The organism is Paenibacillus sp. FSL W7-1332 (assembly GCF_037969785.1).
In the GTDB taxonomy this organism is placed as follows: domain Bacteria; phylum Bacillota; class Bacilli; order Paenibacillales; family Paenibacillaceae; genus Paenibacillus_AQ.
Genome location: NZ_CP150209.1, coordinates 85,001 through 142,671 on the forward strand (window position 1 = coordinate 85,001; position 57,671 = coordinate 142,671).

Below are 57,671 nucleotides of genomic sequence, written 5' to 3' on the forward strand. Positions count from 1 at the left end.
TCGAAGAGTGCAAAGGCATAAGGGAGCTTGACTGCGAGACCTACAAGTCGAGCAGGGACGAAAGTCGGGCTTAGTGATCCGGTGGTACCGCATGGAAGGGCCATCGCTCAACGGATAAAAGCTACCCTGGGGATAACAGGCTTATCTCCCCCAAGAGTCCACATCGACGGGGAGGTTTGGCACCTCGATGTCGGCTCATCGCATCCTGGGGCTGAAGTAGGTCCCAAGGGTTGGGCTGTTCGCCCATTAAAGCGGTACGCGAGCTGGGTTCAGAACGTCGTGAGACAGTTCGGTCCCTATCTGTCGTGGGCGTAGGAAATTTGAGAGGAGCTGTCCTTAGTACGAGAGGACCGGGATGGACGTACCGCTGGTGCACCAGTTGTTCCGCCAGGAGCATGGCTGGGTAGCTACGTACGGACGGGATAAGCGCTGAAAGCATCTAAGCGTGAAGCCCCCCTCAAGATGAGATTTCCCAATTAGTAAGACCCCTTGAAGACGACGAGGTAGATAGGTTGGAGGTGGAAGTGCAGCAATGCATGGAGCTGACCAATACTAATCGGTCGAGGGCTTATCCAAAAAACACCCCAAAAAGTGAAGTGAAGCTTTGAAGCTGACACCGAATACTTTTCGGGGGCCCCGATACCACATCGGGTAATGCTACGGATTCTAATCAACGCAAATTTCGTTTCGTATCTAGTTTTCAGGTGATCAAGCATCTGAACCGTTTGGTGGCGATGGCGGAAGGGTTCCACGCGTTCCCATACCGAACACGACCGTTAAGCCTTCCAGCGCCGATGGTACTTGGACCGAAGGGTCCCGGGAGAGTAGGACGTCGCCAAGCGAACAACCATAAAGACCGTTATCGAGTCATCGATAGCGGTCTTTTCCTATACTCAATAACATGTGTTTGCGAAATCGAGGACTATCCCGTACCGGGTTGGGTGATACTAAACGACAGCGATTCATTGTCCCTAGGATGGTGCCTCAAGGGTTGGCATATTGGCAGACAGGGCTTTAACCTGGGGAAGTCTCCATTTAATAGAAGAAACCCGGTCTGTTTGTCCATTCCAAAGAGACAGGATAACGCGCTGGATGGATACTTGCGAACTTCGAGCAAAGGTCGAATTTCAATCCTTGACAGCCTATGGGCCCTTTGCTAAGATGGCAATAATATATTTCTGAAAATACTTGAAAATGCCGTCCGGTCCAGCTCTGACAGTAGTTGTAGTCCGCAGGAAGACGACAAAAAGGAGGAATAACCCAGGTGTGGGAAGATAAGTTTAGCAAGGAAGGCTTCACTTTTGACGATGTATTGTTGGTTCCTAGAAAATCCGAGGTGCTTCCAAAAGAAGTAGATGTTAGCACCAAATTGAGCGAGCATGTAAAATTGAATATCCCGCTCATCAGTGCAGGAATGGACACCGTAACGGAAGCTCCTTTGGCCATTGCCATTGCTAGAGAAGGCGGAATCGGCATTATTCATAAAAATATGACCGTTGAACAACAAGCTGAAGAGGTAGATCGGGTTAAGCGTTCGGAAAGTGGTGTTATTACGAATCCGTTCTCACTCCATGCTGATCATCTTGTATCCGATGCAGAGAAACTCATGAGTAAGTTCCGGATTTCCGGCGTACCGATCGTAGATAAGAACAATAAGCTGATCGGTATTTTGACGAATCGTGATCTTCGTTTTGTTCATGACTACAATACGGTAATTAGTGAAGTAATGACCAGCGAGAATCTGGTGACAGCTCCGGTCGGAACGACTCTTCAAGATGCCGAAATGATTCTGCAGAAGCATAAGATTGAGAAGCTGCCTTTGGTAGACGAAGATAATGTTCTTAAAGGACTTATCACGATTAAAGATATCGAGAAAGCGATTCAGTTCCCTAGAGCTGCGAAGGACGCTCAAGGCCGCCTGCTTGTAGGTGCAGCGATCGGAATTTCCAAAGATACCTTCGAAAGAGCAGAAGCGCTTGTGAAAGCTGGCGTAGACGTCATTACCGTTGACTCTGCCCACGGTCACCACATCAATATCATTGATTCCGTTCGGAAATTGCGCGAAGTGTATCCGGATCTGACGATTATCGCTGGTAACGTGGCTACAGGCGAGGGTACAAGAGAGCTTATCGAAGCCGGTGCATCCGTCGTTAAAGTCGGAATTGGGCCGGGATCGATCTGTACGACGCGTGTCATTGCCGGGATTGGCGTACCGCAAATCACTGCAATTTATGATTGTGCAACGGTTGCTAAGGAATACGGAGTGCCGATTATTGCAGATGGCGGTATCAAATACTCCGGTGAAATTACTAAAGCGATCGCAGCCGGAGCAAGTGCAGTTATGCTGGGCAGTATGTTTGCCGGTACGGAGGAGAGTCCGGGCGAAGCTGAGATCTATCAAGGACGCCGTTTCAAGGCTTACCGCGGTATGGGTTCCCTTGCTGCCATGAAACAAGGCAGTAAAGACCGTTACTTCCAAGATGACGACAAGAAACTGGTACCGGAAGGCATCGAGGGCCGTGTTGCTTACAAAGGGCCTTTGGCAGATACCATCCATCAGCTGATCGGTGGATTGCGCTCTGGTATGGGCTATTGCGGTACACAAAACCTGGAGGAACTGCGGAATGACACCCAGTTCATCCGTATCTCTGGTGCAGGACTCCGCGAGAGCCATCCTCATGATATCCAAATTACCAAAGAAGCACCTAACTATTCCTTGTAATTCACTCGGAAGAACAAGGATAAACAATATATATGTCATTTATTTCCTGGACAAGCTGGATGAAATTCATCTAGCTTGTCTTTTTTTGATACCCCCCCTATGATAGAATAGAACAAGTTAATGACTTATTGAGAATTAGAGGGGAGTAATTCCATTGATAGACAAGTCTGTAAAGAAGAATAAGCGACAACGCATTCAAAGAACGCTGGCATCCTTGATGCTGTTTAATATACTGTGTTTCTCTGCTGCGCCTGCGGTTTCGTTCGCGGCGCCTCATATGCTGGTAACAGCGGATACGACGAAAGCCACAGAGGACAAAGCGACAACAGAGAAAGCGACAACCAATGCTGAGAAACCGGATAAAGTGCCATCCATTGATCAGCTTGGACTGGATGTAAGCTCCGCTGTTCTGATCGAGCCATCAACAGGACAGGTCCTATTATCAATTAATGCTGATGAAGCATTGCCGCCGGCGAGCATGACGAAGATGATGACGGAATATATCGTTGCAGAGAAAGTAAAGCAAGGCGACTTAGCTTGGGATGATGTTGTTACCGTGGGGGAAAATGCAGCAAAAACCGTGGGGTCACGGATATTTTTGGCTGAGGGAGACCAACATACAGTGGAAGAGCTCTACATAGCCATGGCTGTCGGCTCAGCGAATGATGCGACGGTGGCATTGGCTGAGCATGTGGCTGGTTCCGAAGCGGAGTTTGTTACCATGATGAATGATACGGCGAAAAAGATGGGGCTGAAGACGGCTTTCTTCATTAATTCCACAGGCCTGAGCCGTGCCGATATGCCAGAAAAGTATCGCCCTGCGGAGGATAAGGAAACGGTAATGTCGGCGATGGATACCGCTCTACTTGCCAAATATATCGTTGAGGATCATCCTGATTTTTCGAGATTTACGGCCATTCAGTCCCATAAATTCCGGCCGCGCGACACGAATCCGATTATCAACTACAACTGGATGCTTGAGGCTAATAAAAGTATTACAAACTTTAAGTCCTATGCGTATGAAGGTTTGGACGGTTTAAAAACCGGTCATACCAATGCGGCGGGTTATTGTTTTGCTGGTACCGCTGAACGCGATGGCATGCGTCTGATTAGTGTTGTTATGGGTACGAAATCTGAAGGTGCCCGTTTTAAAGAGACCAAAAAAGTTCTGGATTACGGCTTTGACAACTTTGAAGTGAAGGAAGTCCAAGCTGCCGGGGCAACCGTGCAAGGCTTTGAAACGGTCGAAGTGAAGAAGGGCAAAGGCAAAGAAGCTGCACTCGTAACCGATAAGGCTCTCACTTTTGTTGTACCAAAAGGATCAAGCGGCAAGAACATTACCTTCGAAGCCAAGCTGGACTCCTCCAGCATGACAGCGCCTGTTGCTAAAGATACGAAGGTGGGCACGGTAACCTACACCTATAAAATAGAAGGCATGAAGGAAGCTCAGACCGAAACGGTGAATTTAATCACAGCGGAGGAAGTTGAGAAGGCCGGCTGGTTCAAGCTGTTCCTGCGGGCGATTGGAGACTTTTTTGCCGATTTGTTTGATTCCATCAAAAATCTTTTCTAACAGCCGACAAATTCCGAGTAAATGGGTTGTGTATTTGATTTTGATGCGGTAAAATATCGAGTTAGATTCATTGCAAGTATGCACCTATACAGGTACAGTCCATATCGCCAGGGAACGCTGTAATGGCGATGAGATACAACATATAATCGGGGGGCTAGGGGACATGGAAACAGGAACATCAACTGTAAAAAGAGGTATGGCGGAAATGCAAAAAGGCGGCGTCATTATGGATGTCATGAATGCGGAACAAGCAAAGATCGCTGAAGCTGCCGGTGCAACGGCAGTTATGGCGCTGGAGCGCGTTCCTTCTGATATTCGCGCTGCTGGGGGCGTAGCACGGATGGCTGACCCAACCATCGTTGAGGAAGTCATGAAAGTTGTATCCATTCCAGTTATGGCCAAAGCTCGTATCGGTCATTACGTCGAGGCGAAAGTCCTTGAATCTCTTGGCGTGGATTATCTCGACGAGAGTGAAGTGCTGACACCGGCGGATGAAGTGTTCCATATCGATAAATGGGATTTCACGGTACCGTTCGTATGCGGTGCAAAGGACCTTGGCGAAGCGCTGCGTCGTATTGGTGAGGGTGCTTCCATGCTCCGTACGAAAGGCGAGCCGGGAACAGGTAATATCGTGGAAGCCGTTCGCCATATGCGCCTTATCAACAGTCAAATCCGTAAAGTTCGCAACATGTCGAAGGACGAGCTGTATGCGGAAGCGAAGAACCTCGGTGTTTCCTATGACCTCCTGAAGGGCATTCATGAGACGGGCAAGCTCCCTGTCGTTAACTTTGCAGCTGGCGGCGTGGCAACACCTGCAGATGCCGCATTGATGATGCATTTGGGCGCTGACGGCGTCTTTGTTGGATCCGGTATTTTCAAATCGGACAGCCCTGAGAAATTCGCTCGTGCGATCGTTGAAGCGACTACGCATTATGATGATTATAAATTGATTGCTGAAGTATCCAAGAACCTGGGTACTCCGATGAAAGGCATCGAGATATCCAAGCTTAGTCCTGCTGAGCGCATGCAGGATCGCGGCTGGTAAGAGAGAAGGGGTAACATGAAGGTCGGCGTACTGGCACTTCAGGGTGCCGTTGCAGAGCATATTCGAAGCATCACGCTTGCTGGTGCCGAGGGAGTGCCGATCAAGAAGGTTGAGCAGTTGGACGGCATTGACGGCTTGATTATCCCTGGCGGTGAGAGCACCACCATCGGCAAGCTGATGCGCAAGTATGATTTTATGGATGCGATTCGTCAGTTCTCAGCCCAGGGTAAACCGATATTCGGAACATGCGCCGGACTGATCGTGCTCGCTGAACGAATTCAAGGCGACGAAGAGGCCCATCTGAAGCTGATGGACATCACGGTGGCGCGGAACGCATTTGGACGTCAGCGTGAAAGCTTCGAGACCGATTTGCCTGTAAAAGGAATCGAGGAAACGGTACGGGCAGTCTTTATCCGTGCGCCGCTCATTCTGGAGGTGGGTGCGGGCGTTGAGGTCTTGTCTACTTATAAGGATGAGATCGTTACAGCCAGACAGGGGCATCTGCTTGCAGCTTCCTATCATCCGGAGCTGACGGACGATTATCGACTTCATCAATATTTTGTGGAGATGGTTCGATCCCGTTCTACGGCACCACCGACGTAATAGTTACAGTAGAAGACATCTTGACTCTTTGGCAGTATGTGGGAGTCGAGTTGTCTTTTTCGCTGAAATACAATAAGATGTATCGTATGTAATAATGTACACTGCAGCCTTGTCCCAAGGCTTTTTATCAACATATAGGGCAGCTGCTTCGATATACTTGATGGATGTTTTACTTTAGGAGGGTTTCCCGTGTTAGACGTAAAAATATTGCGCAGCGAGTACAGTCGTGTAGAAGAAGCGCTGAAGAATCGAGGCAAATCGCTCGATCTGATTGCGGATTTTCCTAAGCTTGACGCCCGGCGCCGGGAATTGCTGCAGGAAAGCGAAAGTTTGAAGAATCGCCGCAACACCGTGTCGGCTGAAGTAGCCAAACTGAAGAAGAATCGTGAGAATGCAGATGATCTGATACTGGAAATGCGACAAGTGTCGGACCAGATTAAAGCGATGGATGAAGAAGTTCGTGAGCTGGAAGCCAGCATATCCGAGCTTACTTTGGCGATTCCGAATATCCCTCATGAGAGTGTGCCTGTAGGCGCCTCGGAGGAGGAGAACGTGGAAATCCGCCGCTGGGCGGAGCCAAAAGCTTTCGATTTCGAGCCTAAGGCTCACTGGGAGCTTGCTCAGAATCTGAGTATTTTGGATTTTGAAGCAGGTGCGAAGGTAACGGGCTCGCGGTTTACGTTCTATAAAGGTTTAGGTGCTCGTCTTGAGCGTGCCTTGATCAGTTTCATGATGGATCTGCACAGCGACAAACACGGCTATGAGGAAATGCTGCCTCCATATATCGTCAACCGGGACAGCTTGTACGGAACAGGACAGCTGCCTAAATTCGAAGAGGATTTATTCAAAATTAGCGATACCGACTATTACCTGATCCCAACCGCTGAAGTTCCTGTAACGAACTACCATCGCGAGGAAATCTTAAATAGCGAGGATCTGCCTAAATATTACGTGGCGTACAGCTCCTGTTTCCGTTCGGAAGCCGGCGCGGCAGGGCGCGACACACGGGGACTTATTCGTCAGCATCAGTTCAACAAGGTTGAGATGGTGAAAATTGTACACCCGGAAACTTCGTTTGATGAGCTTGAGAAGATGACGGCGGATGCGGAGCGCGTGCTTCAGCTGCTGAATCTTCCTTATCGCGTCATGGCTCTCTGTACTGGGGATATGGGCTTCGGATCGATGAAGACATACGATCTGGAAGTTTGGCTTCCGGAGAGCGGCGTATATCGCGAAATCTCCTCATGTTCGAACATCGGGGACTTCCAGGCACGCCGTGCCAACATTCGCTTCCGTCCGGAACCGAAGAGCAAGCCTGAATTTGTCCACACCTTGAATGGTTCCGGGCTTGCGGTTGGACGTACCGTCGCTGCGATTCTGGAGAATTATCAACAGGCTGACGGGTCCGTCGTTATTCCTGAAGTACTTCGCCCGTACATGGGGAACGTTAGTATCATCGACCAGAAAAAATAAGTTGATAAAACAGTTTGTCTTGTGGTATAATGATTTTTGCACGTGATTCATTTGCATGGATCATTACCACATGGAGAGGTACCGAAGCGGTCATAACGGGGCGGTCTTGAAAACCGTTAGGGGGCAACTCCACATGGGTTCGAATCCCATCCTCTCCGCCATACATATCAAACGCAAACCGTTTCCTTAGGGAAACGGTTTTTTTGCTCTATTTTATGAGGAATCATTGCGTGGTCTTCCCTTCAGTAGGTTTGTGCTTTATGGAGGAGGCTGTATAAAACATCCCCTGTTATCGCAATTTATAGAGAAGGGGAGGTGTGAACATGAACTCAGAACTGAATGTGGATCAGTCGACGCTGGTCAATGCCTGGCAGGAAAGGCTGCCCACCATATTAAAGCCGGGAGATCGCGCAGAAGTGGCTGCAGACGAAGGGGACCCGAACGCCATCCGCATTCACATTGATGCAGCAGGTCGCCAGGAGTATTCATTTGATTTTCAATGCACGTATGTGGATTCACGGGAAGTGAAGGTCGATTTGGTCGATGTAGAGCGTGATGGTGCAACGACGGATGAGCGTAATGAGAACATTCAGGGCATGGTCGGCGATTATACGCGCCATATCCATGAGTGTGCCCAAACGCTGCAGCAAATCACGCATCACTAGTTCCATAAATGAGCGAGACAGTTTCCATACTGTCCATCATGGTATGGACATCAAAGGTAGGATAGCGTAAGACATCGTTGTGATCCATGAAATGGAGGGCTATCAGATGAGCAAACCAAAAGCGATTCCGGTACCGGAAGCACAGGAGCAGCCGAAGCAGCGCAAGGACCATGACCGTGGCGGCCAGGAGCCGCTGTCAGGCTCGCATAGAGCGAAGATCCGTAAACAGGATGGACATTTCAATCCGGAGGGCTAGAAGCCTGTAGAGGAAGACTGAGAGGCTAGAAAGCAAGAATCGAGGGAACTTCCTGTCATTCGACAGGAAGTTCTTTTTTTCGTTTTGAAACCTTTTGCGTCCAACTTCCGTATTAGTGTTCAAGTGTAATATTTTGGGGCCCCACCTTATTCGCATGTTAAGAAGTTTGAAATTAAGATGGATGGAAAAAGAAAGGAAATAAAATTTCAGTAAATATTCCAGAAAGTGTTTCTCATTTTGGTTAAATGGTTTATGATTAGAAGGTCTGTTATTTTTTTGACTGTTAGAGGGGAGAGAAATTTTAATGAACAAGAAGTTTGCAGCTATCATGCTGACACTGCTGCTCACAGTGACAGTTGTACTTTCTGGCTGCGCCAAAAAAGAAGAGCCTAAGGCAGCGATGACGAATGCTGCTACAAACGCGATGAAGATGACATCCTACGAAATGAAGAGTAAATTTGTCATTGAAGACCTTCAAGTTAACATACCTGCAGTTGAAGGCGATCCAAGCGTAACACAGGCGATGACGATGTTGAAGAATGCTGAGGTTACGCTTGATGGTATCTACCAAGCTGATCCAATGCAAACCGAGATGAACATGGGTATCAATCTGAAGGGTGACATGGCGATGTCCTTCAATATTGATATGGTGATGACGAAAGAGAAAATCTACGTTAAAGTTCCAAGCATTCCAATGCTGCCATTCCCAGAGGACGTTGTTGGTAAGTTCCTCATGATGGACATGAAAGAGCTTGCTGAGCAATCCGGTGAAACGTTTAGTCCAGAAAGCCTGGATACTGAGAAGTCGCAGAAATTCGTTAACGAAATCCTTGAAGCCTTGCTGAGCGAGTATGACCAAGCGAAATACTTCAAAGAGATCAATGTTAAAGATGCTGGCCTTCCAGAAGGCGTTGACGCTAAACAAGTGGTTCAATTCTTTGTAACCAATGATAACCTGAATGAAGCATTGGATATTATGGTAAACAAGGTTGCACCTAAGGTTGTTGACATTGCAGCTAAAGACGAGTACCGCGAATTGCTGGGTCTGACCCAAGAAGATATCGATGCTGCTAAAGCTGAAGTATCTAACGTTAACCAAGATGAATTCAAAGCGGGCTTGGAAGAGATGCAGAAATATCTGAAGATCAACACATTCAACATCAACACAGCTATCGATAAAAAGGATTTCCCTGCATATCAGGATGTTGTGTTGAACGTTGATTTCAACGATCCAGAAACCAATGAGAACGTGAAGTTGGCTGTGAAGGGTAGCACCCAATACAACAACATCAACGCTAAACAAGAATTCAAAATCGGTATTCCAAAAGATGCTGATGTCATCACGATGGAGCAATTTGAGGAATCCATGAGCCAAATGGGCACTTATTAATATTATTCATCGCAGACAACAAAACCCGGCCGTCATGGCCGGGTTTTTACGTTGTTATACTTATACTCTACATAAGGATCATAGTTTCCCGCGCAAACGTCGGAAGAACTGAGTGAGCAGTGATGCGCATTCTTCCTGCAGCACGCCCTGAACCACGTTAGTCCGGTGATTAAAACGCGGCTCTTGAAGCAAATTCATCAATGTGCCGGCACAACCGGCTTTGGGATCACCAGCACCATAGATCAGCTCTGGGACCCGGGATTGGACGATAGCTCCTGCACACATGGGACAGGGTTCTAACGTCACGTATAATCGACAGTCCAGCAGCCGCCATGCTCCAAGATGCTGGCTTGCTTCCCGAATAGCTACCATCTCGGCATGGGCCGTACCATCGTAAGTCGTTTCACGCAAATTGTATCCACGGCCAATAATCTCATCGCCCCGCACGATGACAGCACCAATCGGAACTTCACCGAGCTCTTCAGCTTTCCGTGCTTCTGCAATGGCTTCTCTCATCCAGTGCTCATGATTATCGTTATCCACAGCCAGTGGGTCTATTGAATTTGATATCAAACTAAAGTCTCCTTTCACAGCCCGTTAAAACCCTGTATTTATACCCAATGTTCAACGAACATTTATTCGTTTGTTAACATGTTGTGGACAGAATTGTGGATAACTAAAATATTATACACAAAGTTATGCACACTATCCCCAGATAAGTTGTGTATTTGTGCGCAATCTGTGGATACGTTGTTTATTTTACCGGGAATGACCTCTTATATTGTAAGGATTCCTTATTTCAATAGCAATGCGATTGTGGAAAAAACCATATAGCCATAAAGCTGCTTGTCTTTTCAAACGTTCGTGATCAAGGTATCATGAGGGTATTAGATTCGCAAGTCGTCTATGTGACAGCAGAAAGGTGAAGATGCCACTTGTCGATTAAGACGAAATTATCGATGATCATGTCCATATCGGTATTATTTATTCTTCTGCTCAACATTACGCTGAACTATTACACGACCCAGGAAAATTTGCAGCAGGATAGTGAAACCAAGATGGTGATGGCCGCTACTCAGATCGCCATTACGGTCCAGCAAACCGGCTTTAGTTCTGCATATGTGGATAATATATTCGGCGATATGCTGAAGGTGGCCGCGGTCAACGCGGCAAAAGCTTTGGATCCGGATATTAACAATATAACCAATCAGCAATTGGTGGAATTGAGTAAGGAGATTGGCGTCACTCACATATCATTAATGGTTCGGGCGAATGATGATATCGTTGTTGCCCGATCCTCCTCTCAAGATGAAATCGGCCTTTCAACAAAGAACTGGGGGTATTGGCATACGGCTTTTCTGGAATTGTTCCAGTATGGTAAAGTCGTCTCAGTTACCGAGGGCCAGCGCTCCGATCATTTTTGGTCTGGACCGTTTGAGTTCTCCACATCCAATCCGGAATTCATTGATAAATGGGGATACTATTACGATAGCAAGCGCAATTATATTATTGATCCCTACATAAGGAATTCCAATATCAAGGACTTTGTGAAGATTACAAGTCCGGACACCGTTGTGAAAGAGACCTTGAAGTCGAATCCGCGGATATTGGAAGTAACAGGCATCAACCCTGAAACGTTTGGCAATGAATATATGAGGGAAGATGGAACAGATGACGTTCACCACAAGCTTCGCAATCGACCGATTACATTCGGCACCTATGACTATGGGAGCCTGGACCAAGATGCGGAAGCTGTGCAGAAGGCTGTTTCTACCGGCGATAATGTGGTGTTTGTCAGCACCATCAATAATAAGAAGGTGCTAAAAAGCTTCATCCCTATCGTATCCGAAAATAAACCGACCAGTGTCATTAGTGTCGTTATGGACTATGAAGCCATCTCCTCCGTGATGAGGGAGCAGATGATCAGTCTTGTGGCGATCTCATTGGTTTTATTGGAAATTGTGATATTCGGCAGTTATATTGTTGCGGGGTATTTTACCAAGCCGATTCAGGCTATCCTTGGAACTGTAAATGATGTGTCGGATGGTCACTTTGATCGAAGGCTGGAGGTAAGCAGCCGGGACGAGCTGGGTCAGCTTGCAGGTCGAATCAATGCGATGACACGTAATCTGGGCAACTATACGAGCCAGTTGAAGCAAATGGTCGACGAGAATCAGTCCGTTAAGGAATATCTGGAGTCTGTCATTAATCAGACAGCCGACGCCATTCATACAACCGATACCTATGAACGGGTTATTAGTGTAAATAAAGCGTTTGAGCAATTGTATGGTTGGAAGGCGCACGAAGTGGTTGGACGGAAGCCTGCACTTGTCCCACCGGCTAAAGAGGAAGAAGAAAAGGAACGCATCCGCCGCCTGCGGGCCGGAGAACGGCTTCCTCCAGTGGAGACGGTCCGCCTTCATAAAGATGGAAGCGCTATTGAGGTCAGCATCAGCACCTCGCTGGTGCGCGATGAGAACGGTGAGGTTACTTCCATGATTAGCGTGTCTCGGGATGTGACGGAACGCAATCGCATCGAGGAGCTGCTGCGACGTTCGGAGAAGCTCAATACTGTTGGCCAGCTGGCTGCCGGCGTTGCTCATGAGATCCGGAATCCGCTGACGACCCTCCGTGGATTTCTGCAGCTTCAGAAGCAGACCCACAAGGTCAATCCGGACCATATTGATCTGATGCTGTCGGAGCTGGACCGAATTAATCTGATTGTCAGTGAATTTCTGATATTAGCGAAGCCGCAGGCGATTCATTTCCAAGAGAGGGATGTAAGAATCATTATGAGAGATGTCATTTCATTCCTCGACAGCCAAGCCCATTTGTACAGCATCGAGTTCAAATTGAAGTTTACTGAAGCACTAACCTACGTACACTGTGAGGAGAACCAGCTCAAGCAGGTGTTCATCAATCTGCTCAAGAATGCGATTGAAGCGATGCCGGATGGCGGGAGGATCTGGATTGAGCTTTCAAGGCCGAAGGGTGAATGGGTCCAAATCGACATTCGGGATGAAGGGCAAGGCATTCCGGAGGAGCTGATGCCGCATCTTGGCGAACCGTTTATTACGAATAAGGAAACGGGCACAGGGCTGGGATTGATGGTAAGCCAGCGTATTATTCAGGGCCACCGGGGTATGATGGAAATCGAGAGTGAAGTAGGAGCAGGAACGAAGGTGAGTATAGTTCTGCCTGCGATTCAGCGGAATGCGATCGAGGGATAAGCAAGAAGTAGTTACAGATAAGGGGATGGCATCTTGAGAATCAATAAATTTATCAGTGAAACGGGATATTGCTCAAGGCGTGAAGCGGACAAGCTGGTGGAGAGCGGGAAGGTTACCATCAATGGCGTGGTTGCAGTCCTTGGAAGCCAGGCAGAAGAAGGAGACGATGTCCGGATTCAGGGAAAGCCGCTTCAAGATAAGAAGAAGCATGTGTATATTGCTCTTAATAAGCCAGTCGGGATTACAAGCACCACCGAACCGCATATTAAGGGCAATATTGTAGACTTCGTAGGCCATAAGGAGCGTATTTTTCCTATCGGACGATTGGATAAGGACTCCGAGGGGCTGATTCTGCTGACGAATGATGGGGATATCGTCAATAAGATCCTTCGCTCCGAGGGGAAACATGAGAAAGAATACATTGTGACGGTGGATCGCCCGGTAACGGAATCCTTCCTTAGCGGGATGTCCAGCGGCGTCAAGATTTTAGGTGAGATGACGCTGCCCTGTGAAGTCACTCGAATGTCTGAGCGAGTGTTCCGAATCATTCTGACGGAGGGGAAAAATCGTCAAATCCGCAGAATGTGCAGCGCTTTTGGTTATGAGGTCCGAAAATTACAGCGAATCCGGATTATGAATATCCGTCTCGGCAGTCAACGCATTGGCGCTTGGCGTGATCTTAACGAGAAGGAGAAGGAAGAGCTTGGTCGGCTGCTGAACTATAGGCTCGAGTAGCAGGCTGAAATACATCTATAACCCTAAACCAAAACAACCGATGGATCTGGAGACCAGATGCATCGGTTGTTTATTGTGTGTTATAGTCTGTAGGGACCGTTCCCTGTTGAGTTATTCATTCACGCTGGTAAAGGTCGCACTATCCTGGTATTTACGTATAATGGAAACCTCGACTCTGCGGTTCTTCGCTCGCCCAGCAGCGGTGTTGTTGTCGGCAATCGGATGGTATTCACCATAACCGATCGGCATGAACCGTTTAGGATCCAACTCCGAGTTGGTGAGCAAAATCTTCATGAACTGCAAGGCACGATCCGAGCTTAAATCCCAATTCGACGGATATCGGCTATTAGAGATTGGCACATTGTCCGTATGTCCGGATACAATAATTTCATAGTCCGGGAACTTATGAAGCATTTGTGAGATAGCCTTGGCCAATTTGCGGGCCTCCGGCTTCACAACGGCTTCGCCGGAAGGGAACAAGGCGTTATCCCGTATTGTAATGACAAGCTGGGAGTGGTTCAACTTGGTGCTGAGCTCCGAGGTTAAACCGTTATTTTTAATATAATTATCGAGCTGCTTCTTTAACTTCTCCAGATCCTGTTGTTCCTGACGCATCAGCTCAGCACGTCGTTGGTCAGGTGTTGTTGCGGGAACGGAAGGGGATGTCGCTTTATGATCTTTAATATTGGGCGGATCATCGCTGGGTTCCGTTTTGCTGTAATCCAGCACGCCGGTCCCGCCAGTGAGAGCAACGCTGAAGGCTTCGCTCATTTCTTGAAATTTGCGTGCGTCTGTCGCGCTCATGGCGTATAGCACCAGGAACAGGGCCAGAAGCAAGGTCAGTAGGTCTGCGTAAGGAAGAAGCCAGGATTCGTCGGCATGCTCCTCATGCGGCTCGTGCCTAGTCTTTTTGCTCACTAGCACCAGCCTCCCTCTCGCTGAGCTCAGCCCGTTCGGACGGTGTCAGGAACACGGAGAGCTTTTGATTGATTGCAATGGTGGATACACCGGATTGAATAGACAGCAGGCCTTCTACCATCATCAGGCGGATTTCAACCTCGCGTTTGGACAGACGCTTGAGTTTATTCGCAATCGGGTGACAGATAACATAACCGGTGAAGATACCGAGCAGGGTAGCAATAAATGCAGCCCCGATAGCATGAGCGAGTTCGCCCATATCTTCCATGTGGGACAGTGCAGCGATCAAACCGATAACGGCTCCGAGTACCCCGAGGGAAGGTGCATACATACCGGCCTGCGAGAAGATCAATGAACCGGAACGATGGCGCTCCTCGGTGGCATTAATATCTTCCATTAAAACGTCACGTACGAATTCCTGATCGTTGCCGTCGATGATCATGCGCATCCCATTACGCAGGAAGCTGTCATCGATTTCATCGACTTTGGTTTCCAGAGCCAGAAGTCCTTCACGGCGTGTGATCGAAGCCCATTCCATAAACAGCTTGATCATATCCGTTTTGTCCATCAGATTCTGTTTCACGAAGGTCATCTTGACCAGCTTCGGAATCTTTTTTAGCTCGACTAGCGGAAATCCGATGAATAAAGTTGCTGCCGTACCGCCAAGAATGATTAGATAGGCTGCCGGATTATACAAAGCGAGAAGGGAGGCACCTTTCAGGATCATGCCCACCAGTACCGCGACGATACCGATTATTAAGCCTATAATTGTTGAAATTTCCATACCACACCTCATCCGTGAGAAATAAAATAACGAATCCATTCGTCAGAACGGCTCTCATGGAGAACCGGGCCCCTTATGTGGGGCGTTATCCTATTTATCGTCAGGTCGGGCTTTTTTTTTTAGTTGTAATTTCCGGTATAATGGAAGGAAGGGAAACGAAGCTAAGTACGGCAAGGAAAGGAGTGATTAAGATGGGCGTTAAGCACGGAAGGGATTATGGCGAAATTCTGGCAGAACTGACCGAGGCGGTCGGGCGAATTTCCGACAGCTATGTCTTCTTTGAAATGGAAGCTGAGGATTGGGGCAATTTGGGCGAAGCCGAGCGAAATGAGGTCCATGAGGCGCTGGCAGAGGATTTGTTCTATGCGCTGGGCACAGAGCCGGTGATTAATGTTGGCAGCGGCGTGGTCATGCATGATCAGACGAACCATCGAATACATATTTTGATTGGTGAGGAAGAGTTGGCTTTTGTGGCCCTTGTGTAATCACTCCAGTTATCAACAGATACAGGGCAGAATAGAATAGATGACAGATAGCCCATATTACGGTTAGTCGGCTTTAAGATAGGTTTTTTTCGGGGAGGAAGATAAAAGATGCTTTATACGCAGCAAGAAGTAGAGGCTCATCTGGAAAAGCTTGAGGGTTGGGAATTTGAACAAGGGAGATGGATTGTACGAAAGTATACCTTCTCCTCCTTCATGAAGGGAATCGCTTTTGTTGATGAAGTGGCAGCTATTTCGGAAGCTTTCGGACATCACCCCTACATCACCATAGATTATAAAGTCGTTACACTTCGTCTCACTTCTTGGGACGACGGTGGCATTACGGCTGTGGATATTAAGGAAGCGCAGCAGTTTAACGAAGCCTATGAGAAGAGTCGTTCGAAGGATGGCAAGTCGGGACAATAGAACGGGGAGACCATTAGTCCCTTTAGAAGTCCCCAATATGTAAAAAAACACGCTTGCACCGGGAACAACTCCAGGTGCAAGCGTGTTTTGCGTATAAGCTGATTTATTTTTTCTCAGCAAGGTACAGCGCGATGTTTGCGATTTCTTCAGGTTTAAGTTGGTCTTTAAAGGAAGGCATTCCCTTACGACCTTTGGTTACAACGTTGAAGATCGCGTCCGCATCCATGTGTCCGCCTACTTGATTCAAAGCCGGCCCAGCGCCGCCTTGAAGTTGGTCGCCGTGACAGCTAATGCAGCTTGCTTTCAGTGTGGCTTCCGCTGCGGCTGCATCGAGAGTCACTTCCGGCATGGTCGGCTTCTCTTCCTGAGCTACCTGTTCCTTACCTGGGAGCGTAAACATCAGCGCGATAGCCAACGCACATGCGACGAAGAACAATCCGCTCATGATCCATTTTTGCATCGTCATATCGTCCCTTCTATGTATACTGCACTTTTGCACTTGTCTCCATTATAAACCAACATCCATAGACAGCATAGCCAGTTGTGACAAAAAAAGCAACTATACGGCGTAGCTTCATAAAAAGTACACAAAATTGTGCTTTTTCATATAGACAAAGATTAATATTCCTCATTTGTCGGGGGCTCATACACCATACAGTGGAAAAGGGCATTGCCCGTTGGCGTAAGCCGCTCATACGTATCGGTGATGTGAAAGCCTGCCCTTTGATAAGCGCGGATTGCTCGCTCATTCCAGGTCATTACCTCAAGGTCAATTTCGTCGGCAGGCCGCCTCCGTCTGGCTTCCCGGACAATCGTCTGCATAAATCGTTTACCCATTCCACGCCCGCACCAATCAGGCCGCATGCCAAGTCCAATTCGTGTCACCTCATGCATCGGAAACAGCTGGGCAAATCCCCAGAGGGCCTCCCGCTCATCCAGAACCGAGATGTACTGTCTTTGGCGAATGTCCGGATCGCCAAACTCCACCTCAAGCCCTTTCATCTGCTCCCAGGGAAGAAAGCCATAGATATTATAGGGGGGAGGGTAGGCCCAGGCGCATATCTCTTCGGCGTGCTCTTCACGCATGACTACGGTGTGAAATGTAATCGGTGTGGCATCCATTTGCGAAGTCCTCCTATCGTCTGCATAAATAATAACCATATTACGAGCATCCAGGTTGCATCAAAAAAGCCCGCCAAAGAGAGGTAAGGGCTCCTTTAACGGGCAAGCATTATGTATAGGGAAGATTAGCCTCTATATCTTAGGATGATTCACCGACCGACTCTTCATACTTATCATCGCTCATGATACGCTTTGCACCCACGTACCGCTGATCGTAGTAATCCTCTGCCAGGCGGTTGATAACCACGCCGCGGTTAGAGGAAGCATGGGCGAATTTGCCATCGCCGACATAAATGCCGACGTGGGAGATGCCCTGCCCCGATGTGTTGAAGAACACCAAATCGCCAGCGCGCAGCTCCTTACGGGACACGCTTGTCCCCATGTCGAATTGAGAGCCGGATTGATGCGGGAGCTTCAGACCGAGTTTAGCATAAACATACATGGTGAAGCCGGAACAGTCAAAACCGCTCGTGGTTGTACCACCGTAGCTGTATCTTGTACCCAGAACCTTATCGATTTCCTGATCCAGCGCATGATCAGCAAAGACGCTGCCAACGCCCAAAGTGAACAACAGCGTGATATTTAGGGCTGCTGTCGATAATGTTTTCTTCAGCATGGAAAGCTCCTTTTCGATGCCGCGAGGCATAGCCATCTATATATTAAAGCACTTACATTAATGACAAAGTTGTTACTGCGTCCATTCTATCAGACAGCAAGCGAGATTGGCAATTATTTCTTGGTGAATTTCGCTATTTTTCAATAGCATTAGCTGTCGAAGCACCAAGGAAAATCAATATTTTTCCAAAATGGGTGTTTAATGAAGGGAGAGAAGGGTATATAAAGGATAGATGATGTGAAGACATGGCGAAGTGAAGTGAAATTGTATAATAAATTTTATTTTTTTTCGAAAAGCGGGAACTTTTTTGCTGTCCTGAACGTTATAAAGGTATACACACAATCAACAAAAGAAAAAAGCCGCTGGATGAGATCGGCACAATCTCATAAACCCAGGGCTTTCTTGTAAGAGTAAATCAATTAAGTTCCAACATTAATTGTAGTTCACAGCTACAGATTTGTACGTATTCTGACTCATAATTCTTTTAGCGCCTACATATCGGTTAGCGTAATAGCTCTGGCTCAGCGGACTGATAATGACACCGCGCGAAGATGAAGAATGAGCGAATTTGCCGCTCCCGACATAAATACCCACATGAGATACACCTCTACCGGATGTGTTGAAGAACACGAGATCGCCAGCTTTCAGGTTGCTCTTGGATACGGCCGTACCTACTTTGTATTGAGCTGCAGACGTGCGGGGCAGGCTAAGACCAAGCTTCTTGTAAACATAGCTGGTGAATCCGGAGCAGTCAAATCCATTCGTTGTAGTTCCACCTGTTTTGTAAGAAACACCAATGGCTGGTTTGATTGCAGTATTTAATTTGGAATCGGCGAAAGCGCTTCCGGTCCCTAATGTGAGTGCGAGTGCGAGGCCTAGAGAAACAGCCGTTAACTTCTTATTCAAAACAAAAGCTCCTTCCATTGCCTGCGAGGTTAGCTTAAGGGTTCGGTTGAAGGTCCCCTATGATCCCTCTCTTGCGAGATCAATTCACCCAAAACGGATCCCCCGCTTCCCATATCGTTATGGGAATTCGGCTCCTTGAAATGTTGATGAACCCATTCATTGACGTTTGACGTTCCAACATAGTTAGCGAATTACAACGTTCCTACATAAAAGTTACAATAAAGATGACAAAGTTGTTACTAACATATTCGTTATTTTAGCAGAGTATTAACAATTTGGCAAACGAGGAAACATTATTTTTAAACAAAAAAACCTGTCCCCATCTTGAGGGAACAGGTTTTTTTGTAATTTGGCGTTCAGAAATTTGTAATATAGAGGATAAATGAACTCTTATTCTCTGTAAAATCTAGCGCGGGATAGAAACGTGTCGCTTCTGATTACAGCTTATTCACGAGCGTGTTTCATTATTTTAGGGTGACGAATTGTAACCATTAAGGATGCTGTGAGGAGGAATCTCTCCACAAATGATATTGAGCGGACATTGCCCAAATTTGGAAAAGTCCATTCAGGAAATAAGAGGCCTGCTGAATAATTAAGCCGATCAACCCGGCCCAGAAGAGCGAGGCCGAGCTCAGGAGCAGCAGAATGATACAGGCGGATCCGCCGATGGTGATGGATAACAGCATTGCTGTGCCCAAGCGGCGGAAGAGCGCATGGATAGAGCTGATCATGCTGGAATCGCCGGTACGGCCAAATTGCATATAGAGCAATAACAGGCGGATCAGATAGGCGTACAAGAACCAGCCAGCTGCATAGGGCAGTGCATGAAGCAGCAGTACAGGCTCCTGAATTCCATTCAGCAGAATCGGGAGGATCTTGGGCAGAATCCAGTAACCGGGTGCGAAGGTGAGAATAAGCTCAACCAGATAGAATAGCGTTACGGGTTTCCACAGTTTCCGCATGCCAGTGAAGAAGAATAAACCGCGCTCGCCCTTGGCTTCCTGGTGAAGGTTGTAGAAGATGCCGGCCCGAATGAGCGGGGTGAGGATCATCCGGATCAGGAGCAAACCGGCCAAAAGCCATCCGTAAGTGTGTACTGTGCTGCTCAAGGACAGGCTCATCTCGCCCTCGTAGAAGAATAAAAGACGGCTGAGCTCGTTAGGGGCGGAATCCGGATATCGCATCAGAAGGGGGACGACTGCCGATTTTACGAGTCGGTACAGGCAATATCCCCACAGCAAACGGTATAAGAAGAGCAGAATCGTGACGTATAGCTGGTCTTTAACACTGATCCACCCTTGGCCTGCGTAACTTTTCATGTGCTCCCCCCTCACCATGACAGGCTGCCGAACAGCGTCTCCACAAGCTTGGTAATACTGAGATTCCAGCGTGTAACCACCGTCGGATCCATTCCTGCCTTCATATAGTTATTAATGTGTTTATTCTCCAGGACGATGGAGTACTTCGGATCAACCATGGCCCAGGCGAGCGGAGAGCTGTATTCCAGGGTGTAAGCCACTTTGCCGTCTTTGCCGCTCCAGGTTCGTTCCACCGTTTTGCCGTCCTCAAAGGCGAACACGATCGGCACATCGGTGATATCCCCGTCCTTGCTCGTAATCTGGACCGTGGACTCATACCGAGGATTTTCAGCCGTGCCTTTATTTTTGGTTTTGATCACGTCGATGGCGACATCCGCCATCTGGCTTCCATATACATATTGGTCAAAATACGACTGCCAGGACGTTTTGCTTACTTGCTCGACGACTTTCTGAAAGTCAGATGTGGTTGGATGCTTGAACCGGTATTTCTGGGCATAGGTATGCATAATCTTGCCCATCATCTGTGGACCGACCTGCCGTTCGATGCCTTGCAGCACCAGCTTGCCCCTCGTATATACATTCAGTGCGTAGTTTTCGTGAGAGCTGTATTTCCAGGATTCCATCTTCAGCGGTGCAGGGGAAGTAATGGATGCTCCCTGAGCCGCCGTATTGGAGGTAATACCGTATTCTTTTTCCATCACTCGTTCTTCTGCATAGGTTGCAAAGGCCTCGTCCAGCCACGCTTCCTCAAATTCGTTACTTGCAATCATTCCGTAAAAATATTGATGGGCGATCTCATGAATAACGGTCCGCTCCAGTTCATATCCCGGCGAATCGTTCTTGGCACCGAAGGCTGTGACCAGCGTCGGGTATTCCATGCCGCCTGCACCGTTGCCCGATTCAGGCGGAACGACGATGGACAACGTGGAGTACGGATAGGTTCCGTACCATTTTCCAAACGAAGCGAGTGCCGACTTGGCGGCATCAAAGTAACGCTCTTTTAAGTCTTTATGGGCTGGATCGAGATACAGCTTGATGCGGACGCCAGGTACGCCTGGTGCGGAGAATGCTTCTTCTGCCGTGACAAAGTTTGGCGATGCCGACCAGGCAAAATCATGTACGTCATCCGCGTAAAACTGATAAATTTTTTCCCCGTTTGATTTTTGGGCAGGCTTGGTAGGGAATCCGGTCGCGGCGACAATGTAATTTTCGGGCACTCGAATGCGAACGCTGTAAATGCCGAAGTTGGAATAGAATTCGGAGTTGCCGTGGTATTGATGAAGATTCCAGCCTTCCTCTGCTCTTCCGCGAAGACCGGCCGGTTCATAGACCGAAATTTTCGGAAACCATTGGCCAGCCATGATAAAATTCTCGGTGGTTCCCATGCGGGCAAATATTTTGGGAAGCTCGACCTCGAACTCCAAATGAATGGTAACACTCTCCCCGCTCTTGATGGGTTTAGGCAACCTTAGCTTGGCAAGGCTGTGATCCTTGATGTTGCCGTCGTCAGGTTGAACAAATTGAAGGCGATGGGTCAGGGCCAGTCCTTCGGTTGTTTTCACGCTGGTAATGGTCATGGAGCCGTATCCGTCATCTGGCATGGGATCGGAACGAAGCCTGCCGCCCGATTCCTTCATAAAAGTCGTGTCATTGGAAGCAAAAGCATTGGGATACAGATGAAAGTACAGCTCGTTTACGCTTTTTTTGCCTGGATGAGTCCAAGTGAGTGTCTGTTTGCCCTTAAGCTTGTTCTCCTCAGGCTCGTACCGAACATCCATATGATATTCCACCAGCCGGTCGCTCAAGGCCGGAGCAGGAATATTAGGCTGCACCTTAGGCGGTGAGAGCGGGGCCTTCTCCACGGCAGAGGCGGAGGGCTTGCCCGCATTTGGGGCAAGAGCAGACGCTGAGGACCCTGGATTCAGAAATATCGGCATCGATCCTGCAAGCAAACCTAGGGCAAGCAGGGATGATAGAAAGACTTTGGCACGTGGTGGGACCATATCGAACAACCTCCCGTTGACAAGCATCTAGTGCATGTATATGTTTGCTTTTGGGGGATTATTAGTTAAAATAAAATTATTGGGACATGGTTATCAATTTAGCAGCTGATACGTAAGCATCGGCTCTGATATAGGAGGTCGGCAGCAGTGGAGAATGAAGAGCAGAAGCAGGGTGCGAAGAAACCGATTGCTTTGAATATTATTAATAGCAAGAGTAAGCATAAAGGGTTTGGATCAGGCTCCATCGATCTGAACAGTCTGTCACCCGTCATTATCGATAATGGCGAGGCCCGAGTGGATATTGGGGCCATGCATGCCAAGAGTAAGGTGGAGAAGGGTATCCGTTTCAGCATGAACCGGGATGAAGTGCCCAATGGACGACAGGTATGGATCGTGTGGGTGGCTGTAGATCGTACGGCGGAAGGACAGCATTATGCAGGCATGACCGCCTGTGAAATGTGGATCGACCAGGAGGCCCGTCGCGGCTGGAAGATCCTCGCCGATCATGTGAATAAAATGGATGCGGCGATGAAGCGCAAGATCATTCTGGATGGTCTTGGCGACGTCGAGAAGAAGGCACTGCGCGAGCTGCTGATTTCGCGTAACGAGGAATGGTGGAATGCATCGCCAGAGGAATTCAGGGAAGCTCTTCAGACAGCGGAATGATACAATAAATTAAAGCAGCCTTTCCAAAAAGGACGAACATGAAGAAGACCGGTTGGATTCGTAAATGAATCCGGCCGGTCTTCTACTTATTTGCATATCGATTAGAATGGAAGGGTGTAGGTCAGCTTTTCTTTTTGATCGAGAAACGGATTGTTGTATTGGAACGTCAGCTTGCCGCCGGCATATCCGAGATACGTAAGGCCGTCACCAATGAAGCCCACCTCATTCGGCGGCATTTCCTCTATGACCTTGATAGTTTCCTCGTCCAGAAGCTCAGGATAGATAAGCTCGGCTGTCTTGCCAGTCGGATGGACGATATACAGGGTCGCCTTCGTGTATGGTCGGACGAGCAGGAAGTCCTGTTCAATCGCTTCTACGATAAAACTATCCTTTACTCCCGTGAGCGCGGTCAGGTCATAAGTTTTGACCGTTTTGCCCATCGGATGAACCAGCTCAAGCGTACTGCCGTTCATCATGGCAATATTGCCTTTGTAGCTGAATTGGTCCGGATGGTAGTTGATCCCGGCAAAATTGGAATGATTGGTTTTGGATAGCTTCAGGATTTTCTTGTCCTGAATGAGCACCCGGTATCTTCCCTCATGAATATGAGGTTCGCCGTAATAATTGGACAAGTCGACCACGTAGGTAGTGCTATTGATGCGATGTGCGCTTAAGCTGACTTGATCGATCTCCTCAACCGGGATTATACCAACTTGGGCTGGCGTGGATCCGGCTTTACCCATCGAGAGCATACCATTCTCGCGATTTACCCAGAACAGCATATTGGCCTTGGAAGCATAGGCGTATTTTGACCAAGCATCAAAGGTCGTTCTAAGCCCGGATTTGCTGTCATATTTCAGAGGGATGCCGAAAGCTTTGGTAATCAGACTGGCTGGAACATAAGTCACGCCTTTCTTCACGACCGGAGCCGCCTCAAGCTTGAGAGGGGTCCCCTTGGCATTGACTGCGCGCGACTGTCCGATGATAATGCGAACAGACTGTGTCGGGCTGTTAATATACAGCTCTTTTTTTCCCGGGATCGTCAACTGCAGCTGCAGTTGTTCGGAAACTTCCTTCAATGGAATGAATACGACGCCTTTATTCGTATAAGGTTTATGTTTCACGTCCAGCGTGCTCCATTTTGCCTTGCTCTGTGATGTGGAAGCTGCTGCCGCATGGGCAGAAATCGTTGCGAGCGATGAGGACGTAAGCAATAAAGACATGGCTATGGATGCGGTACCTGCTAATTTGATGAGTTGCACGGATTTCATATCAGTTCCTCCTTATGTTTTACACTCCCGCCTATATAAACGACTAAATAATGGGAAATGTTTCACCCTATCGCAAAATCATGTAAAAATTGATATATGCTTATGGCGTAAGATCAGAGCTAGTGGCCAAATGACGAACTAAAAAACCGGAGCTGCCCTGAAGGGGCGAGGCTCCGGTTATATTAATATCCTGATTTCAGCTCCTGATCCTTGCCAAGCAGGATGGTGAGACCAAGCAAGGTAACGATAATGGTGGCGCCCATGTCCGATATGATTGCAATCCACAGGGTCAGCCAACCCGGGATCGTTAGCAGCAAAGCAATGGCCTTCAGCGACAAGGAAAGCCCGATATTCCACTTGATAATCTGATTGACCCGTCTTGCGGTTTTGATGGCCCCCGGCAGCTTGCCAAGGTGATCCTGCATCAATACAACGTCGGCGGTTTCTATGGCACTGTCAGTCCCTTTTCCCATCGCGATACCCAGATCGGCAGCGGCCAATGCAGGGGCGTCGTTAATACCATCGCCAACCATGCCGGTTTTTTTGCGGGAAGAAAGCTCCTTGATTTTGGCAACCTTCTGTTCCGGCAGGAGGCTTGCGAATACCCGAGCTACACCGGATTGTTTCGCGATGGCCTGTGCGGACTGCTCATGGTCGCCTGTCAGCATGACCGTATCCGTGATACCGGCCTCGTGAAGCTTGCGGACGACGGTTGCCGTCTCCGGTCTGATCTCGTCGGCAAGGCCGAACTGGCCTAATACGCGATCCTCGCTTACAGCAGCAACAATCGTATAACCTTGGGCCTTCATGCGCCGAATGTCATCCTCCACGGCACGGATATGATCTTGCTGGCCGTTCACATGCTTCAGCACTTCCTCGCTTCCGACCCAGAACAATTTCCCTCCAACTTCAGCCCGAATGCCTTCGCCTGGCAGTACCGTTATCTGTTGAGGTTCATTGAACATGCACTGCGGATTCTTGATCTCCAGATGTTTCATGACGGCTTTAGCCAACGGATGGAGTGACGATTGCTCCAGTGCGCCTACAACGGCATAAAATTTAGTTTCATCATATACCGTCTCTGCATAGACGGCAGGCTCGCCTTTGGTCAAGGTTCCCGTCTTGTCAAAAGCGATGGCTTCCAGCCGGCCAAGCTGCTCCAGGTGGACCCCGCCTTTGATCAGAATACCGTTGCGTGCCGCGCGGGTCATCCCGCTGACCAATGCAATCGGAGAGGAAAGGACAAGCGAACAAGGGCATCCGACAATGAGGATGGACAGCCCTTGATAGATCCAGGTCATCCAGGGCTGATTCAGCAGCAGCGGAGGAATCAGCGTAACCGCCAGTGCGATGATCATAATAGCGGGAGTATAGTACTTTGCAAATTTATCGATGAAGAGCTCTGTCGGTGTCTTGCTGTCCTGTGCCTCCTGTACAAGATGCATGATCTTGGCCAGGGAGGAATCCTCATAGGCCTTCGATATGGCGATATAGAGCACACCATCGGTGCTGACACTGCCGCCAAACACAGCATCGCCCTCCCGTTTCGTAACAGGTACCGATTCCCCGGTAATGGCGGCTTCGTTCACCGCCCCGGTTCCTTGGGTTATGGCTCCATCGGAAGGGATCTTCTCCCCGGGTCTCACCCGGACAACGTCCCCGGGAGTGAGACTCTCGATCGGCACGCGCTGGGTTTGACCGTCTTTCCATAGTTCCGCTTCTTTGGGCGCTGCGGCCAGCAGCGCTTCCATCGATTGCCGGGCCCGATTCATGCCGTAGCCTTCCAGCAGCTCGTTAAGACCAAACAGAATGGCAACCAATGTGGCTTCTCTCCACTCCCCGATGATGACGGCACCCACGAGCGCAACGGTCATCAGGGTATCCATATTGAATTTAAAGCGGGTCAGATTACGCAGTCCGCGCAAAAATGTCGTATATCCGCTCAAAATCATAGCGCCTGCATATAATGCGATCACAACCGGTTCGGCGACTTTTCCTTCCAATAGAAAGGTGAAGAGATAGAAAACAGCGGAGATGGACAGCAGCCACTTCATACTCCCTATGCCGCCATGACTATGTTCATGAGCATGATCATGGCCATGTTCGTGATCATGTCCTTGTGCCGATCCGTGAGCATGCGATGAATGGATAGGCTGCACTTCAGCACTGGCGGTCGATAAGGCTGTCTGCGGAGCATAAACGATGCGCGCACCGTCACTTTTCAGAATGGTTTCTACTCGGCTTAGATTGACATGGGGAGAGAGGGTCAGCTTCCCGCTGTTGTAACTCAGTCGGGCATTGTTCCCATGATCCAGCTTCTGAATCTCCTCCTGCATTTCACGTGTACAGTTAGGGCAGGAGAGCCCTTGTACCCGGTATTCAATAAGTTCGCCGCTTGTCTCCGGAGAGGATTGGGAATGTTGATGGTTGTCCTTACTCATCTACATCTTCTCCTTTTGGTGCTCCAGCGTCATGTGAAGCAATGTCCGGATGTGGTCATCTTTGAGCGAGTAGTATACATTCTTTCCGGCCTTGCGCGATTTGGCGATTTCTTTGTTCTTCAGCGTCCGCAGATGATGGGAGGCCGTTGCCGTTGAGCTTCCGAGAACCTCAGCTACATCGCAAACACATAACTCGCCGCCGCGGTCCAGCATATAAGCTACCTTGACGCGCGTCGGGTCGGCCAAAGCCTTGAAGATTTCCGCCATGCCGATCATATCCTCATCGGAGATCGTTTCTTTTAAGGAAGCAATTCTTTCAGTTGAAGGACATTCCGTTTCACACAGCTCGAGGGCGACTTCTTCGTTCATCGTCCGTACATTCATAAGAACAACCTCCTTGGAATAGGAGCAATAAGTGCTCTTTACTCTATATATATTCAAACGTTGATTTGATTGTTAGTCATAATATACCCGATTTACACCCGATATTCAAACGAATATTTGATTGTTCACAAGCATTTCACAGAATGAGATTGAATCAACAAGTCATATAGTATTAACCAATTCCAAGGGTTAGGCGCAGTATCGTCCCTCAGAAAATCCTTCCATTTCATAACACGTCAACTTATACTATTAGCAAAAAGATGTAAATTCTCATAGAAAGAATACCTGGGCCCAGAGCGCCTCATGTTCCATAGCATCCTTGCACGGGCCAAACGTTTCGACTCGAATGTGTACATTATCTAATACCTATCCTTCGATTTGCGGATGTGTATGAACAGGGGGGCCAGAGTATGACTTGTCCAATATGTCGATATGAAACGGGAGATGGGAAGTATTGCAAGAAATGCGGGGCAAGGCTGATTATCGAGGATTCGCCCGTATTTGCCGCCATGAAAGAGCAAGCAGCAACGTCGGAGGCGTACAGTGTCACTAGGCGAAATGCCGGCAGTAGAGGGGAGTTACCTCATGTACGCCAGACCGAATCCGTTCTGCCGGTATATACCCCGCCGGATATTCCGTTCCGAGCGGCAGGCCGGCAGCATTCTGAAGAAGAGGAATCCAATCCTTATTGGACCAGCTTAAAATTGTACGGACAGCTCTATGGGGATTATTTTCTGAAGGGATTAAGAAATCCCTTTGGCGCAGCTGCGGGAACGGAAAGCAGCCAGTTTTTCAACGCGATCGTGTCCATGCTGCTCTATGTTGTTCTTTTTCCACTCGCACTGTATGCAGCGCTTCATCATGAGCTGCAAGGGCTGCCTGAAGGGGCATTTGCAGATCTTGTCCTAAAACCAACCGTTTGGACTGCGATTTTCCTGTTCTTGCTGAACGTCTTTACCTTCGCTGCGGTCAAGCTGTCCTTCAACCCGGCTGCGAAGCTAAAAGAAGTGATGGCAAGATTCGGCGCTTTGCTGCCCTTGTTCCTCGTGTTGTATGGGGTCAGCTTTCTGTTCCTGTTCCTGAATGGCGATATCTCGAAGGTTATCATCCTTCTGTCGTTCATCAGCACCGTGATGACCGTCCCGTTATTCGTCATGACCAGCTACAAAAAAAGAATGGTTGGCGGCCTGGATCCGCTGTATGCGATCCTCCTGGTCTACGTTGCACTGATGCTCGTGATCGTGATTCTGGGTAGTTCCATGATCGAATATATAACCGTTTTATAATGAAGTCATCTACATAACATATCGTGAAAAAAAGAAAAACAGCAGGTCCTTGTGCGGGAAAATCCCGTAAAAGGAGCTTGCTGTTTTTTTGATGTGACGGGTACGATCCGAGCTACTCGACCCACCATCGTTTGAAATCCTTCCACCAGGAACGCTCTTCCTGTTTCTCGGCCGCATCCGCAGGGTTGGCCTTCTTGGCCGGCTCCCCGCCCTCATGTTCGTCGCAATATTCCGTAGGCTCCGTTCCCTTGACGAAGACCTCCAGAACTTTGTCCGGACAGCCGGCGCCGGCGAGCTTGCCGGTCTTGGGATCCACATATGCGCTGACGACTTCGTCCGGGATCGGAAAAATCTTAGGCGGCACGTTCTCCAAAGCCTTCTCCGTATACTGCGCAAAGATCGGAGCTGCCCGCCGACCGTCCACTTTACTAATCTCCCGTCCTTTGTCATAACCCACCCATACCGCCGTCGACAGCTCCGGCGTATAGCCGACAAGCCAAGCGTCGGTATCGGTGGTGCCTGTCTTTCCGGCCACCGGTCGTTTCATTAGGGTAGAGACGCGGTTGCCCGTGCCGCCAGTCTCGAATACCCCCTCCATCATGCGCGTCATCACGTAAGCAGCGGAAGGCTCAACCACTTGTTCACCTGCGTCTTCCGGCGCTGAATACAAGCTGCGGCCGGCAGCGTCGGTGATGCTCAGCACCGCGACAGGGGAGACCCGTTTGCCGCTGTTAGCCATGACGGCGTAAGCCGAGGCCATCTCCAGCGGGCTGACGGGCGAGGTGCCGAGGGCCAGGGAAGGAACAGGCTCCAGCGGACTTGTGATCCCCATCTTTTTTGCCATGTCGGCTACTTTTTCCGGGCCGATCTTCATGATGGTGTTCACGGCATAAATATTATCCGAAGCGGCGATAGCTTCCCTCATGGGAATTTCGCCTAAATATTTATCGCCGAAGTTGCTGGGCTGATACGTCTTGCGGTTGTTATCGTAATGAAACAGGGTGGGCTGGCTGTTGAACACGCTGGTGCTTGTCATTTCCTTGGATGCAATGGCCGTTAAGTACATGATCGGCTTAAATGACGACCCGGGCTGCCTTGTTTTGGCTAACGCGTGGTTGTACTGATTCTCCCGGTAGTTCTTACCGCCAACCATGGCTTTAATGTGCCCGTTACGCGGGTCGATGGATACTAGCGCCGTTTCCAGCTCGCTCTTGCTGTCCATGCCCGCAGATACAGCCTCTTCGGCTGCCTTCTGGGCCCGCGGGTCCAGGGTCGTATAGATGTTCAGACCACCCTGTTCGAGCTGCTGATCCGTAATGTTCAGCTGCTTGGTGACGAGACTCCGGACGTAGTCCCGGAAATAGGAGGCAATCACTTTATTCTCCTGTCGGTCCTGAGGAAGCAGGGCGAGTTTGGCTGAAGCGGCTTTATCGGCTTCTGCCTCGGTAATGAATCCAGTCTCCGCCATGGCATTCAAGATAATCTGCTGTCTTTTGAGCGCGTTGTCGATATGGTTATAGGGCGAGTAATAGGTCGGACCCTTTGGAATGCCGGCCAGCATCGCGCTTTCGGCCAACGTCAGGTTTTTTGCCGACTTGCCGAAGTAGAGCAGGGACGCCGACTCGATGCCGTAAGCACCATGTCCGTAATATATTTCGTTGAGGTACATCTCAAGTATTTCATCTTTCGTATATTTCATCTCAAGCTGGACGGTGAATTTGGCCTCCTTGAGCTTCCGTGTCCACGTTTTTTCATGAGATAGGTATAGGTTTCGTGCAAGCTGCTGGGTTAACGTGCTTGCCCCCTGTTTGCGATCCATATGCTGCAGGTTGACCAGCACGGCTCGGGCCATGCCCTTCATGTCAAATCCCGGATGATCATAGAACTTCCGGTCCTCCACTGCCAAGGTAGCCTGGATCAGGTGAGGAGCTATATCGGTTAAGCTCACTTGCTCGGAGGTATGACCCGTGGTGGAGAAGGTGGCGATTAAATCTCCTTGGCTGTCGAGCAGACGGGAGTAGCGGGATGTTTCCGCGACGGGCAGTGGCGTTATAAATAAATAGGCGAGCAGAATGCCGCCGGCGATGATGGAAATGCCAAGAAGTACGAACAGAAATGTAGCAAGCCGGACGAAACGACGTTTGCGCTTGGGTGATTTTTTTTGTCCCGGCATGATGGTTCTCCTTCCAGTCCTTTTTGTAAAGTGATGGCTTTAAGCTGCCAAGGATGAAGATGTGTTGAAATTCCCCTTGGCTTCCTTCTTTTTCTATATAGTATGGGGCTGGAGCGGGCAGGATATTCATGGGAATCCATGAGGATTTTGCTTCTGTCCGTGCGATCTGGAACTTTTGGTTGCAATTTGGGCTTGATTTAATATAATCTAATTTGTTTGGTACAATAGAAAAAGTGTGAAACTGTAAGCTAAAGGCATCTGCCCCGAATAAAGTTTTACGGCTTGGATCTGGACGGCTGAACATTATTCTAGCGGAAAGAAGGTAGTGACGATGGAATTATGGTACACAGAGAAGCAAACCCCGACTTTTGGCATCACGGCTAAAATCCGGGAGACTTTTGTACATGAGAAGACGGAGTTTCAACAACTGGATATGATCGATACTGAGGAATTCGGGCGCATGCTCGTTTTGGACGGTATGGTTATGACTACAATTAAGGATGAATTCGTCTATCATGAGATGGTCGCTCACCCCGCGCTGAACACGCATCCAAATCCGAAGAAGGTTCTTGTTGTCGGCGGAGGAGACGGTGGCGTCATTCGCGAAGTGATCAAGCATCCGGGCGTAGAGAAAGCAGTACTCGTTGAAATTGATGGAAAAGTCATTGAATATTCGAAGCAGTACTTGCCTGAGATCGCCGGCAAGCTGGATGATCCGAAGGTCGAAGTGCTGGTTAACGATGGATATATGCACATTATTGAGCATAAGAACGAATACGACGTCATTATGGTAGACTCCACCGAGCCTGTGGGCCCGGCTGCTCCGTTGTTTGAGCGCGGATTCTACCAAGGGATCTACGAGGCGCTCAAGGAAGACGGTATTTTCGTGGCGCAAACGGACAACCCATGGTTTAAAGCGGACCTGATTCAGCAGGTCAACAAAGACGTGAAGGAAATCTTCCCGATCGTACGTGTGTATGGAGCGAACATTCCAACCTACCCGAGCGGTCTGTGGACCTTTACATTGGGCAGCAAAACGTATGACCCGCTTGAAGTGGACGAGTCCACCATTGATGAGATGGATACGAAATATTATTCGCCTCGCCTGCATAAAGCCGCATTCGTGCTGCCGAAATTCGTTGAAGACCTGGTGAAATAAGGAGGAGCGTATAAACTGATGAAACTGGATCAAGGTTACTCCGGCAACGTGTTTATTCTGAGCTCCGAGGATTATGAAGGGTCCAAGGCCGTCATTTACGGTATGCCGATGGATTTCACGGTTAGTTACCGTCCCGGCTCCCGTTTTGGCCCGGCCCGTATTCGCCAGGCTTCCGTAGGCTTGGAGGAGTACAGTCCGTACTTGGATAAAAGCATTGAAGACATGACGTATTTCGATGCAGGCGACCTGATGCTGCCTTTCGGCAATGCCGGCCGCAGTCTCGAAGTGATTGGCGATTATGTAGGCAAACTGCTGGATGACGGGAAATTCCCGATCGGACTTGGCGGCGAACACCTCGTATCCTGGCCGATCATTCAGAAGGTGTATGAGAAGTATCCGGATCTTATTCTGATCCATATCGATGCCCATGCTGACCTGCGTGAGCATTATGAGGGAGAGCCGTTGTCCCACTCCACGCCAGTCCGTAAGGCGGCGGGTATTATGGGCGGAAAGAACATTTATCAGTTTGGTATCCGTTCCGGCTCCCGCGAGGAGTTCCAATATGGACGGGAGAACATTAACTTCTATCCGTTCGAAGTGGCAGCGCCTCTTAAAGTAGCCTTGCCTTCCATGGGTAACCGTCCGGTCTACGTGACCATCGACATCGATGTGCTTGATCCATCTGCCGCACCGGGCACCGGTACCGCAGAAGCGGGCGGCATTACGTCGAAAGAGCTGCTGGAAGCCGTGCATCTCATTGCTGGCTCCGATGTGAATGTGGTCGGCTGCGATCTCGTGGAAGTGGCGCCGATCTACGATCCAACCGAGCAGACCCAGATCGTGGCTGCGAAGCTGATTCGTGAGATGCTGCTGGGATTCGTAAAATAGTCCACCCACCCAAACCCTCCCTGCCAGGGAGGGCCCCAAGGGCGCTGCCCTCTGGACACCCGCAACTTCGGTGTTCGGAGTAGGTATGAGGATATGAGCGGGGCTGGTGCTTGTGCCCGGCCACCGCTCGGTCTCCCCTGCGGGGACGTCCTCGTGGCCTCTTGTGCGCCCATATATTAGCCGAGGCTAATCGCCCCTCGGCTTGTTTGAAGAAAAAGCAAGCCTCCCCTACCTAAGCCTTCGGCTATCGGGGTCGGCTTGCTTTTTCGCACTTGTTGGAGGCCCCCTCGCGTGAGCTGCCCTGATGGGCATGCTCGGTGGCCGGGAGTATCAGCCGGGTTGGCACTGCCCCTCGGCTGTGGTAGAAAAAGCAAGCCTCCCCTACCTAAGCCTTTGGCTATCGGGGTCGGCTTGCTTTTTTGCACTTGTTGGAGGCCACCTCGTGTGAGCTGCCCTGACGGCATGCTCGGGGGCCGGGAGTATGAGCGGGGTTGGCACTGCCCCTCGGCTGTAGAAGAAAAAGCAAGCTTCCCCTACCTAAGCCTTCGGCTATCGGGGTCGGCTTGCTTTTTCGCACTTGTTGGAGGCCACCTCGTGTGAGCTGCCCTGACGGGCATGCTCGGGGGCCGGGAGTATGAGCCGGGTTGGCACTGCCCCTCGGCTGTTGAAGAAAAAGCAAGCCTCCCCTACCTGAGCCTTCGGCTATCGGGGTCGGCTTGCCTGAGCAATTGAGAAGAAATCCTCGGCGATTCTATGAGGTAAACTTAAGATAGATTCAGATTTATTAAGGAGGGTTACATCATGACGAATGCTTCGAGCAAGAAGAGAACCGACACGGCATCAAGAGTTATTATGGCGTCGCCGTCTACGATTTATCAGGCATTCTTGAATCCGGAGACGCTGGCTTCGTGGCTTCCGCCAAAAGGGATGACAGGCCATGTCGACACGTTTGATGCCCGTGAGGCCGGGACTTATCGAATGATCCTCACCTATAACGATACCGATCACACGGCACCCGGTAAGTCTTCGGACAATACGGACGTCATTGAAGGAAAGTTTCTGGAGTTTGTTCACGATGAGAAGGTTGTGCAGCTGGTCGAATTTGAGTCTGAGGATCCCAATTATGCGGGGTTTATGAAGATGACATGGGCATTGGAGCCGCTTGCGGAAGGCACCCAAGTCACGATCGTGTGTGAGAATGTGCCCGAAGGCGTACGGAAGGAAGATCACGATGAAGGCTTGAGGTCCACCCTCGAGAATCTCGCTGAATCTACGGAGAGACAATAAGACAGTCGGCTCGGCTGTATAACGAAACAAACGATTTGTGATGAGGCATTTTCATGAACAAATCGTTTTGTGGATTTTACCAGGGCCACGTTTAAGCCCTGAATGTTAGACTAGTTGCAATGATACTGGAAACAGGAGAGAGCAGCATGAGAAAATTCATCTATAGCTTACTTGCGGTCATGGTCGTCTTAACACTAATTTATATGTTTTTCATAACAACATCTGAATGAAGAACCATCCACCTTCACTATTGCTGCGGGTAGCTGGTTTTTTTTCTTTCCGGTGAAACCAAACCCATCCTCCATCCCATCAACAAATCCTTTTTACCCTCCTTCCGTTTGCTTGCTCCTCCTCTAATTTCAAGTCCATTCATGGGTACACGGTACGCGTAGTTGTGGGAAGAATCGGCGATCTGCTCATTGCGTGTCGGATTGAACGATTGTGCCGATATACCGGAAGCCGTTAATATTGGCGTTACATCGACCATATCGACGAAAAGGAGGTGCGAATACGATGGCAGCCCAGTCACCCGAAATAAAGCGCGAGGATTTGATAACCGCCCGGCACCCAGGGTCATCCCGCAACCGGTACATAGCCAACATCCGCAAACATTGGATGCTGTATCTCATGATCATTCCCGGAATTCTCTATTATATTGTGTTTAAATATGTACCGCTGGCGGGCAGTGTCATCGCATTTCAGGACTATCAGATTTTCAAAGGCATCCTTGGCAGTCCGTGGGTGGGCCTGGACAACTTTGGGTTTATTTTTTCCTATCAGGACTTCTACAACGTGCTGCGCAATACGGCGGTGATTGCTTTCTATCAGCTTGTTTTTGGTTTTCCGGCCCCGATCGTGCTGGCTCTGCTGTTCAATGAAATCCGCATCATGCTGGCGAAGCGGGTTGTGCAAAGCATGTTCTATCTCCCGCACTTTTTATCATGGGTCGTTGTCGGCGGGATCGTTTTCGAGCTGTTGTCCAACCAAGGAGTTGTGAATGCGGTGCGGGACTGGTTCGGCTATGAACCCATTCTGTTCATGCAGGAGGAGCGGTATTTCCGAGGGATTGTTGTCCTGTCCTCGATCTGGAAGGAAGTTGGCTGGGGCACGATTATATATTTGGCTGCCATCGCCGGCATCAATCCGAATTTATATGAAGCGGCCGTCATGGATGGAGCAAGCCGGTGGAAACAAACGATCTATATTACGCTGCCCACCATGTTTCCGACGATTCTGGTGCTGTTCCTGCTGCAAATCGGTAACTTCCTGGAGCTCGGCTTCGATCAGATTTACAATTTATTGACACCGATGACGTACTCGGTAGGGGATATCATCGAGACGTACGTCTATCGTGCGGGTGTGCTTCAGGGGCAATACAGCATGACGACGGCCATCGGGCTGTTCCAGTCTGTCATTGGGTTTATACTGCTGTGGATTTTTAACCGATTGGCCAGAAAAACGGATCAGGGGTTGTGGTGATGAAAGCGACATTCGGAGAAAAAATGTTTCAGACGCTGAATTATGTGTTTCTGTTCGCTGCTGCGGTGACGATGCTGTTCCCGCTTCTTCAACTGCTTGCCGTATCGCTCAGCTCCCCGGTAGCTGCCGATTCGAAGGAAGTATTCCTGCTGCCTGTGGAGTTTACAACCGCATCTTGGGAGCATGTATTAAAAAATAAAGGCTTGTGGACATCTTTTGGGATTACCGTATATATTACGATCGCCGGGACACTGCTCAGCATGCTGTTTTCGGTCATGACGGCATACCCGCTCTCAAGACGGGAATTTTTGATCCGCAAACAGGTCATGTTCGGCATTGTGTTAACGATGATTTTCAATGCGCCGATGATTCCGTTTTTTTTGACCGTTCGCGAGCTTGGCATGATGAACTCCCTGTGGGCGCTCATTATTCCCGGCCTGGTTGGCACGTTCAACATGATCATTATCCGGACCTTTTTCATGGGCATTCCCAGTGAGCTGGATGATTCGGCTCGAATCGACGGATGCAGCGAGTTCGGCATATTGTTCCGCATGTATTTGCCTTTGTCCAAACCGGTCATGGCGACGGTCAGTCTGTTTTACGCGGTCGGATATTGGAACACCTTCTCCCGTGCCGTGCTGTTTATAAGGGATCCGGAGAAATGGCCGCTTCAAATGAAGCTGAGAGCATACCTCCAGTCTCCCGAGGAGCTGGCTGCGGTCAATCTGTTTCTTGGGGATTACGATTTCAACACGACAACATTGAAAGCGGCAACAATCCTGTTTGCTACCATTCCGATCATTCTGGTATACCCGTATCTGCAAAAATACTTTGTCAAAGGGTCCATGCTGGGTTCGTTAAAGGAATAAAGCAAAGCGGGGCATGCGATATGAAATCGGCCTTACGGCCGGTTTGATATAACTACCAATCCGAAAAAGGGGAGGATTTACTCATGTCGAAATGGTTTTTCCAAAAAGGGGCATGGAAACCGGCGCTCACGGCAACACTTGCGGCAGCGATGCTGTTTGGCTGCGCCGGCAAGGGTGACGGCGAATCGCAAGCGGGCCAGAGTGGGGAGGGAAATCAAGAACTTACACAGGTAAAGGTGTTTAAAAGCCACATGGGTGTCGGCACGATTCCGGGTGCAGATAATCCGCATGTCCAATATGTGGCGGAACGGACCGGCGTGGAATATCAGCTGGTAACGACCCCGCCGGGCTCGGAGCCGACTGAATATCTCAATCTGATGATTGCATCCGACGACTTGCCGGATATTCTTCGCCCGATCGGCGGGATCGAGCAGACCCTGATCCGCCAAGGAGGTGCGCTGGCGCTGGACGATTTGCTGCCCCAGTATGCCCCGAATGTCTGGAAGAATATCCCTCAGGAGGCATGGGATGTCGTTCGATCCGCTTCACCGGACGGCAAAATCTATTATGTGCCTAAAGTGTTCCTGGTTCCGGAAAGAGCACCGCTCATCCGTCAGGATTGGCTTGACAAGGTAGGCATGTCCATGCCGAAGACAACGGAGGAATACAAGGAGGTGCTGCGAGCCTTTCTTGACAAAGACCCGAACGGCAACGGCCTGAAGGACGAATTGCCCACAACAGGCCGGGAATTCGGCAAATGGATGGATCATTTGTTTGCCATGTTCGGTGTCGCGATGTGGGAGGGGAATCCGGAATGGGACATCTACGACGGTAAAATCCAATATGCCGGCGTAACGGACAATATGAAGGCAGCCATTGCATTTTCCCGTGAGCTATATGACGAGAAGCTGCTTGACAATGAGACGTTTCTGAACAAAGGAGATGTATGGACGGCGAAGATCAATAACAATTTGGTTGGCAGCTGGTACCATCTTCCCGCCAACCTGCGCGACCGGTTTACAGCCATGCAGCAAAAAGCACCGGATGCTTATATCGTTGGCATGCCGCTTCCAAAGGCCGAAGGGTATGAGGGCTTTGTCACGCAGAAGAGCATGGGCGAACCGGAGTGGATCATTCCGGCAAAGGCCCAGGATAAAGCCCCCGCAGCCTTGAAGCTGCTTGATTTCTTCTATGATCGGTCGAATGACGAATTTATCCGCTTTGGCATCGAAGGACAGCAGCATGAAGTTGTCGACGGCAAAAAAGTGCTGCTTCCAGCCGAGGATAGCCGTCCGTTGGCGCTCGGCATGCGCAACCTGACGACAGAGGAGGACATGGACATACGGATTCAGGAGACGATCCCGGTAGACATGCAGCAGATGGTGAAGGATATATTCGAGGTGAGTACCGCGGACGCGAAGCGGATCGCGGGGGACGGACTTCCGAGCACCGTGTATGAAGGCTTCCCGGATATTCAATCGCATAAGCTGTTTCAGGAGTATGTAACCAAGATTGTCATCGGCGAATGGCCCCTGGAGAAGTTCGATGAATTCGTCGACCGCTGGCATAAGGCAGGCGGAGACGAAGTAACGAAGAGGGTAGAGGAATGGTACTCAAGGATGTGATCATACAGTGAAAAAGAAATATGCCATATGCGGTGTAAGCGGTCGTGCACTCGGGATGTTCGCCAAGCCGATACTGACGACCTATGCCTGGCGCTGCGACCTGGTCGGCATGCTGGACAGTGATCCGGCCCGCTTCGAGCTCTACCGCTCCCGCTTCCCCGAGCATACCGCCGTTGGAACTTACGGCGAAGAGGAATTCGGGAAGATGATCGACGAGACTAAGCCGGATGTGGTCATCGTGGCGGGGCGAGACGATACGCATGCGCGTTATATTGTTGCCGCCCTGGAAAGGGATTTGGATGTCATCACGGAAAAACCGATGGTCACGACGGGTGAGGACGCCCGGCGTGTGCTGGATGCGGAGCGGGTGAGCAAAGGCTCGGTGACGGTCACGTTTAATTACCGCTACGCCCCGATTCACACCAAAATCAAAGAGATGGTATGGGAAGGTAAGCTCGGTCGGATTACATCCGTCGATCTCAACTGGTATTTGGACACATATCATGGCTCCAGCTATTTCAAACGGTGGAACCGCCGGCGCGAAATGTCAGGAGGTCTCTCCATCCACAAAAGCACGCATCATTTCGACCTCGTGAACTGGTGGATCGGGCAAAAGCCGGTCGAGGCCTTCGCCTACGGGGCCCTCCATTATTACGGCGTCGAAGGGGAGCTTAATCCGGGCAAAGAAGCCGGTCGTCATTGCGGAACCTGCCTCTCAGCCAGCCGCTGCGCCTATTACTCGCGCTGGAACGCAAGTCATGTGCCGGATGATCATCTCGGTCTGCTGGAGAGCGGGGGGCCGCAGTTTCCTTATACAGGCTACCGCCCGGACCGGTGTATTTTTGATGATGAGATCGACATCGAGGATACGTATGCGGCCACCGTCAAGTACGACGGAGGAGCACTGCTCAGTTATTCCGTCAACTTTTCGCTGCCGTATGAAGGGTATCGCCTGGCGATCAACGGTACGAAAGGCCGGCTGGAGACGATGGAATACCATGCTCCGTCCAGAACCCCTTTTCCAACGCCGGTCCAGACGATCGACTACTTCCCGTTGTTCGGCTCCAAGGAAACCATCCATGTCGTTCATCGGGAAGGCGGCCACGGGGGAGGCGACCCGCTGCTGCTGAATGACCTGTTTCTAGGTGAAAACCGGGAAAGGCCGTTCCCGATTTTGTCCGGGGCTGTGGATGGCGCCTATTCCGTGGCGGCGGGGGAAGCCGTGTGGCGTTCCGTGAAGGAGCACCGTCCAGTGGCGATAGCGGATGTTCTGGGCGGGTGGAAGGAGAGTGAGCCTATTGATCGATAAAGGATATTTTGACCCGGCTGAAAGCCTGGCTTCCCAAACAGAGGGCAGTAACATCGAGCATGCGCTTACGGTCATTGCCCAGCGTTATGTCGGTGACCATCCGCCTCATGCCCCGGTTTACCGGGTGACGCGGAAGAGTCCGATCCGTAAGCGGGCCGACCACTGCTATCAGCTCCCCATCGCGGATATGTTCCCCGAAATGACGGAGGGCCAGGTGGTCTACGCCTGGACGAAGCTGTGGGCTGCCCAGCCGCAGAGCTTTCCCTTTCTGATGGAATGGACGGGGCATGTCCGGCTGTACCATAACGGCCGGAAGCGGTTCGGTTCGGCGCCAGGGGAAGAAGCGACAGCGGACGGATTGCCCCTGAAGCTGGGGATTCAGCTTACCCAGGGGTGGAATCACTTCGTTCTGGAATTCCGCCGGGGCCCAAGCGGCTGCAGAGCGGTATTTGGCACAAGCAACCGCAAGAACAAGCCGTTTCACTTTCTGGCTCCTTCCATGGAGCGGGAAGGTGAGGAAGGATGGATTGTGACGGTGCCGCTGGACCGGGCGCTTGCCCGCATCCCCGATTCAATGGAACGCGAATCATGGACGGGGGCACAGTGGCTGCCCGTGCTTGCAAAACACGATGGGGAAGCAGATCGCGGCCCGATGTGGAGAATGTACGGGCGGAAGCCGGGGTATGCCGCTTACGCCTGGACTGCCGTTGTCAACCGGACCTTGGCGGCCAAGAAGGTGACCTTGTCGGGAACCTCCTATGGCCCGGTCCGGTTTGAATGGAACGGCAGGGAGGTTTACACCAGCCGCGAGGCAGGCACGTTCAGTATCGTCATCGATGTGCCTCCGGGCCGCGGGGAGCTTACCGCACGCTGCGAATGCGGTGCAGAGGGCTGGGGGTTTGAGATCGGCGAAGCATCGCCTGAAGGGATGCTGATCGCTCCGCGAAGGGTGCACGGCTTGACCGGCGAGTGGCTTTATCTGGGTCCGTTCCGCGCAGAAGCCGATCTTGAGCTGTCCGACTATTTTGGTCTGGACACGGTCGCTGTTGACGGCGGAGAGAGACTGTTCTGGACAGGGAGCGAGCCGGGAGCGTACGTAAGGCCGTTTTTGGAGAATGAGCTTTTTGGCCGCTGGAATTATCCGCTCGGCGTCACAATGTACGGCTTGCTGGAGACGGGAAGGCTGCTTAATCGCCTGGACATCCAGGAATATGTACTCCGCCACGTCGAGTTTACCGCAGGCCATTACGAGTATTCCTTGTGGGACCGCACGGAATTCGGTGCGGCGGGGCTGAACAACCAGCTGTCCGACATTGACAGTCTGGACGATTGCGGATCATTTGGCGCGCTAGCCATTCTTGCAGACCGAATTCGATCCTTGAAAGGAGTGCGCAAGGCAGCAGACGATATCGCCCGGTACATCATGGATACACAATCACGTCTTGCGGACGGGGCACTTTATCGCGAGGTCGGCGTTTCCCCAAGCATGCACCTGACGATGTGGTGCGACGACATGTACATGAGCGTACCGTTCCTATGCCGATACGCCGAGCTGTCCGGAGATTCCCGCTATCTGGACGAAGCGGCACGCCAGCTTCTGCTGTATAAGTCATACCTGTACATGCCGGACCTGCAGTTAATGTCGCACGTATACGATGTACGTCGTGGGCAGCCTTCCCGGACGGTATGGGGAAGGGGCAACGGATGGGTGTTTTTCTCACTGTCAGAGCTGCTTGCCGTGCTTCCGGTCGGCCATCCCGACTATGTGGAACTGCTTCATTTTTATCGCAGTCTGGCGGAGGGATACTTCCGCTTGCAGGGAGTGCATGGGTTATGGCACCAAGTGCTGACGGACCCTGAATCCTATGAGGAAGCCTCCTGTACCGCGATGTTTATTTTTGGTTTGGCGCGGGGGGTACGCCATGGCTGGCTGGAGAATCCGGATCCGTACTTGCAATCTGCCATTGCGGGGTGGGACGGTTTAACCAGCAGGGCCATCGACGGCAGGGGAAATGTGTACGGTGTGTGCAAGGGCAGCAGCTGGTCAACCTCCCATGCTTATTACAAGCACGACTTATCGTGGAACTTGAATGATACGCACGGAATCGGCATCGTGCTGTTGGCCGGGGTCGAGCTTCTTGAATTCATGCGGTCAAACCATACTGTAAACGCTTAAGTTTACGTGACGGCAGGAGCGGATCGTGAGCTATAATGGAACCATTCTGGTAGTAAAGCGGGGGTTGATATGTTCCAATCGATCGGCAAGTGGCTAAAATACACGCTGGCCCATACGCAAGCGAGGCTGGTGCTCATTTTGACCGTTTCCGTTTTTATGATCATTTTGGCCGTCAGCCTGACCTCATATTACACCTCTAAATCGGTGCTTCAGGAAGAGCTCAGCGAGCCGCAGCACCAAATGCTGCAGATCAGTATGAAATATATTGACGATTTAATCCGGGAGAGCGACAAGATTGCGGTCCAGGTCGCGGTGAATGACTATATCTATGATTTTCTGACTAGCGAGAATCAGAACTCGGTGGCCAATATATCGACATTGTACCGACTGCTATCCACCTGGATCAGCAATTCGAAATACATTAACAGCATATACGTATACGATGTCGAGCGGGGAAGCTTTATTTCGCTTCCGCAGGGGTATAGCTCTAGCAGGCTCACCTTCGTGGATTCCGAATGGACCAGTATTGCTGACGGATTCGGGGACGACATGATGATCATCCGAAAAAGGCATGTTCCGGAGGGAGCGGGCAATAAAGGGTCGGAGCTGACGCTGTTCCGCAAAATCATGATTCAGGGCCGATTAAGAGGTGTCGTAGCGGTCAATTTGCGGGATGCGGAACTATTCGCAAAACTAAACCCGCCGGCGCTGTCGCAGCTCGACAGCATGAGGTACATCGTGGACCAGCATAACAACATTCTTTATTCGGTTTCGAACTCGGAATTCAAACCGGAAGCCGTGAGGCAGGCGCTGCACGAGCTGAAGGAGGACCGCTTCGGCGATTTTTTCCATGAGGGGCGGAAGCTGCTGGTCAACCAGATCGAATCGCCGCTGACCGGATGGAAATACGTATCCATCGTCTCCCAGGACAGCTTGCTTGCCCAGTCCAAAAAGGTGCGAGACACGGTGCTGTATGTATCGGTGGCGGCACTTGCACTCGGCTTGCTGACCATTCTATACGTAAACTCCGCGGCCTTCCGGCCGGTGCGCAGGCTTAAGCAGCTGTTCAGTGCCTACGACGGGAAAGCGACCAGCCCGGATCGCATCGATCTGGAAAAGCTGGCCGGCGAACTGCTCAGCAATCATGCGCATCTGTCTCAGTTGATCCGCGAGACGATATCCGATGCGGCTTCCAAGTTTCTGTATGACATTCACTCGGGTCATATGAGCGGCAGACGCGAAATTCGCGAGAAGTGGAGACGATATTTCGCGGAATGGACGGATGCACCCGTCACGGTAGCGGTGCTGTCGATCGACCGCTACGATTCGTGGTCGCGCAGATTTCCGGCCAGTGACCACTCGCTGCTGAAGTTTGCGCTCGCCAATATCATGGCAGAGCTGCATGAGCCCGAATGGAGGGTGGCCTGCGCCGATTTTGGGGCGGACCGGATGGCTATCCTGCTGCAGCCGCGGAGCGGCGAAACGCGGCCTCCGCTTGTCGAGGCGATCGAAACGGTGTCCTGTTTGCTGAAATTCAGTGTATCCGCCGGCGTGAGCATGCCACAGAGTGAGGTTTGCCGGTTAAAGCAGGCCATGCTGGAAGCGGAGAATGCGTTAACCTACCGTTTATATAAAGGGTATGGTCAGCTCGTGCCGTTTCAGGATGTATCCAGTCACGAGGTGACGGATATGCAGCCGCAGGAAGATGGCGTACGGGAATTGATGACGGCTGTGGAGACCGGTGATGGGGAGCGGGCTATAGAGCTGCTTGGGCGTATTATTGGCGATATCCGCAGCCATTACTGGTATCCTTCGGAGGCGCTTGCCTTGCTTCAGGCGCTGCTGGAACGTCTTAAAGGGATATGCCCAGAGGGCGATGGTTCCGAGGGGGATCCGGCCGGTCGGCTGGGCACGCTGTACATCGAAGATATCGAGGCGGAGCTTTCCGGCCTGATTTCGGCCTTGGCCGACCGCTACCGCCGTTTAATCGGCAGCAAGGATTTTTTGATGTGCCAGCGGATGATCGAATTCATGGAGCAGCACCTCGGCGATCCGATCGGCATTCCGGAAATTGCGGAATCGACCGGCATCAGCAGCAGCTTGGCCAGCCAGCTTTTTAAGCAGGAAACAAACGAAACGATCTATAACTACTTAACCCGGCTGCGGATGGAGCGGGCTAGCGAGCTGCTAGTCAAAACCGACCGCAAAGTATCCGATATCGCCCAAATGGTTGGTTACCAGCATGAAAACAGCTTCATTCGCAGCTTCCGCAAATTCAAGGATATCACCCCGGGCAAATACCGGGATATGATGAGAACCCGGATAGACGCCTTGTTTGAATAAAGGGCAGGGAAGGGAGGAGCTATGGAGATGGAGAGAGAGCAGATTGTTAGGCGGCATAATCCTGAATTCGACAGGCTAGATCCGCTTTCGCCACTGTCGGTAGGCAACGGGGAATTTGCGTTTACCGCTGATATTACCGGGCTGCAGACATTTCCAGAACAATACGAGGTGCCGCTTGGCACCCAGTCGAACTGGGGCTGGCATTTTACGGGGGGGCGCGAAAGGTTCTCCGCGAAGGATGCAGCGTTGCAGATGTTCGAGACCCACGGCCGGCAGGTCGGCTATCCGATGAAGCCGGGGGATAAGCCGGAAGCTTACCAATGGCTGCGGCAAAATCCCCACCGACTTCACCTAGGCCGGCTGTCGTTCCGATTTCTAGACGAAGCGGGAGAAGAGCTCAATTACAGCGCTGCAGGCCAATTCCGTCAAAATCTCGATCTGTGGACGGGCGTTCTATCGAGCAAGTTCGAAATTCGCGGCGTGCCGGTCGAAGTTACGACGGCGTGCCATCCGGATGCTGATATTATAGGCGTGCGGGTTGTCTCGCCCCTCATCCGGGAAGGGCGGCTTCAGGTATTTATCCGCTTCCCCGCACCGGATATGACGCATTCGGCTTGGTCGAAATCGGTGTTTCCCGATTGGGAAAACGATCAACGACATGATACCGTTCTCGTCCGGCAGGAGGAAGGGGCGGCTTTGATTGAGCGAACGCTGGACGAAGAACGTTATGTGGTCCGCTGGCATTGGAGCTCTGGCCGATTGGAGCAGACGGAAACCCATGAATTTACGCTGTTTCCCGGCGAATCTCCTGAACAATCTTCGGAGGAGCTGGCGTTTTCCGTCGGCTTTGCAGCTGGGTCGCCCGGTGCGGCTGACTTTGAGGCCATCGTTCCGGCCAGCGCCCGGCACTGGGCATCGTTTTGGCAGAGCGGGGGTGCAGTCAGCTTCGCAGGCAGCTCCGATCCGCGAGCCTTTGAGCTGGAGCGACGCGTTGTCCTGTCGCAATGGTTATGCGCCATTCACAGTGGGGGCTCTATGCCGCCCCAAGAGACCGGCCTAATGTATAACAGCTGGTTTGGCAAATCGCATTTGGAGATGCATTGGTGGCATGCCGCCCATTTCGCGCTGTGGGGCCGGGCTTCCATCCTGCGGAGAAGTTTGGACTGGTACAACGGCATACTGCCGGTCGCCCGCGAGCTGGCGCTATCCCAGGGATACGAGGGAGCACGCTGGCCGAAAATGGTCGGTTTTGACGGCATCCCGTGCCCGTCGCCGGTCGCTCCGGGCTTGATCTGGCAGCAGCCGCATCCAATCGCCATGGCGGAGCTGTGCTATAAGGCCGACTCAGCACAAGAAACGCTGCGCCGGTTCCGTGACATCGTCTTTGAATCGGCTGACTTTATGGTTTCCTATGTTCACTGGAATGAGGCAACAGGCGCTTTCGATCTTGGCCCGCCGCTTATTCCGGCTCAAGAATGCCATCCGATGAATGCAAGCGCGAACCCGCCTTACGAGCTGGAGTATTGGAAATACGGCTTTGATATCGCTATAAAGTGGGCTGATCGGTTGGAAATTCAGCCGAATCCGCGTTGGGCCGAGGTGGCAAGCAATCTGGCGGCACCGCCCCGACTCGACGGCGTTTACCTGGCGCATGAGTTTGCGCCGGACACGTTTACGGAGAAGAATCATGACCACCCGTCCATGCTGTGCGCATTAGGCGTGCTTCCCGGCAAGCTGATCGACCGCGAAACCATGCGGCGTACACTGTGGAAGGTTAAGGATGCTTGGAAATGGGAGACGGCCTGGGGATGGGATTTTCCCGTATGCGCCATGACCGCTGCTCGGCTCGGCGAACGCGATCTGGCTGTCGATTTTCTGTTAATGGACGAAATGAAAAACACGTATTTGCCAAACGGGCATAACTATCAGCGCCCAGGCCTATCCGCTTACTTGCCGGGTAACGGCGGACTGCTTACGGCGGTCGCTATGATGGCCTGCGGCTGGGAAGGCGAAGAGGACCCGAACTGCCCGGGATTTCCGGCAAGCGGCTGGACGGTGCAGTGGGAGGGGCTGAAGCCGTGGCTATAGCTTCGGCTTATACAACTTGCGGACAGGAGGGCTGAATATGGCCAAGGGAACGGTGTGGAGGCCGGAACGTAAGTTTTACCGCGACCGGTTGACCGGAGTCGAAGTGGTGCAGCTGACCGACTACAAAGCTCACAGTCATCATCTGTATTTTACGGAAAGCGGATGGTATGACGGCGGGAAGCGGCTGTTGTTCGTATCGGACAGGGACAACAGCTCGAACTTGTACAGCATGGATGTTAACAGCGGTGAGATGCTTCAGCTGACGGATTACCCGGACAATGATGCTGTGGATGCCTGTCTATTACCGGATGGCCGGGCCGCCTTTGTCAAAACGGATCGGAGCGTACGCCGTCTCGATCTGGCAACATTGGAGGAAGAACTGATCTACGAAGCCCCGGAGGGGTACAACATCGGCAATCTGAGCTGTCCTGCGGATGGACGCTCAGTCGTCACCTGCATACAGGAGGATCTGTCCCATCGCATGCCGCTCGATCTGGGCAACGGCTATGTCGGCCATAGGGAGTTGATGGAGGCCGCTCCCCACAGCAGGATCGTGCGGATCGACTCGGAAGGGCAGACGCAGCCGGAAACCCTATATGAAGCCCATCGTTTTATAACCCATATTAACGCGTCACCCGTCGAACCATGGCTGATCACCTTCTGCCACGAAGGACCCTGGCATTTGGTCGATCACCGGATATGGGGGCTGGACCTTCGGAGCGGAGATGCCTGGAGAATTCGCCAGCGCCTTGAACCCGGAGAAAAGGTCGGCCATGAATTTTTTTATCCTGACGGTATGACCATCGGTTACCATGGCTTCCGCATGGATGGAACTAATTTCTTCGGAAGCATCCGGTATGACAATACGGCCATGGAAGAGACGGACTTCGGGTTTGATACGTGGCATGCGTATGCGGACGGCTACGGTCAGGCCGTTGTCGATGGCAAGGGGGCGGTCAAAACCCTCTCCGTATGGCGTAAAGACGCCAAAGGAGTCTACCAAGGACCGCGAATGCTGTGTGAGCTTCGATGCAGCTTTCATTCCCAGAAGGTGCACGCGCATCCGCGTTTTGATCCGGGCGGTAAACGACTCTTGTTTACAAGCGATAAAAATGGTTACGGCAATCTGTATCTGGTCGGCATGCCGGAGGATTTCGATTCGCTGCCGCTGCTGTCGGTTTAAGCGAAGAAGAAGGGAGTGGTCAACCGTGGCTGAAGCAACGGTGCTGGAACGAATACCGGTTCGGGTTGCAGAGACGATCCTGTCCGCTTGCGTGGACGGATACCATCCGAATATAGCCAACAAATGGGGCTACGTGGCCGGCATGGCTTTGACTGCACTGGGCCGCCTGGCCAATTGGACGGGTGAGGAGCGTTACAATGAAGTGGTCAAGCGTCATATGGACGTCTTCATACAGGAAGACGGGGCCATAGCCGGCTACACACTGGAGGACTATAATCTCGATCATATCAATAAAGGCAAGAATCTGCTGCCCTTGTGGCGCACGACAGGAGAGGAGAAATATCGCCGGGCTGCCGAGCTGCTGGCATCTCAGTTGGTTGGACAGCCGCGGACCGACGAAGGCGGATTTTGGCATAAGAAAATCTATCCGTTTCAGATGTGGCTGGACGGCCTCTATATGTCGTCACCGTTTATGGCAGAATATGCAGAAGCGTTTGATGAGCCGGCATGGTTCGACGAAGCGGCCCGGCAGCTGCTGCTCATCGAGCGGCGTACTCGGAATCCGCAGACGGGGCTGCTGCATCACGCTTATGATGAGAGCCGGGAGCAGCGCTGGTGCGACAAGGAAACGGGCCGCTCGCGCCATGTATGGGGCCGGGCCATGGGCTGGTATGCGATGGCGCTTGTGGACGCGCTGGAGTTTTTCCCTGTGAGGCATCCGCAGCGCGGGCAGCTGATGGGCATTTTCGAAAGGATGGCCAATGCGCTCGTACGCGTTCAGGATCAAGACAGCGGGCTGTGGTATCAGGTGATGGACTGCAATGGCCGGCAGGGCAATTATATGGAAGCTTCCGGCTCCTGCATGTTGACCTATGCCTTGGCCAAAGGCATTCGGCTTCATTATTTGGCCGAGATCGACATCGGGGTGGTCGAACGCGCCTATGACGGCATCCAGAAACATTTTATCACCGTCGACGGCGAAGGGCTGCACCTTCACGGCATCTGCCACGGCGCCGGATTGGGCGGGCGCAAATACCGCGACGGATCATACGATTATTATTTGAGTGAAAAGGTTGTCAGTGATTCGCTCATGGGCGTCGCTCCGCTTCTGCTGGCCAGCATCGAAATGGAGAGGCTGCAGGCGGGGGGCAAAGGCGGGCATCGGGGATGAGTCAAGAGAACCTGTTAACCATGAGGTATCCCGCCTCTTGGTGGCGTAATATGTGGCGTGAGGCGCTGCCATCAGGCAATGGGATTGTCGGGGCCTCGGTTTTTGGGGGCGTGCAGGAAGAGACGGTACTGCTGAATCACGAGGGGTTGTGGCATTGGGGTCGAAAAGATCCGCTGCCGGACGTGAGCATGACGCTCGCCGTAACGCGCAGCCTGATGGATGAAGGACACTATATGGAGGCCAGCTGGAACTTGGCGAACGCTTTAAGGGAGCGGGGATACGGGACGAGGCTGGCCTCCCGCTTTCCGCTCGCGGCGATTAAGCTGTTCATGCCCAGCACACGGGCATTCCGTCGTTACCGAAGATCCCTCAATATGGAGACCGGCGAAGTTTCGGTAGGCTGGACGGACGGCCCGAACCGGTACGTAAGGCGGCTGTTTGTATCCCGTGCAGATGGGGCTGTCGTCTATGAGATTGGCTCCGAAGAATGTGTCAACGAAGAAATACACCCTGGAGACAGGAAGGGGACCGGTAAGCATATCGAGGATCAAGCCGGGGCGTTTCACTGTATTTCGGGGGAGATCGGACTGACGCTTTACCCAAGCGATCGATGGGGAGATACGCCAGAATTCAGGGAATTGGCCGAATCCGTGGTCACTTCGGCGAAAGGCGTGTATATCCGGTACGCCGGCCGCAATGATGACGGTACAGATTTCGGTGCCGTGCTGCGGCTTATTTGTGAAGGTGGAAGCTTGCAGTCAACTAAGGAAGGAACGATGTTGAATTTTACTAAGGCCCGCCGGGTGCTTGTACTGGTGAAAGTATTTATTCGTGGCAAGCGTGAACAGGAATGGGAGCAGCTTGAGCATGAACTCAAAACCTTCCCTGAAACGTGTGAATATGACCTGTTGCTCAAGCGCCACACCGAGCTCCATGGTCCTTTGTTCCATTCCGCATCCCTGGAGCTTAACACTGCCAGCAGGGAGGACGTGCGTTCGAACGAGGAGCTGATGCTGGAGGCTTACGAGGGCGAAGCGCCCGTATCGCTTGTCCGTAAAATGTGGGCTTATGGAAGGTACTTGTTTATTAGCGGGACGGCAGCCGAATCAGGGCCTTTCGGACTGTATGGCTTGTGGGGCGGAGACTACCGGCTTGTCTGGTGCCACCATATGGCAAATGAGAATATTCAAATGATGTATTGGCACGCGCATGTTGGAGCCTTGGGAGAATTAGTGCCCCCTCTGTTCCGCTACTATGGCAGCCTAATGGGCGATTTCCGCGGCAATGCCCGCAAGCTGTACGGATGTCGCGGAATCTACATCCCGGCTGGGACCACGCCGGGGATCGGAACGCCGAATCAAATCGTACCCGTCATTCTAAACTGGACGGGAGCAGCCGGGTGGCTCGCCCGGCATTATTACGAGCATTTTTTGTATACGGGCGATATCCGGTTTTTGCGGGAGGAAGCGCTGCCGTTCATGCGCGAAGCTCTTCAATTCTACGAGGATTTCGCAGTCGTTGGTGAAGACGGCTCCTATCGTCTGTATCCTTCGGTATCGCCGGAGAATACGCCGCTTAATTTCATGCCGGAGGACGGAAAGCAGCTGGCTCACCCGATGCCGACAACCGTCAATGCAGCGATGGATATTGCGATTATGAAGGAACTGCTTACCCATCTGATCGAAGCGAATCGGCTCGTCGGAGGCCCAGGTTCGAAGGATGAGGAGGAGCGGTGGAAGCGAATGTTCGAACGCATCCCCTCTTACCGGACGAACGAGGACGGAGCTCTTGCGGAATGGCTGGATCCTAAGTTTAAGGACCGATACGATCACCGTCATCTCTCGCATATCTATCCGTTGTTCCCGGGTGATGAAGTGACCCGCGAATCAGCGCCGGAGTTGTATGTCGCCTTCGAGAAGGCGGTACGTTTACGCCGGCTCGGCGCCCAAAGCGGCTGGTCGCTGGCTCATATGGCGTCCATCTATGCGAGGTTAGGGGAAGGCGACAGTGCACTGGAGTGTCTGGATACACTGGCGCAATCATGCCTGCTGCCGAATCTGTTTACCCTCCATAACGATTGGAGGGGGATGGGGATATGCATGGATATGCCGGCAGCGCCGATACAGCTCGATGCGAACATGGGTTGGGTGAATGCCGTACAGGAGATGCTGCTGCAGGTATCGCCGGATATGGTGAAGCTCCTGCCGGCGCTGCCGGAGCGCTGGCGTATTGGCCGGCTCTCAGGTTGGAGATTCCATACCGGTCGGATCACCATGGAATGGAACCGGGATGCCGGTATGTTCCACGCTAAGCTTGAGGCTGAACGGGAGACGAACATCCTCGTTTCCCTGCCGCCTTGGGCAGGAAAAAGCTCCATGTCTGGGCAGGGAGCCTCCATCCAGCCATCAACGCTAGGGCCCCTTTTTTATGCGGTTCGTCTGGGCCCGGGAACACAGCTGTCGATCCATTGCAGCCCGCAGGTCGACGGGGACGTAATCGGACCTTGAAATTGTAGCTAGCGAAGACCGGTTAACGCAAAAAGGCACCTCAACCATGGGCATTAGCTTTTGGTTGAGGTGCTTTTCCTTTAAGAGTTATCTTGGCTTAACTGAGAACATGTTGCTTGGCTGCCCACTTTTATTATGGCTGCAAGGTGATCCCGAAGGCCGAGCCTGGGGCACCGGCAAATACAACAGCTCCATTGGCTGGGAGCTTCACTTCGTTACTACCGCTGACGAGGCTGTAGTTTACAACCGCACCTTTTTCGTCATACACGACGAATGCGCCTTGTGCCGGCAGGGTGACGGTCATGGTTTTGCCCTCAGCTTGTTTAGGGACGGTGTACCATTTGGCATAACCATCGGCTTGCAGGGTGACGGTTGATTTTTTTCCTTTATAAAGCGGCTTCACGTTCTTACCGCTCACAAACAGGGAGCCTGCCCCTTCGAGATACTCTACGCCCTTTTCTTTATAGAAGCGGAATTCGGCCGTATCCCGGCTACCGATAGCCGGAACCTGATGCTGGCTTACTGCGGTATCCTGGTCAATGATCTTTTTGTCGATCATGTAACCTTCCAGACCGCTCTTGCTGTTAATCTCAACCGTCGGTTTCGTAATGAAGTACATCAGGGATGTGAATTTCTCGTTCAATGGATAGAACGTTTCGCCTTCCCGCTTGGCCCAAGCGGCAGCGGTCTCCTTGGATAACGGGTTCGCTTCCATTTTCTCGGCGGTATAATGCGATAAAGCCATTTGCCCAAGTCCAGGAATCGTTACATATTGTCTTACCCATAAATAGATGCGGTCATTCTTTTCTTTGACGAAGCTTACCTTCGTGCTGCCATCCGCGCTGACAAAGGTTCCATCCGCAGTGTATACATATTTCTCCGCAGGATAATCCGGCACCATCGGTACGGTAATGGATAGTTCGCCGTCCTTGATGTCGACTTTCATCTGCTGATTCGTCACGCCATAGTAACCGGCATATTTCGCGATGTCGCTAGGCATGTCGGCCTTGACCGGTTTGCCGAAGGATTTCTCCGGCTTGATTTCCTTGATGGTGCCTTTCTCCTTGAGCGCTTGCAGCAGAATGTCGTTGGCCAACAGTTGGTTGGTTGAGCTGGAACCGCCAGACGATAATACAGCGGCAGCCATGTTCTGCTCCGGAAGAACAACGAGCGAAGCGTGATACAGGATGGTGTCTCCACCTTTGGTTACGGCTTTCATGTCATATTGGTTAAACGGGAACAGTCTTACGCTGTCCCAGCCAAGTCCGTAATCGAACGAGTTATCGGCATCTTCGGGCCACAGACCCTTTTTATATTCTTCCTGCTCCATGGCTTTAACGGATTTGTCGGAAAGAATGCCTTCGGCTTCTCCGGTGAAAATCTGCGCGAACTGCACCAAGTCTTCAGCCGTAGAATAGATGCCGCCGGTGCCGATCACATTGACCGTCTCGTTAGGAAGCTGTCCTTGGTGAGTAGGAAAATACAGACCTGCCATTTGGCTTAAATCCAAATTATCTTGGGATGTCTTCGTGTGGTCCAAATCTAACGGCTCGGTAAAATATTGATGAATGAAGGCGGTAAAATCCTTGCCGCTGACTTTCTCTACCAGTATCTCAGCTAGCGTGAATCCATCATTACAATAAACGGAGAATGCACCCGGATCCGCTTTCAGGTTTTGGGTGGACAGCTGCTTCAGCAGCGTGTCATGTGCATGAGGGTCATTATCCTCGAACAAAAATGCATTATTCAGGCTTGAGCCTTGCAGTCCGGAGGAATGATTAAGCAGCATGCGCGGCGTGATTTTTTTGTAACGTTCGTCTTTCATCGTGAATTCGGGTATGTACTGAACCACAGGCGTATCCAGGTTGATTTTTCCCTCATCCACCAATTTCATTACCGCAGCGGCGGTGAACACTTTACTCGTGGAACCGATGGCATACATCGTATCTTTAGTCAGCGGTTTCTTTCCTTCCATATCATTGACGCCCTCTTGCCCGGACACGGTAATCACCCCGTTGTCGATAAGGGCATATTGAACGCTTGTCGTTCCATACGTCCCGGTGAGCAGCTTGGCTTTCTCAGCGGCGGTTTTCTCAAGGCTTCCTCCAGCGGCAGCTTGGCTGTTATCTGCTGCCATTACCCCAGCCGGAAGGATCATCGTAACGGCGAGTAGGGTAACCAGCATCCGTGATAGTCTTTTCTTCAAATAAATACCTCCTTATTATGAATGTACTATTAGTACGATTTACCAGCCGGAATGGTTCAATCTTTTTTCATATTTCTGCAAAATTATAATGTACACGTGTGCGAAAGATGTGGAGCAGCCTGAATAGAGGCAAGAAAAACAATGAGGGAAGCACAAAAAAACAGGCATTCCATCCAGAGCCGTAAAGCCAAGAGGGAGATGCCTGTTTTTTTAACTGAGCACGATAAGCAGCGCCGAGGTCGTTCCGACGAAACAGCCGGCCAAACAATCCGAAGGATAGTGAAAGCCAAGATAAATCCGTGACAGGCTGACCGTAAGGGCCAGCAGGATCAAGAGCAATGATAGCCACGGCGTTATGAACAGAAACGGCGTAATAATGGAAAAGATCGCCGTCGAGTGCCCGGAAGGAAACGAGTGATCCTTCATCGGTTTTTTTTCGAAGCGCACCTTTTCAAGTGCCAGATAAGGCCTGATGCGCCGCATCTTCCTTTTGATGAGGGCCGTAATCAGGAAGCTGAGGGAAAGCGCAATAAAGCTCTGCCACCCCATCGTATTCCACGGCTCAGGTGCAAAAAACGCTATCGAGAGTGTCAGCACAATGGTAAAGATAGCACCCCCCATATGGGTGACCAGCGCGAGCATCGAATCCACCGTTTTGTTGCTGATCTTGCGGTTTAACCAGCGGAAGATAAGGTGGTCATGTTGCTGAAGCCAATCCATCGAACGAGTAATCATTGTGAACAGAACACCTCACATTATAATTTTGTAAGCTGGCAGCCCAAAGTCCAATCGGGCTGCAATATATGCTTGTAAGGGCTAAAGATTCATAGTGTAGACAAGAGGCTTACATACGACAGTATACAGGAGAATTGTTAAGCGTGGGTATGAATGACTTGTATTTTTTCATAAATTGAGCATTCCTTATCGCACGGCGAGTTGATGATAACCGTTTTAGCGTGCTGGAAGCTTGCTTCTTAGGATTATGGTTTCCAAGGGAGGATGACTTCATGTTCCCATGTTCTCGAAGCGCAGAATCCGATATAATGTAAGCATCTAACCACGCTTAAGGAGGAGAAGCATGAAATTTCGCGTTTCTGCCGTGCAATACCATCTGCACACGATTCAATCCTTTGACGATTTTGCCCGTCAGTCGGAGCATTACATTCGGACGGCGGAGGAATTTGAAGCTGATTTTGTGCTGTTTCCGGAATTTTTCACGACCCAGCTGATGTCCATCGGGGACGATCAGGGCAAGGCATTGACGATCAATGATCTTCCGGATTTCACAGACCGTTACCGCTTGCTGTTTCAAGGCTTTGCGAAGCAATATCATATGCATATCATTGGTGGGACGCACGTCATTCGCCGGGAAGGGAAGCTGTACAATGTAGCGCATCTGTTCTATCCGGACGGCCGCATTGCGGAGCAGGCCAAGATCCATATCACGCCTTCGGAGATTAGCGGATGGAATATGGGAGCGGGCGAAGGGCTCGAAGTGTTCGAGACGGAAAAAGGCACCATTGCGATGCTGACCTGCTATGACATCGAATTTCCTGAGATTGTGCGCATGGCCAAGGCTAAAGGAGCCGATGTCATTTTCTGTCCATCCTGTACGGATGATCGTCACGGATTCCATCGCGTGCGTTACACCAGCCATGCCCGCGCCATTGAGAATCAGATCTATGTGGTGTTGACCGGTACCGTTGGTTCGCTGCCAACCGTGGATCTGATGCGTGCCAACTTCGGACAGGCGGCCATCATTACCCCGAACGATATCCCGTTTCCTCCACAGGGCCTGCTGGCCGAGGGAGAGCTGAACAACGACATGATCATAACCGCCGATCTCGATGTGGATTTATTGTATCAAGTGCGCGAGAAGGGCTCCGTCACGACATGGCGTGACCGGCGTACTGATCTGTATCCGGATTGGGAGTAAGCCGTTTATCATTACTTGAGGAAAATAGGACAAAGGCGGTGCAGAGGAAATGGCCCGGTTTCATCAACAGTTATATGTATTTGACGATGCCCGGCCGGTGCCGGTTATCATTCGAAGCTACACGGAAGCGGATTTTGACGAGCTGATCGTCATTCAATCCGAGACGTTCCCGCCCCCATATCCGCCGGAGCAGTGGTGGAACAAGGAGCAGCTGAAGCAGCATGTTACCCTGTTCCCTGAGGGGGCTCTGTGCGTTGAAGTGGAAGGCATGCTCGCAGGGTCCATCACTTCGCTCATCGTGGATTACGATCCGTTGGAGCCTGCCCACTCCTGGGCGGAGGCCACGGATAACGGGTATATCCGGTCGCATAAGGCGGACGGGAATACGCTATACATTGCCGACATTTGCGTCAGGCCGCGCTTTCGCAAGCTTGGGCTCGGCAAATGGCTGATTCAGTCGCTGTATCACGTGACCGTCGAACAGGGATTGGACCGGCTCCTTGGCGGCGGACGGATGCCCGGCTATCATCGGCATGCCCATCAAATGTCGGCTGCGGAGTATCTGGACGCTGTTGTCCGGGGTGATCTCAAGGATCCGGTGATTACCTTCCTGCTTCGTTGCGGCCGGACGCCCGTTGGGGTAGCGGCAGATTATTTGGAGGATGAGGAGTCCTGCAACTACGGGGCTCTGATGGAATGGAAGAACCCTTTCACTGGATAAAGAAGTCTCGCTTGAACGATATAAATTGATTTCAACTATAATGATGGATTTTTTTATTACATATAATAAGGAGGCTTTAATTTAATGGAATATATTCGCATTACGAGCATCGACGATCCCTTGTTCCGCAAAATGCACAATCTGATGAAGGAAGTGTTCCCTCCGGAAGAGGTGCTGGAATTCAGTTTGTGGAAGGAACCGCTGGAAGATCCGGGCATCCGGGTATTCGTTGCCCTGCATGAGGACGAAGTGGTGGGTACAACGGAATACCGCTATTATGAGGACTGGAATGTAGCGATGACCGATTTTACCATCATCGGGCGCGAAGGGCTCGGCATCGGCCGATTCTTGGCACAGCATCGTTTGAAGGATCTAAATCAACTGGCGGCCGCGAACGGCAAAGAGCTGTTCGGCATGTTTGCCGAGATTTACGATCCGTACCGGGTGCAGGATCATGCATTCGGCGGTGTGAAGCCGATGGATCCTTTTGTTCGCCGCGAAGTCCTCTCGCATCTTGGCTACAAACGCACGGATATCGCCTACGTGCATCCTTCCTGGAACAATGATGGCGAAGCGGTGAGCGGGCTCGATTTGTGCTTCTTGCCTGGCGATGATGCCGTTGATGAGCTGTCTGCGGAGCTGATCGTCAACTTCCTGAGACGTTACTATTCGGTACTGCCTGAGAAACCACAAGCCTGGAACGACATGGTGGCCAAGCTGGAAATGCGGGAGAAGGTAGCCTTGCTTCCGTTGTAACTTATATGATAGTTCATGCCTGATTCGTTACGGATCAGGCATATTCTTTTCCGGGTATGCCTACAGCATGTGATATTTTGGTACTCTAATTGGTAGGATAGCAGAGGGTGAGGTTATCGGGGGAACCTCGTTCCCTGATCGGGGCGATTTAGCCGGTGCGCCTTATTCCATCGACGGGAAGACTCTGGAGGAAATCACGGGTGTAAGTTATCGTGAGTGGCACAAGCAATGGGTCGAGAAATACGGGGATTGAGGATGCACCCGATCTTTCGTGTAAGCACGCGGATAGACGTTTACTTCACATTTGCTAAAATCCTCATTTGAATTGCAGGGCTATACTGGATATAGTAATACAATAGGTAAGGAAAAGAGGAACGAACATGAACGACCGAAAACAAGTGAGCATCCGTCTTCAAAGCCTTCACGAAGGGGAGAATACGATACAGGAGCTTCCGGCAGAGGCGTTTATCAAAGGAAATGTCCTGTATGTTCGCTATACCGAACCAGCGCTTGGACCGCATCAAGGGGAAACCCGGGCCATGCTCAAGCTGACGGAGGACGAGCTGAAGCTGATCCGTCACGGCGAGGTGGAGTCCGAGCAGGCATTTAAGCTGGGTCAGCGATTGCCTGGGTATTACCGCTCCCCGTTCACTTCATTTAATCTGTCTACGCACACCCAGCGTCTGGAGCTTGCGCTTGAAGGCGTGTCCGGACGAGCGGCTTGGGCGTATGATTTATATGTGTTTGACGAGTTTTCGGGACACTTTTCTATTAGTTTGACTATTCAGGAGGCACATGAATCATGACAATGAATCCATTAGATCACATTAACGGGCTGGTTGCAGAAGCGGTGGCGGACGCTGCCGTAGCTGCAGGATTGGTTTCCCGTGAGGAATTGCCAGGCATTACGCTTGAAGTTCCCAAGGATAAGTCGCATGGCGACTTGGCTACGAATGTAGCGATGCAGTTGACACGAATCGCCAAGAAGAACCCGCGACAAATTGCGGAGGCTATCCTGGAACATCTGGACAGGGCGAAGGCTTCCATTGAAAAAGCGGAAATAGGCGGGCCAGGATTCATTAATTTTACCTTGGACAAGGGTTACCTCTATCCGATCGTTGCGTTGGTAGAAGAACAGGGCGACAACTACGGGCGAATTGCTACCGGAGAGGGGCAAAAGGTTCAGATGGAGTTTGTCAGCGCCAATCCCACCGGAAGTTTGCACCTGGGACATGCCCGCGGAGCGGCGGTAGGTGATGCCCTTTGCAATGTGCTTGATTTTGCTGGATACGAAGTGACGCGCGAATACTACATTAATGATGCAGGCAACCAAGTTGTGAACCTGATAAAATCCCTCGAAGCCCGTTATTTGCAGGAGCTCGGTCAGGATGCCGAAATGCCGGAAGATGGATACCACGGCGAAGATATCAAAGGGTTTGCTAAAGAGCTTGTAGCTGAGAAGGGCGACTCTTTGCTGTC

The 57,671-nt window shown here is 51.1% G+C and carries 48 protein-coding genes, 1 tRNA gene, 2 rRNA genes and 1 riboswitch (2 of these 52 running past the window's edge); of the genes, 35 read left to right on the plus strand and 16 right to left on the minus strand.

Annotated features, from left to right (window positions below):
• From MKX98_RS00390 to MKX98_RS00440, 11 genes are all read left to right on the plus strand, one after another.
• Positions 1 to 576: ribosomal RNA gene (locus MKX98_RS00390) — 23S ribosomal RNA — on the plus strand (it extends 2,354 nt beyond the left edge of the window).
• Positions 577 to 724: 148 nt separating this feature from the next.
• Positions 725 to 841 (plus strand): 5S ribosomal RNA (gene rrf, locus MKX98_RS00395).
• A 423-nt stretch (positions 842 to 1,264) separates the two neighbouring features.
• Entirely contained in the window at positions 1,265 to 2,722 is a 1,458-nt protein-coding gene (gene guaB / locus MKX98_RS00400) for an IMP dehydrogenase (protein WP_071221104.1), read from the plus strand.
• 154 nt (positions 2,723 to 2,876) lie between these two features.
• Positions 2,877 to 4,295, plus strand: a complete 1,419-nt coding sequence (locus tag MKX98_RS00405; RefSeq protein WP_339220828.1) for a D-alanyl-D-alanine carboxypeptidase family protein — start codon at positions 2,877 to 2,879, stop codon at positions 4,293 to 4,295.
• A 163-nt stretch (positions 4,296 to 4,458) separates the two neighbouring features.
• The gene (gene pdxS / locus MKX98_RS00410; protein WP_071221106.1) at positions 4,459 to 5,340 is read left to right on the plus strand and encodes a pyridoxal 5'-phosphate synthase lyase subunit PdxS; all 882 of its coding nucleotides are present in this window, start codon (positions 4,459 to 4,461) and stop codon (positions 5,338 to 5,340) included.
• Positions 5,341 to 5,355: 15 nt separating this feature from the next.
• Positions 5,356 to 5,943, plus strand: coding sequence for a pyridoxal 5'-phosphate synthase glutaminase subunit PdxT (pdxT, locus tag MKX98_RS00415; RefSeq protein ID WP_339220830.1), 588 nt, complete (start codon positions 5,356 to 5,358; stop codon positions 5,941 to 5,943).
• A 189-nt stretch (positions 5,944 to 6,132) separates the two neighbouring features.
• Entirely contained in the window at positions 6,133 to 7,416 is a 1,284-nt protein-coding gene (serS, locus tag MKX98_RS00420; RefSeq protein WP_194540323.1) for a serine--tRNA ligase, read from the plus strand.
• Between the two features lie 72 nt (positions 7,417 to 7,488).
• Positions 7,489 to 7,577 (plus strand) — tRNA-Ser (locus MKX98_RS00425).
• Positions 7,578 to 7,739: 162 nt separating this feature from the next.
• Positions 7,740 to 8,081 (plus strand): hypothetical protein, encoded by a 342-nt coding sequence (locus MKX98_RS00430; RefSeq protein WP_194540324.1) that lies wholly within the window; start codon positions 7,740 to 7,742, stop codon positions 8,079 to 8,081.
• Positions 8,082 to 8,187: 106 nt separating this feature from the next.
• A complete protein-coding gene (locus MKX98_RS00435; RefSeq protein ID WP_098741251.1) occupies positions 8,188 to 8,337 on the plus strand; it encodes a small acid-soluble spore protein P in 150 nt (49 codons plus the stop codon).
• A gap of 304 nt (positions 8,338 to 8,641) precedes the next feature.
• Entirely contained in the window at positions 8,642 to 9,727 is a 1,086-nt protein-coding gene (locus tag MKX98_RS00440) for a hypothetical protein (RefSeq protein ID WP_071221111.1), read from the plus strand.
• 78 nt (positions 9,728 to 9,805) lie between these two features.
• Here the strand turns inward: MKX98_RS00440 and tadA are convergent, their stop codons facing one another.
• Complete coding sequence (gene tadA / locus MKX98_RS00445) at positions 9,806 to 10,243, minus strand: tRNA adenosine(34) deaminase TadA (RefSeq protein WP_233355150.1); 438 nt, start codon at positions 10,241 to 10,243, stop codon at positions 9,806 to 9,808.
• Positions 10,244 to 10,662: 419 nt separating this feature from the next.
• Between tadA and MKX98_RS00450 the strand changes: the two genes are divergently transcribed.
• Positions 10,663 to 12,957 carry an ATP-binding protein gene (locus MKX98_RS00450; RefSeq protein ID WP_339220834.1) on the plus strand — a complete coding sequence of 765 codons (2,295 nt, stop codon included), beginning with the start codon at positions 10,663 to 10,665 and terminating at the stop codon, positions 12,955 to 12,957.
• Positions 12,958 to 12,990: 33 nt separating this feature from the next.
• Entirely contained in the window at positions 12,991 to 13,692 is a 702-nt protein-coding gene (rluF, locus tag MKX98_RS00455) for a 23S rRNA pseudouridine(2604) synthase RluF (RefSeq protein ID WP_071221114.1), read from the plus strand.
• A 111-nt stretch (positions 13,693 to 13,803) separates the two neighbouring features.
• Here rluF and motB read toward each other — a convergent pair whose 3' ends face one another.
• Both motB and motA read right to left on the minus strand, forming a co-directional pair.
• Positions 13,804 to 14,610: a flagellar motor protein MotB gene (motB, locus tag MKX98_RS00460; RefSeq protein WP_220687018.1), complete on the minus strand. Its 807-nt coding sequence runs from the start codon at positions 14,608 to 14,610 to the stop codon at positions 13,804 to 13,806.
• A complete protein-coding gene (gene motA, locus MKX98_RS00465) occupies positions 14,594 to 15,394 on the minus strand; it encodes a flagellar motor stator protein MotA (RefSeq protein WP_100541615.1) in 801 nt (266 codons plus the stop codon). The genes motB and motA overlap by 17 nt, the downstream gene beginning before the upstream one ends.
• Before the next feature lie 191 nt (positions 15,395 to 15,585).
• On the opposite strand from motA, the gene MKX98_RS00470 reads away from it, so the two are divergent.
• Positions 15,586 to 15,879: a hypothetical protein gene (locus tag MKX98_RS00470; RefSeq protein ID WP_194540327.1), complete on the plus strand. Its 294-nt coding sequence runs from the start codon at positions 15,586 to 15,588 to the stop codon at positions 15,877 to 15,879.
• Positions 15,880 to 15,987: 108 nt separating this feature from the next.
• Entirely contained in the window at positions 15,988 to 16,302 is a 315-nt protein-coding gene (locus MKX98_RS00475) for a 4a-hydroxytetrahydrobiopterin dehydratase (protein WP_009595556.1), read from the plus strand.
• Between the two features lie 103 nt (positions 16,303 to 16,405).
• Here the strand turns inward: MKX98_RS00475 and MKX98_RS00480 are convergent, their stop codons facing one another.
• From MKX98_RS00480 to MKX98_RS00505, 6 genes are all read right to left on the minus strand, one after another.
• A complete protein-coding gene (locus MKX98_RS00480; protein WP_006207476.1) occupies positions 16,406 to 16,762 on the minus strand; it encodes a cytochrome c in 357 nt (118 codons plus the stop codon).
• 158 nt (positions 16,763 to 16,920) lie between these two features.
• The gene (locus tag MKX98_RS00485) at positions 16,921 to 17,424 is read right to left on the minus strand and encodes a GNAT family N-acetyltransferase (protein WP_220687017.1); all 504 of its coding nucleotides are present in this window, start codon (positions 17,422 to 17,424) and stop codon (positions 16,921 to 16,923) included.
• 139 nt (positions 17,425 to 17,563) lie between these two features.
• Complete coding sequence (locus tag MKX98_RS00490) at positions 17,564 to 18,037, minus strand: C40 family peptidase (RefSeq protein WP_194545005.1); 474 nt, start codon at positions 18,035 to 18,037, stop codon at positions 17,564 to 17,566.
• Between the two features lie 435 nt (positions 18,038 to 18,472).
• Positions 18,473 to 18,946, minus strand: coding sequence for a C40 family peptidase (locus tag MKX98_RS00495; protein WP_339220839.1), 474 nt, complete (start codon positions 18,944 to 18,946; stop codon positions 18,473 to 18,475).
• A gap of 3 nt (positions 18,947 to 18,949) precedes the next feature.
• Positions 18,950 to 19,089: riboswitch (cyclic di-AMP (ydaO/yuaA leader) on the minus strand.
• A 348-nt stretch (positions 19,090 to 19,437) separates the two neighbouring features.
• On the minus strand, positions 19,438 to 20,265 hold the full coding sequence (locus MKX98_RS00500) for a hypothetical protein (protein ID WP_220687016.1): 828 nt from the start codon (positions 20,263 to 20,265) through the stop codon (positions 19,438 to 19,440).
• A gap of 11 nt (positions 20,266 to 20,276) precedes the next feature.
• Positions 20,277 to 22,268, minus strand: coding sequence for a M1 family metallopeptidase (locus MKX98_RS00505; RefSeq protein WP_194540330.1), 1,992 nt, complete (start codon positions 22,266 to 22,268; stop codon positions 20,277 to 20,279).
• 147 nt (positions 22,269 to 22,415) lie between these two features.
• Between MKX98_RS00505 and MKX98_RS00510 the strand changes: the two genes are divergently transcribed.
• A complete protein-coding gene (locus MKX98_RS00510) occupies positions 22,416 to 22,934 on the plus strand; it encodes a YwhD family protein (RefSeq protein WP_071221123.1) in 519 nt (172 codons plus the stop codon).
• 101 nt (positions 22,935 to 23,035) lie between these two features.
• Here the strand turns inward: MKX98_RS00510 and MKX98_RS00515 are convergent, their stop codons facing one another.
• The 3 genes from MKX98_RS00515 to MKX98_RS00525 all read right to left on the minus strand — a co-directional run bounded on the left by MKX98_RS00515 (position 23,036) and on the right by MKX98_RS00525 (position 27,030).
• On the minus strand, positions 23,036 to 24,205 hold the full coding sequence (locus MKX98_RS00515) for a copper amine oxidase N-terminal domain-containing protein (protein ID WP_339220842.1): 1,170 nt from the start codon (positions 24,203 to 24,205) through the stop codon (positions 23,036 to 23,038).
• A 182-nt stretch (positions 24,206 to 24,387) separates the two neighbouring features.
• A complete protein-coding gene (locus tag MKX98_RS00520; protein WP_339220844.1) occupies positions 24,388 to 26,646 on the minus strand; it encodes a heavy metal translocating P-type ATPase in 2,259 nt (752 codons plus the stop codon).
• Entirely contained in the window at positions 26,647 to 27,030 is a 384-nt protein-coding gene (locus MKX98_RS00525) for a metalloregulator ArsR/SmtB family transcription factor (RefSeq protein WP_194540333.1), read from the minus strand.
• Between the two features lie 410 nt (positions 27,031 to 27,440).
• Here MKX98_RS00525 and MKX98_RS00530 point away from each other — a divergent pair, with 410 nt between their 5' ends.
• A complete protein-coding gene (locus MKX98_RS00530) occupies positions 27,441 to 28,316 on the plus strand; it encodes a hypothetical protein (RefSeq protein WP_194540334.1) in 876 nt (291 codons plus the stop codon).
• A 112-nt stretch (positions 28,317 to 28,428) separates the two neighbouring features.
• Here the strand turns inward: MKX98_RS00530 and MKX98_RS00535 are convergent, their stop codons facing one another.
• Positions 28,429 to 30,489 (minus strand): PBP1A family penicillin-binding protein, encoded by a 2,061-nt coding sequence (locus MKX98_RS00535; RefSeq protein ID WP_339220846.1) that lies wholly within the window; start codon positions 30,487 to 30,489, stop codon positions 28,429 to 28,431.
• 331 nt (positions 30,490 to 30,820) lie between these two features.
• Between MKX98_RS00535 and speE the strand changes: the two genes are divergently transcribed.
• The 3 genes from speE (at position 30,821) to MKX98_RS00550 (ending at position 33,823) form a co-directional block, all read left to right on the plus strand.
• Complete coding sequence (gene speE / locus MKX98_RS00540; RefSeq protein WP_113061663.1) at positions 30,821 to 31,648, plus strand: polyamine aminopropyltransferase; 828 nt, start codon at positions 30,821 to 30,823, stop codon at positions 31,646 to 31,648.
• Positions 31,649 to 31,666: 18 nt separating this feature from the next.
• Positions 31,667 to 32,536, plus strand: coding sequence for an agmatinase (gene speB / locus MKX98_RS00545; RefSeq protein ID WP_339220848.1), 870 nt, complete (start codon positions 31,667 to 31,669; stop codon positions 32,534 to 32,536).
• An 801-nt stretch (positions 32,537 to 33,337) separates the two neighbouring features.
• Positions 33,338 to 33,823, plus strand: a complete 486-nt coding sequence (locus tag MKX98_RS00550; protein ID WP_339220849.1) for an SRPBCC domain-containing protein — start codon at positions 33,338 to 33,340, stop codon at positions 33,821 to 33,823.
• A gap of 247 nt (positions 33,824 to 34,070) precedes the next feature.
• On the opposite strand, the gene MKX98_RS00555 is transcribed toward MKX98_RS00550, so the two are convergent.
• A complete protein-coding gene (locus tag MKX98_RS00555) occupies positions 34,071 to 34,310 on the minus strand; it encodes a hypothetical protein (protein WP_339220851.1) in 240 nt (79 codons plus the stop codon).
• A gap of 26 nt (positions 34,311 to 34,336) precedes the next feature.
• Between MKX98_RS00555 and MKX98_RS00560 the strand changes: the two genes are divergently transcribed.
• From MKX98_RS00560 to MKX98_RS00605, 10 genes are all read left to right on the plus strand, one after another.
• The gene (locus MKX98_RS00560; RefSeq protein WP_339220853.1) at positions 34,337 to 35,302 is read left to right on the plus strand and encodes an ABC transporter permease subunit; all 966 of its coding nucleotides are present in this window, start codon (positions 34,337 to 34,339) and stop codon (positions 35,300 to 35,302) included.
• A complete protein-coding gene (locus MKX98_RS00565) occupies positions 35,302 to 36,171 on the plus strand; it encodes a carbohydrate ABC transporter permease (RefSeq protein ID WP_009595532.1) in 870 nt (289 codons plus the stop codon). The genes MKX98_RS00560 and MKX98_RS00565 overlap by 1 nt, the downstream gene beginning before the upstream one ends.
• 83 nt (positions 36,172 to 36,254) lie before the next feature.
• Positions 36,255 to 37,796 carry an extracellular solute-binding protein gene (locus MKX98_RS00570; RefSeq protein WP_339220854.1) on the plus strand — a complete coding sequence of 514 codons (1,542 nt, stop codon included), beginning with the start codon at positions 36,255 to 36,257 and terminating at the stop codon, positions 37,794 to 37,796.
• Positions 37,797 to 37,851: 55 nt separating this feature from the next.
• Complete coding sequence (locus tag MKX98_RS00575) at positions 37,852 to 39,105, plus strand: Gfo/Idh/MocA family oxidoreductase (protein WP_339224262.1); 1,254 nt, start codon at positions 37,852 to 37,854, stop codon at positions 39,103 to 39,105.
• Positions 39,086 to 41,281 (plus strand): glycoside hydrolase family 88 protein, encoded by a 2,196-nt coding sequence (locus MKX98_RS00580; RefSeq protein WP_339220856.1) that lies wholly within the window; start codon positions 39,086 to 39,088, stop codon positions 41,279 to 41,281. Before MKX98_RS00575 ends, MKX98_RS00580 begins: the two co-directional genes overlap by 20 nt.
• A gap of 69 nt (positions 41,282 to 41,350) precedes the next feature.
• Positions 41,351 to 43,624, plus strand: coding sequence for an AraC family transcriptional regulator (locus MKX98_RS00585; RefSeq protein ID WP_339220858.1), 2,274 nt, complete (start codon positions 41,351 to 41,353; stop codon positions 43,622 to 43,624).
• A gap of 21 nt (positions 43,625 to 43,645) precedes the next feature.
• Positions 43,646 to 45,712: a glycoside hydrolase family 65 gene (locus MKX98_RS00590; RefSeq protein ID WP_339220860.1), complete on the plus strand. Its 2,067-nt coding sequence runs from the start codon at positions 43,646 to 43,648 to the stop codon at positions 45,710 to 45,712.
• 37 nt (positions 45,713 to 45,749) lie between these two features.
• Complete coding sequence (locus tag MKX98_RS00595) at positions 45,750 to 46,895, plus strand: oligogalacturonate lyase family protein (RefSeq protein ID WP_339220861.1); 1,146 nt, start codon at positions 45,750 to 45,752, stop codon at positions 46,893 to 46,895.
• 25 nt (positions 46,896 to 46,920) lie between these two features.
• Complete coding sequence (locus tag MKX98_RS00600; protein ID WP_339220863.1) at positions 46,921 to 48,066, plus strand: glycoside hydrolase family 88 protein; 1,146 nt, start codon at positions 46,921 to 46,923, stop codon at positions 48,064 to 48,066.
• Positions 48,063 to 50,573, plus strand: a complete 2,511-nt coding sequence (locus MKX98_RS00605) for a glycoside hydrolase N-terminal domain-containing protein (RefSeq protein WP_339220865.1) — start codon at positions 48,063 to 48,065, stop codon at positions 50,571 to 50,573. Before MKX98_RS00600 ends, MKX98_RS00605 begins: the two co-directional genes overlap by 4 nt.
• Positions 50,574 to 50,706: 133 nt before the next feature.
• Here MKX98_RS00605 and MKX98_RS00610 read toward each other — a convergent pair whose 3' ends face one another.
• Entirely contained in the window at positions 50,707 to 52,779 is a 2,073-nt protein-coding gene (locus tag MKX98_RS00610) for a serine hydrolase domain-containing protein (RefSeq protein ID WP_194540347.1), read from the minus strand.
• Between the two features lie 210 nt (positions 52,780 to 52,989).
• The gene (locus MKX98_RS00615; protein WP_071221142.1) at positions 52,990 to 53,514 is read right to left on the minus strand and encodes a phosphatase PAP2 family protein; all 525 of its coding nucleotides are present in this window, start codon (positions 53,512 to 53,514) and stop codon (positions 52,990 to 52,992) included.
• A gap of 343 nt (positions 53,515 to 53,857) precedes the next feature.
• Here MKX98_RS00615 and MKX98_RS00620 point away from each other — a divergent pair, with 343 nt between their 5' ends.
• The 5 genes from MKX98_RS00620 to argS all read left to right on the plus strand — a co-directional run.
• Positions 53,858 to 54,715 (plus strand): carbon-nitrogen hydrolase family protein, encoded by an 858-nt coding sequence (locus MKX98_RS00620; protein WP_339220868.1) that lies wholly within the window; start codon positions 53,858 to 53,860, stop codon positions 54,713 to 54,715.
• Positions 54,716 to 54,764: 49 nt separating this feature from the next.
• Positions 54,765 to 55,436: a GNAT family N-acetyltransferase gene (locus MKX98_RS00625; RefSeq protein WP_339220869.1), complete on the plus strand. Its 672-nt coding sequence runs from the start codon at positions 54,765 to 54,767 to the stop codon at positions 55,434 to 55,436.
• Between the two features lie 84 nt (positions 55,437 to 55,520).
• A complete protein-coding gene (locus MKX98_RS00630) occupies positions 55,521 to 56,192 on the plus strand; it encodes a GNAT family N-acetyltransferase (RefSeq protein WP_339220871.1) in 672 nt (223 codons plus the stop codon).
• A gap of 380 nt (positions 56,193 to 56,572) precedes the next feature.
• Complete coding sequence (locus MKX98_RS00635) at positions 56,573 to 56,998, plus strand: DUF1934 domain-containing protein (protein ID WP_071221146.1); 426 nt, start codon at positions 56,573 to 56,575, stop codon at positions 56,996 to 56,998.
• A protein-coding gene (gene argS / locus MKX98_RS00640; protein ID WP_339220873.1) for an arginine--tRNA ligase crosses the window boundary here: on the plus strand, positions 56,995 to 57,671 show its 5' portion. 1,003 nt of this gene lie beyond the right edge of the window; the window shows 677 of its 1,680 coding nt (coding positions 1-677); its start codon is at positions 56,995 to 56,997; its stop codon lies beyond the right edge, outside the window. The genes MKX98_RS00635 and argS overlap by 4 nt, the downstream gene beginning before the upstream one ends.

Bases quoted from the DNA above. Each gene is read 5' to 3' on its own strand.
- pdxS (WP_071221106.1), top strand. From the start codon at position 4,459: ATGGAAACAGGAACATCAACTGTAAAAAGAGGTATGGCGGAAATGCAA.
- pdxT (WP_339220830.1), top strand. From the start codon at position 5,356: ATGAAGGTCGGCGTACTGGCACTTCAGGGTGCCGTTGCAGAGCATATT.
- MKX98_RS00430 (WP_194540324.1), top strand. From the start codon at position 7,740: ATGAACTCAGAACTGAATGTGGATCAGTCGACGCTGGTCAATGCCTGG.
- MKX98_RS00435 (WP_098741251.1), top strand. From the start codon at position 8,188: ATGAGCAAACCAAAAGCGATTCCGGTACCGGAAGCACAGGAGCAGCCG.
- MKX98_RS00440 (WP_071221111.1), top strand. From the start codon at position 8,642: ATGAACAAGAAGTTTGCAGCTATCATGCTGACACTGCTGCTCACAGTG.
- tadA (WP_233355150.1), bottom strand. From the start codon at position 10,243: ATGAGAGAAGCCATTGCAGAAGCACGGAAAGCTGAAGAGCTCGGTGAA.
- motA (WP_100541615.1), bottom strand. From the start codon at position 15,394: ATGGAAATTTCAACAATTATAGGCTTAATAATCGGTATCGTCGCGGTA.
- MKX98_RS00470 (WP_194540327.1), top strand. From the start codon at position 15,586: ATGGGCGTTAAGCACGGAAGGGATTATGGCGAAATTCTGGCAGAACTG.
- MKX98_RS00475 (WP_009595556.1), top strand. From the start codon at position 15,988: ATGCTTTATACGCAGCAAGAAGTAGAGGCTCATCTGGAAAAGCTTGAG.
- MKX98_RS00480 (WP_006207476.1), bottom strand. From the start codon at position 16,762: ATGCAAAAATGGATCATGAGCGGATTGTTCTTCGTCGCATGTGCGTTG.
- MKX98_RS00485 (WP_220687017.1), bottom strand. From the start codon at position 17,424: ATGGATGCCACACCGATTACATTTCACACCGTAGTCATGCGTGAAGAG.
- MKX98_RS00500 (WP_220687016.1), bottom strand. From the start codon at position 20,265: ATGAAAAGTTACGCAGGCCAAGGGTGGATCAGTGTTAAAGACCAGCTA.
- MKX98_RS00505 (WP_194540330.1), bottom strand. From the start codon at position 22,268: ATGGTCCCACCACGTGCCAAAGTCTTTCTATCATCCCTGCTTGCCCTA.
- MKX98_RS00515 (WP_339220842.1), bottom strand. From the start codon at position 24,205: ATGAAATCCGTGCAACTCATCAAATTAGCAGGTACCGCATCCATAGCC.
- MKX98_RS00520 (WP_339220844.1), bottom strand. From the start codon at position 26,646: ATGAGTAAGGACAACCATCAACATTCCCAATCCTCTCCGGAGACAAGC.
- MKX98_RS00525 (WP_194540333.1), bottom strand. From the start codon at position 27,030: ATGAATGTACGGACGATGAACGAAGAAGTCGCCCTCGAGCTGTGTGAA.
- MKX98_RS00530 (WP_194540334.1), top strand. From the start codon at position 27,441: ATGACTTGTCCAATATGTCGATATGAAACGGGAGATGGGAAGTATTGC.
- MKX98_RS00535 (WP_339220846.1), bottom strand. From the start codon at position 30,489: ATGCCGGGACAAAAAAAATCACCCAAGCGCAAACGTCGTTTCGTCCGG.
- speE (WP_113061663.1), top strand. From the start codon at position 30,821: ATGGAATTATGGTACACAGAGAAGCAAACCCCGACTTTTGGCATCACG.
- speB (WP_339220848.1), top strand. From the start codon at position 31,667: ATGAAACTGGATCAAGGTTACTCCGGCAACGTGTTTATTCTGAGCTCC.
- MKX98_RS00550 (WP_339220849.1), top strand. From the start codon at position 33,338: ATGACGAATGCTTCGAGCAAGAAGAGAACCGACACGGCATCAAGAGTT.
- MKX98_RS00555 (WP_339220851.1), bottom strand. From the start codon at position 34,310: ATGGTCGATGTAACGCCAATATTAACGGCTTCCGGTATATCGGCACAA.
- MKX98_RS00560 (WP_339220853.1), top strand. From the start codon at position 34,337: ATGGCAGCCCAGTCACCCGAAATAAAGCGCGAGGATTTGATAACCGCC.
- MKX98_RS00565 (WP_009595532.1), top strand. From the start codon at position 35,302: ATGAAAGCGACATTCGGAGAAAAAATGTTTCAGACGCTGAATTATGTG.
- MKX98_RS00570 (WP_339220854.1), top strand. From the start codon at position 36,255: ATGTCGAAATGGTTTTTCCAAAAAGGGGCATGGAAACCGGCGCTCACG.
- MKX98_RS00575 (WP_339224262.1), top strand. From the start codon at position 37,852: ATGTTCGCCAAGCCGATACTGACGACCTATGCCTGGCGCTGCGACCTG.
- MKX98_RS00585 (WP_339220858.1), top strand. From the start codon at position 41,351: ATGTTCCAATCGATCGGCAAGTGGCTAAAATACACGCTGGCCCATACG.
- MKX98_RS00590 (WP_339220860.1), top strand. From the start codon at position 43,646: ATGGAGATGGAGAGAGAGCAGATTGTTAGGCGGCATAATCCTGAATTC.
- MKX98_RS00595 (WP_339220861.1), top strand. From the start codon at position 45,750: ATGGCCAAGGGAACGGTGTGGAGGCCGGAACGTAAGTTTTACCGCGAC.
- MKX98_RS00605 (WP_339220865.1), top strand. From the start codon at position 48,063: ATGAGTCAAGAGAACCTGTTAACCATGAGGTATCCCGCCTCTTGGTGG.
- MKX98_RS00615 (WP_071221142.1), bottom strand. From the start codon at position 53,514: ATGATTACTCGTTCGATGGATTGGCTTCAGCAACATGACCACCTTATC.
- MKX98_RS00620 (WP_339220868.1), top strand. From the start codon at position 53,858: ATGAAATTTCGCGTTTCTGCCGTGCAATACCATCTGCACACGATTCAA.
- MKX98_RS00625 (WP_339220869.1), top strand. From the start codon at position 54,765: ATGGCCCGGTTTCATCAACAGTTATATGTATTTGACGATGCCCGGCCG.
- MKX98_RS00630 (WP_339220871.1), top strand. From the start codon at position 55,521: ATGGAATATATTCGCATTACGAGCATCGACGATCCCTTGTTCCGCAAA.
- MKX98_RS00635 (WP_071221146.1), top strand. From the start codon at position 56,573: ATGAACGACCGAAAACAAGTGAGCATCCGTCTTCAAAGCCTTCACGAA.